64 protein-coding genes and 1 tRNA gene (2 of these 65 running past the window's edge) are annotated in these 54,912 nt (G+C 56.4%); 37 read left to right on the top strand and 28 right to left on the bottom strand.

Annotated features, from left to right (window positions below; genetic code table 11):
• The 7 genes from AC0V60_RS10255 to AC0V60_RS10285 form a co-directional block, all read right to left on the bottom strand.
• Positions 1-244, bottom strand: partial view of a spermidine synthase gene (locus AC0V60_RS10255; RefSeq protein ID WP_486178367.1) — the beginning only. It extends 443 nt beyond the left edge of the window; the window shows 244 of its 687 coding nt (coding positions 1-244); the start codon lies at positions 242-244; its stop codon lies beyond the left edge, outside the window.
• Positions 245-315: 71 nt separating this feature from the next.
• Positions 316-2,607, bottom strand: a complete 2,292-nt coding sequence (pnp, locus tag AC0V60_RS10260; protein ID WP_486178368.1) for a polyribonucleotide nucleotidyltransferase — start codon at positions 2,605-2,607, stop codon at positions 316-318.
• 278 nt (positions 2,608-2,885) lie between these two features.
• Positions 2,886-3,155: a 30S ribosomal protein S15 gene (gene rpsO, locus AC0V60_RS10265; protein WP_298308532.1), complete on the bottom strand. Its 270-nt coding sequence runs from the start codon at positions 3,153-3,155 to the stop codon at positions 2,886-2,888.
• A gap of 11 nt (positions 3,156-3,166) precedes the next feature.
• On the bottom strand, positions 3,167-4,198 hold the full coding sequence (gene truB / locus AC0V60_RS10270) for a tRNA pseudouridine(55) synthase TruB (RefSeq protein ID WP_486178369.1): 1,032 nt from the start codon (positions 4,196-4,198) through the stop codon (positions 3,167-3,169).
• Positions 4,191-4,724, bottom strand: coding sequence for a GNAT family N-acetyltransferase (locus AC0V60_RS10275; RefSeq protein WP_486178370.1), 534 nt, complete (start codon positions 4,722-4,724; stop codon positions 4,191-4,193). The genes truB and AC0V60_RS10275 overlap by 8 nt, the downstream gene beginning before the upstream one ends.
• 11 nt (positions 4,725-4,735) lie before the next feature.
• The gene (locus tag AC0V60_RS10280) at positions 4,736-5,452 is read right to left on the bottom strand and encodes a site-2 protease family protein (RefSeq protein WP_486178371.1); all 717 of its coding nucleotides are present in this window, start codon (positions 5,450-5,452) and stop codon (positions 4,736-4,738) included.
• A 33-nt stretch (positions 5,453-5,485) separates the two neighbouring features.
• The gene (locus AC0V60_RS10285) at positions 5,486-6,079 is read right to left on the bottom strand and encodes a thymidine kinase (protein ID WP_486178372.1); all 594 of its coding nucleotides are present in this window, start codon (positions 6,077-6,079) and stop codon (positions 5,486-5,488) included.
• 154 nt (positions 6,080-6,233) lie between these two features.
• Between AC0V60_RS10285 and AC0V60_RS10290 the strand changes: the two genes are divergently transcribed.
• Complete coding sequence (locus AC0V60_RS10290) at positions 6,234-7,862, top strand: AbgT family transporter (RefSeq protein ID WP_486178373.1); 1,629 nt, start codon at positions 6,234-6,236, stop codon at positions 7,860-7,862.
• Positions 7,863-7,923: 61 nt separating this feature from the next.
• The gene (locus AC0V60_RS10295) at positions 7,924-8,502 is read left to right on the top strand and encodes a YceI family protein (RefSeq protein WP_486178374.1); all 579 of its coding nucleotides are present in this window, start codon (positions 7,924-7,926) and stop codon (positions 8,500-8,502) included.
• A gap of 18 nt (positions 8,503-8,520) precedes the next feature.
• On the opposite strand, the gene rbfA is transcribed toward AC0V60_RS10295, so the two are convergent.
• The gene (gene rbfA / locus AC0V60_RS10300; RefSeq protein WP_486178375.1) at positions 8,521-8,943 is read right to left on the bottom strand and encodes a 30S ribosome-binding factor RbfA; all 423 of its coding nucleotides are present in this window, start codon (positions 8,941-8,943) and stop codon (positions 8,521-8,523) included.
• 179 nt (positions 8,944-9,122) lie between these two features.
• Between rbfA and AC0V60_RS10305 the strand changes: the two genes are divergently transcribed.
• Positions 9,123-9,377, top strand: a complete 255-nt coding sequence (locus tag AC0V60_RS10305) for a hypothetical protein (protein ID WP_486178376.1) — start codon at positions 9,123-9,125, stop codon at positions 9,375-9,377.
• Positions 9,378-9,441: 64 nt separating this feature from the next.
• Here the strand turns inward: AC0V60_RS10305 and AC0V60_RS10310 are convergent, their stop codons facing one another.
• From AC0V60_RS10310 to pspF, 11 genes are all read right to left on the bottom strand, one after another.
• Positions 9,442-9,990: a DUF1697 domain-containing protein gene (locus tag AC0V60_RS10310; RefSeq protein WP_486178377.1), complete on the bottom strand. Its 549-nt coding sequence runs from the start codon at positions 9,988-9,990 to the stop codon at positions 9,442-9,444.
• Positions 9,987-10,427 (bottom strand): PaaI family thioesterase, encoded by a 441-nt coding sequence (locus AC0V60_RS10315; RefSeq protein ID WP_486178378.1) that lies wholly within the window; start codon positions 10,425-10,427, stop codon positions 9,987-9,989. Before AC0V60_RS10315 ends, AC0V60_RS10310 begins: the two co-directional genes overlap by 4 nt.
• A 5-nt stretch (positions 10,428-10,432) precedes the next feature.
• A complete protein-coding gene (locus AC0V60_RS10320) occupies positions 10,433-10,603 on the bottom strand; it encodes a hypothetical protein (protein WP_486178379.1) in 171 nt (56 codons plus the stop codon).
• 140 nt (positions 10,604-10,743) lie between these two features.
• Entirely contained in the window at positions 10,744-13,293 is a 2,550-nt protein-coding gene (infB, locus tag AC0V60_RS10325; RefSeq protein WP_486178380.1) for a translation initiation factor IF-2, read from the bottom strand.
• A gap of 81 nt (positions 13,294-13,374) precedes the next feature.
• Positions 13,375-14,124, bottom strand: a complete 750-nt coding sequence (locus tag AC0V60_RS10330) for a DUF448 domain-containing protein (RefSeq protein WP_486178381.1) — start codon at positions 14,122-14,124, stop codon at positions 13,375-13,377.
• A complete protein-coding gene (gene nusA / locus AC0V60_RS10335) occupies positions 14,105-15,772 on the bottom strand; it encodes a transcription termination factor NusA (RefSeq protein ID WP_486178382.1) in 1,668 nt (555 codons plus the stop codon). The genes AC0V60_RS10330 and nusA overlap by 20 nt, the downstream gene beginning before the upstream one ends.
• Positions 15,772-16,350: a ribosome maturation protein RimP gene (gene rimP / locus AC0V60_RS10340; RefSeq protein WP_486178383.1), complete on the bottom strand. Its 579-nt coding sequence runs from the start codon at positions 16,348-16,350 to the stop codon at positions 15,772-15,774. Before rimP ends, nusA begins: the two co-directional genes overlap by 1 nt.
• Positions 16,351-16,538: 188 nt before the next feature.
• Positions 16,539-17,024, bottom strand: coding sequence for a PilZ domain-containing protein (locus tag AC0V60_RS10345; RefSeq protein ID WP_486178384.1), 486 nt, complete (start codon positions 17,022-17,024; stop codon positions 16,539-16,541).
• A 123-nt stretch (positions 17,025-17,147) separates the two neighbouring features.
• Positions 17,148-17,540, bottom strand: coding sequence for a hypothetical protein (locus tag AC0V60_RS10350; RefSeq protein ID WP_486178385.1), 393 nt, complete (start codon positions 17,538-17,540; stop codon positions 17,148-17,150).
• A 30-nt stretch (positions 17,541-17,570) separates the two neighbouring features.
• Complete coding sequence (locus AC0V60_RS10355; protein ID WP_486178386.1) at positions 17,571-17,909, bottom strand: hypothetical protein; 339 nt, start codon at positions 17,907-17,909, stop codon at positions 17,571-17,573.
• A 132-nt stretch (positions 17,910-18,041) separates the two neighbouring features.
• Positions 18,042-19,097, bottom strand: a complete 1,056-nt coding sequence (gene pspF, locus AC0V60_RS10360; protein WP_486178387.1) for a phage shock protein operon transcriptional activator — start codon at positions 19,095-19,097, stop codon at positions 18,042-18,044.
• A gap of 193 nt (positions 19,098-19,290) precedes the next feature.
• Between pspF and AC0V60_RS10365 the strand changes: the two genes are divergently transcribed.
• From AC0V60_RS10365 to AC0V60_RS10420, 12 genes are all read left to right on the top strand, one after another.
• Positions 19,291-19,458 carry a hypothetical protein gene (locus AC0V60_RS10365; protein ID WP_486178388.1) on the top strand — a complete coding sequence of 56 codons (168 nt, stop codon included), beginning with the start codon at positions 19,291-19,293 and terminating at the stop codon, positions 19,456-19,458.
• 11 nt (positions 19,459-19,469) lie between these two features.
• Positions 19,470-20,516 carry a phage shock protein PspA gene (gene pspA / locus AC0V60_RS10370; RefSeq protein ID WP_486178389.1) on the top strand — a complete coding sequence of 349 codons (1,047 nt, stop codon included), beginning with the start codon at positions 19,470-19,472 and terminating at the stop codon, positions 20,514-20,516.
• Positions 20,517-20,543: 27 nt separating this feature from the next.
• Positions 20,544-20,825 (top strand): envelope stress response membrane protein PspB, encoded by a 282-nt coding sequence (gene pspB / locus AC0V60_RS10375; RefSeq protein ID WP_486179483.1) that lies wholly within the window; start codon positions 20,544-20,546, stop codon positions 20,823-20,825.
• On the top strand, positions 20,822-21,199 hold the full coding sequence (gene pspC / locus AC0V60_RS10380; RefSeq protein WP_486178390.1) for an envelope stress response membrane protein PspC: 378 nt from the start codon (positions 20,822-20,824) through the stop codon (positions 21,197-21,199). The genes pspB and pspC overlap by 4 nt, the downstream gene beginning before the upstream one ends.
• Positions 21,200-21,229: 30 nt before the next feature.
• Positions 21,230-21,538 (top strand): hypothetical protein, encoded by a 309-nt coding sequence (locus AC0V60_RS10385; RefSeq protein ID WP_486178391.1) that lies wholly within the window; start codon positions 21,230-21,232, stop codon positions 21,536-21,538.
• The gene (locus AC0V60_RS10390) at positions 21,538-21,897 is read left to right on the top strand and encodes a hypothetical protein (RefSeq protein WP_486178392.1); all 360 of its coding nucleotides are present in this window, start codon (positions 21,538-21,540) and stop codon (positions 21,895-21,897) included. The genes AC0V60_RS10385 and AC0V60_RS10390 overlap by 1 nt, the downstream gene beginning before the upstream one ends.
• Positions 21,894-22,265 (top strand): hypothetical protein, encoded by a 372-nt coding sequence (locus AC0V60_RS10395; RefSeq protein WP_486178393.1) that lies wholly within the window; start codon positions 21,894-21,896, stop codon positions 22,263-22,265. The genes AC0V60_RS10390 and AC0V60_RS10395 overlap by 4 nt, the downstream gene beginning before the upstream one ends.
• 126 nt (positions 22,266-22,391) lie before the next feature.
• Complete coding sequence (locus tag AC0V60_RS10400; RefSeq protein WP_486178394.1) at positions 22,392-22,559, top strand: hypothetical protein; 168 nt, start codon at positions 22,392-22,394, stop codon at positions 22,557-22,559.
• A complete protein-coding gene (locus AC0V60_RS10405) occupies positions 22,559-22,828 on the top strand; it encodes a hypothetical protein (protein WP_486178395.1) in 270 nt (89 codons plus the stop codon). Before AC0V60_RS10400 ends, AC0V60_RS10405 begins: the two co-directional genes overlap by 1 nt.
• Positions 22,825-23,163, top strand: coding sequence for a hypothetical protein (locus AC0V60_RS10410; protein ID WP_486178396.1), 339 nt, complete (start codon positions 22,825-22,827; stop codon positions 23,161-23,163). The genes AC0V60_RS10405 and AC0V60_RS10410 overlap by 4 nt, the downstream gene beginning before the upstream one ends.
• Entirely contained in the window at positions 23,160-23,417 is a 258-nt protein-coding gene (locus tag AC0V60_RS10415; protein ID WP_486178397.1) for a hypothetical protein, read from the top strand. The genes AC0V60_RS10410 and AC0V60_RS10415 overlap by 4 nt, the downstream gene beginning before the upstream one ends.
• Positions 23,418-23,457: 40 nt before the next feature.
• Complete coding sequence (locus tag AC0V60_RS10420; RefSeq protein WP_486178398.1) at positions 23,458-23,868, top strand: SufE family protein; 411 nt, start codon at positions 23,458-23,460, stop codon at positions 23,866-23,868.
• Between the two features lie 16 nt (positions 23,869-23,884).
• Here the strand turns inward: AC0V60_RS10420 and AC0V60_RS10425 are convergent, their stop codons facing one another.
• The 4 genes from AC0V60_RS10425 to AC0V60_RS10440 all read right to left on the bottom strand — a co-directional run bounded on the left by AC0V60_RS10425 (position 23,885) and on the right by AC0V60_RS10440 (position 26,150).
• Positions 23,885-24,235: a hypothetical protein gene (locus tag AC0V60_RS10425; RefSeq protein WP_486178399.1), complete on the bottom strand. Its 351-nt coding sequence runs from the start codon at positions 24,233-24,235 to the stop codon at positions 23,885-23,887.
• 127 nt (positions 24,236-24,362) lie between these two features.
• A complete protein-coding gene (locus AC0V60_RS10430; RefSeq protein WP_486178400.1) occupies positions 24,363-24,863 on the bottom strand; it encodes a sterol desaturase family protein in 501 nt (166 codons plus the stop codon).
• On the bottom strand, positions 24,850-25,665 hold the full coding sequence (locus AC0V60_RS10435; protein ID WP_486178401.1) for a fatty acid desaturase: 816 nt from the start codon (positions 25,663-25,665) through the stop codon (positions 24,850-24,852). Before AC0V60_RS10435 ends, AC0V60_RS10430 begins: the two co-directional genes overlap by 14 nt.
• A 74-nt stretch (positions 25,666-25,739) precedes the next feature.
• On the bottom strand, positions 25,740-26,150 hold the full coding sequence (locus tag AC0V60_RS10440) for an acyl-CoA thioesterase (RefSeq protein WP_486178402.1): 411 nt from the start codon (positions 26,148-26,150) through the stop codon (positions 25,740-25,742).
• 123 nt (positions 26,151-26,273) lie between these two features.
• Between AC0V60_RS10440 and leuC the strand changes: the two genes are divergently transcribed.
• The 16 genes from leuC to AC0V60_RS10520 all read left to right on the top strand — a co-directional run bounded on the left by leuC (position 26,274) and on the right by AC0V60_RS10520 (position 39,406).
• A complete protein-coding gene (gene leuC, locus AC0V60_RS10445) occupies positions 26,274-27,713 on the top strand; it encodes a 3-isopropylmalate dehydratase large subunit (protein ID WP_486178403.1) in 1,440 nt (479 codons plus the stop codon).
• Between the two features lie 4 nt (positions 27,714-27,717).
• Entirely contained in the window at positions 27,718-28,596 is an 879-nt protein-coding gene (locus AC0V60_RS10450; RefSeq protein ID WP_486178404.1) for a hypothetical protein, read from the top strand.
• Positions 28,597-28,612: 16 nt separating this feature from the next.
• Positions 28,613-29,023: a GFA family protein gene (locus AC0V60_RS10455; protein ID WP_486178405.1), complete on the top strand. Its 411-nt coding sequence runs from the start codon at positions 28,613-28,615 to the stop codon at positions 29,021-29,023.
• Positions 29,024-29,069: 46 nt separating this feature from the next.
• Positions 29,070-29,288 carry an isopropylmalate isomerase gene (locus AC0V60_RS10460; RefSeq protein WP_486178406.1) on the top strand — a complete coding sequence of 73 codons (219 nt, stop codon included), beginning with the start codon at positions 29,070-29,072 and terminating at the stop codon, positions 29,286-29,288.
• 15 nt (positions 29,289-29,303) lie between these two features.
• Positions 29,304-29,921 carry a 3-isopropylmalate dehydratase small subunit gene (leuD, locus tag AC0V60_RS10465; protein WP_486178407.1) on the top strand — a complete coding sequence of 206 codons (618 nt, stop codon included), beginning with the start codon at positions 29,304-29,306 and terminating at the stop codon, positions 29,919-29,921.
• Between the two features lie 29 nt (positions 29,922-29,950).
• Positions 29,951-30,949 carry an NADPH:quinone oxidoreductase family protein gene (locus AC0V60_RS10470; protein ID WP_486178408.1) on the top strand — a complete coding sequence of 333 codons (999 nt, stop codon included), beginning with the start codon at positions 29,951-29,953 and terminating at the stop codon, positions 30,947-30,949.
• 77 nt (positions 30,950-31,026) lie between these two features.
• Entirely contained in the window at positions 31,027-31,350 is a 324-nt protein-coding gene (locus AC0V60_RS10475) for a DUF1476 domain-containing protein (protein WP_486178409.1), read from the top strand.
• 5 nt (positions 31,351-31,355) lie between these two features.
• Positions 31,356-31,589 (top strand): BolA/IbaG family iron-sulfur metabolism protein, encoded by a 234-nt coding sequence (locus AC0V60_RS10480; RefSeq protein ID WP_486178410.1) that lies wholly within the window; start codon positions 31,356-31,358, stop codon positions 31,587-31,589.
• Positions 31,590-31,628: 39 nt separating this feature from the next.
• Positions 31,629-31,961, top strand: coding sequence for a Grx4 family monothiol glutaredoxin (gene grxD / locus AC0V60_RS10485; protein WP_486178411.1), 333 nt, complete (start codon positions 31,629-31,631; stop codon positions 31,959-31,961).
• A 555-nt stretch (positions 31,962-32,516) separates the two neighbouring features.
• Positions 32,517-33,320 carry an NUDIX hydrolase gene (locus AC0V60_RS10490; RefSeq protein WP_486178412.1) on the top strand — a complete coding sequence of 268 codons (804 nt, stop codon included), beginning with the start codon at positions 32,517-32,519 and terminating at the stop codon, positions 33,318-33,320.
• Positions 33,321-33,328: 8 nt separating this feature from the next.
• Entirely contained in the window at positions 33,329-34,183 is an 855-nt protein-coding gene (locus AC0V60_RS10495) for a phytanoyl-CoA dioxygenase family protein (protein WP_486178413.1), read from the top strand.
• 230 nt (positions 34,184-34,413) lie between these two features.
• Positions 34,414-34,500, top strand: a tRNA-Leu gene (locus AC0V60_RS10500).
• 166 nt (positions 34,501-34,666) lie between these two features.
• On the top strand, positions 34,667-35,194 hold the full coding sequence (locus tag AC0V60_RS10505) for a tyrosine-type recombinase/integrase (RefSeq protein ID WP_486178414.1): 528 nt from the start codon (positions 34,667-34,669) through the stop codon (positions 35,192-35,194).
• 269 nt (positions 35,195-35,463) lie between these two features.
• Entirely contained in the window at positions 35,464-36,357 is an 894-nt protein-coding gene (locus AC0V60_RS10510) for an EAL domain-containing protein (RefSeq protein WP_486178415.1), read from the top strand.
• A gap of 26 nt (positions 36,358-36,383) precedes the next feature.
• A complete protein-coding gene (locus tag AC0V60_RS10515) occupies positions 36,384-38,849 on the top strand; it encodes a hypothetical protein (protein ID WP_486178416.1) in 2,466 nt (821 codons plus the stop codon).
• Positions 38,846-39,406 carry a YadA-like family protein gene (locus tag AC0V60_RS10520; protein ID WP_486178417.1) on the top strand — a complete coding sequence of 187 codons (561 nt, stop codon included), beginning with the start codon at positions 38,846-38,848 and terminating at the stop codon, positions 39,404-39,406. Before AC0V60_RS10515 ends, AC0V60_RS10520 begins: the two co-directional genes overlap by 4 nt.
• 542 nt (positions 39,407-39,948) lie before the next feature.
• Here AC0V60_RS10520 and AC0V60_RS10525 read toward each other — a convergent pair.
• Entirely contained in the window at positions 39,949-40,155 is a 207-nt protein-coding gene (locus AC0V60_RS10525; RefSeq protein WP_486178418.1) for a hypothetical protein, read from the bottom strand.
• A gap of 546 nt (positions 40,156-40,701) precedes the next feature.
• On the opposite strand from AC0V60_RS10525, the gene AC0V60_RS10530 reads away from it, so the two are divergent.
• The 3 genes from AC0V60_RS10530 to AC0V60_RS10540 all read left to right on the top strand — a co-directional run bounded on the left by AC0V60_RS10530 (position 40,702) and on the right by AC0V60_RS10540 (position 43,385).
• Complete coding sequence (locus AC0V60_RS10530; RefSeq protein ID WP_486178419.1) at positions 40,702-41,577, top strand: LytS family sensor histidine kinase; 876 nt, start codon at positions 40,702-40,704, stop codon at positions 41,575-41,577.
• A gap of 66 nt (positions 41,578-41,643) precedes the next feature.
• Positions 41,644-42,660 carry a sensor histidine kinase gene (locus AC0V60_RS10535; protein ID WP_486178420.1) on the top strand — a complete coding sequence of 339 codons (1,017 nt, stop codon included), beginning with the start codon at positions 41,644-41,646 and terminating at the stop codon, positions 42,658-42,660.
• The gene (locus tag AC0V60_RS10540; protein ID WP_486178421.1) at positions 42,657-43,385 is read left to right on the top strand and encodes a LytR/AlgR family response regulator transcription factor; all 729 of its coding nucleotides are present in this window, start codon (positions 42,657-42,659) and stop codon (positions 43,383-43,385) included. Before AC0V60_RS10535 ends, AC0V60_RS10540 begins: the two co-directional genes overlap by 4 nt.
• A gap of 12 nt (positions 43,386-43,397) precedes the next feature.
• Here the strand turns inward: AC0V60_RS10540 and AC0V60_RS10545 are convergent, their stop codons facing one another.
• The 4 genes from AC0V60_RS10545 to AC0V60_RS10560 all read right to left on the bottom strand — a co-directional run bounded on the left by AC0V60_RS10545 (position 43,398) and on the right by AC0V60_RS10560 (position 52,243).
• Complete coding sequence (locus tag AC0V60_RS10545; RefSeq protein WP_486178422.1) at positions 43,398-44,078, bottom strand: helix-turn-helix domain-containing protein; 681 nt, start codon at positions 44,076-44,078, stop codon at positions 43,398-43,400.
• Positions 44,079-44,864: 786 nt separating this feature from the next.
• Positions 44,865-46,184 carry an HlyD family type I secretion periplasmic adaptor subunit gene (locus tag AC0V60_RS10550; RefSeq protein ID WP_486178423.1) on the bottom strand — a complete coding sequence of 440 codons (1,320 nt, stop codon included), beginning with the start codon at positions 46,182-46,184 and terminating at the stop codon, positions 44,865-44,867.
• Positions 46,177-47,928: a type I secretion system permease/ATPase gene (locus AC0V60_RS10555; RefSeq protein WP_486178424.1), complete on the bottom strand. Its 1,752-nt coding sequence runs from the start codon at positions 47,926-47,928 to the stop codon at positions 46,177-46,179. The genes AC0V60_RS10550 and AC0V60_RS10555 overlap by 8 nt, the downstream gene beginning before the upstream one ends.
• 61 nt (positions 47,929-47,989) lie before the next feature.
• A complete protein-coding gene (locus tag AC0V60_RS10560) occupies positions 47,990-52,243 on the bottom strand; it encodes a glycosyl hydrolase family 28-related protein (RefSeq protein ID WP_486178425.1) in 4,254 nt (1,417 codons plus the stop codon).
• A 358-nt stretch (positions 52,244-52,601) separates the two neighbouring features.
• Between AC0V60_RS10560 and AC0V60_RS10565 the strand changes: the two genes are divergently transcribed.
• The 3 genes from AC0V60_RS10565 to AC0V60_RS10575 form a co-directional block, all read left to right on the top strand.
• Positions 52,602-52,913: a hypothetical protein gene (locus AC0V60_RS10565; protein WP_486178426.1), complete on the top strand. Its 312-nt coding sequence runs from the start codon at positions 52,602-52,604 to the stop codon at positions 52,911-52,913.
• Positions 52,914-52,934: 21 nt separating this feature from the next.
• Positions 52,935-54,755, top strand: a complete 1,821-nt coding sequence (locus AC0V60_RS10570; protein ID WP_486178427.1) for a putative bifunctional diguanylate cyclase/phosphodiesterase — start codon at positions 52,935-52,937, stop codon at positions 54,753-54,755.
• 111 nt (positions 54,756-54,866) lie between these two features.
• On the top strand, positions 54,867-54,912 hold the start of the coding sequence (locus AC0V60_RS10575; protein WP_486178428.1) for a hypothetical protein. 575 nt of this gene lie beyond the right edge of the window; the window shows 46 of its 621 coding nt (coding positions 1-46); its start codon is at positions 54,867-54,869; the stop codon falls past the right edge of the window.

A 54,912-nucleotide genomic window follows, 5' to 3' on the forward strand; every position in this document is an offset into this window, starting at 1 on the left:
GCAAGCGCGCCAAAGCCGCGCGCAAAGTAAAGCCCATGCCATAGCCGCCGATCAGGATGCGCGGGTTTGGCTTGTCCAACCGGTCGAGCGTCAATTCCGCCAATTGCTCTTCAGAGAACCGCATGCGCGTGCTCATCAGCTCATTGTAACCAAGCACAATCATGAAATCGCGCCCGTGCTGAAAGAGCTCGAGCACTTCACCGTCGGGTATCTCGACGGTGTCTATGAGTTCACGTTTGAGCATTGCGTTGGCCTTCAAAAAGAAAGGGCCACCCTTATGGGGCGGCCCTTCTATTGTCATCCATTCTTGAAGCATTAGTCCTTCAGGAAATCGGGCATCGACGCTGGGCCGTCATTGCCGCCCTTATCGCCGCCGCCGCCGCCATCACGGCGACCACCACGGTCTCCGCCACGGCTGCGATTGCCACGTGGACCGCGCCGATCACCGCGATCACCGCGTGGCTTGTCACCGCGCGGCTCACGAGGTGGGCGTGTGTCTTCCAATTCTTCGCCGGTTTCCTGGTCAACAACCCGCATCGACAAACGCACCTTCCCGCGCTGGTCGATCTCGAGGACTTTGACCTTCACCTCTTGGCCTTCGGAGACGACGTCGGTTGGCTTTTCAACGCGCTCGTTCTTCATCTCGGAGACGTGGACGAGACCGTCCTTGCCGCCCATGAAGTTAACGAATGCGCCAAAATCGACGATGTTGACGACCTTGCCGTTGTAGATCTTGCCAACTTCGGCTTCTTCCACAATGCCTTCGATCCACTTTTTCGCCGCTTCAATTTCATCAGCGTTAGAAGACGAGATTTTGATCGTGCCTTCATCGTCAATGTCGACCTTCGCGCCGGTTTCAGCAACGATCTCGCGGATCACTTTGCCGCCTGTACCGATAACGTCGCGGATCTTCGATTTGTCGATCTGCATGGTCTCGATACGCGGTGCGTGCTTGCTGACCTCGTTGCGTGAACCGGTGAGCGCCTTCGCCATTTCGCCAAGAATGTGCGCGCGGCCAGCTTTCGCCTGCTCGAGCGCTTTTTCCATGATTTCCTGGGTGATGCCCGCAACCTTAATGTCCATCTGAAGGCTGGTGATGCCCTCCTCCGAACCGGCCACTTTGAAGTCCATATCGCCAAGGTGATCTTCATCGCCAAGAATGTCGGAGAGAACTGCAAAGTCCTCGCCTTCAAGGATAAGGCCCATGGCGATGCCCGATACCGGACGCGCGAGGGGAACACCTGCATCCATCATCGACAACGCGCCGCCGCATACGGTGGCCATCGAAGATGAACCGTTTGACTCGGTAATGTCTGACAGAACGCGGATGGTGTACGGGAAGTCCTCAACCGTAGGCAGAACCGGGCGAAGCGCACGGAAGGCAAGCTTACCGTGACCGGTTTCGCGGCGGCTGGTAAAGCCGAAACGGCCCACTTCGCCGACCGAATAGGGCGGGAAGTTATAGTGCAACATGAAGTTGGTGTAGGAGAGGCCTTCGAGCCCGTCGATCATCTGCTCGGAATCTTTCGTGCCAAGCGTGGTGGTGCAGATCGCCTGCGTTTCACCGCGCGTGAACAGAGCCGAACCGTGGGTGCGCGGAAGCAGACCAACCATGGCTTCGATCGGACGAACCTGATCAAGCTTACGGCCGTCGATCCGGGTGCCGTCTTTGATGATAGCCCCGCGAACGATTTCGCTTTCGAGCTTCTTGACCGCTTTATTGGCGACCATTTGCGTTTGCGGCTCTTCTTCGGCGAAGGCCTCTTTCGCTTTAGCGCGCACCTCGTTGAGAGCGTCCGAGCGGGCCGATTTGTCGGTCAGCTTGTATGCGGCTGCAATGTCATCACCAACGATGCCGCGCAGCTTTTCTTTGATCTCGGAGGTGTCGTCAGAAACGTCGACTTCCCACGGACTTTTGGCAGCTTGTTCAGCCAGTTCGATGATCGCGCCGATAACCTTGCGGCTCTCTTCGTGGGCGAACATCACAGCGCCGAGCATTTCTTCCTCGGTCAGCTCTTTAGCCTCTGATTCCACCATCATCACAGCGTCCTGTGTCGCTGCAACAACAAGGTCGAGCCGGCCATCTTCGCCAAGCGCTTCGTCAACTTTCGGGTTGAGGATGTATTCGCCGTCATTGCTAAAGCCAACGCGCGCTGCACCGATGGGGCCCATGAAAGGAACACCAGAAATAGTGAGAGCAGCCGAGGCAGCAATCATCGCAAGGATATCTGGCTCGGTCTCGCCATCATAGGACATGACCTGACAGATGACGTTGATTTCGTTGTAGAAACCTTCTGGGAAGAGCGGGCGGCAAGGACGGTCGATAAGACGCGATGTGAGCGTTTCTTTTTCCGTCGCACGGCCTTCGCGCTTGAAGAAACCGCCCGGGATACGGCCAGCGGCTGAGAATTTTTCTTGATAGTGTACGGTCAGTGGGAAGAAGTCTTGTCCCTCGCGCACTGATTTGGCGGCGGTCACGGCGCAAAGCACCACTGTCTCGCCATAGGTAGCCAATACAGCGCCGTCTGCCTGACGGGCAATACGGCCTGTTTCCAGAGTGAGGGTTTTTCCGCCCCACTCCAGCGATACGGTTTTCGTGTCGAACATGGATTTTCCTTTTGAACCCGCGACGCCTCATTGCGCGCGGGGCCTACAATTCCGGGGAAACCGTCCCGGTCCGGTCCGGGGCGTAGTGTGCTAAGCCCCAAGGCTGGATCACCGAATTGTGACCCGTGCCCCTTACTTTCCCCCAATTGTGAACCCCAGCGAAGGCTGGGGCCTCGTGCCGCAAGCAGTGTGCCTGCTGGAGGGAGGTCCCAGCATTCGCTGGGACTCACGTTTGTGAAAAAAGGGCGGCTCCAACCGGACCCGCCCTTTCAAAACTCTTATTTCCGCAGACCCAGTTTCTGGATCAGCGCGTTATAACGCTCCACATCTTTCTTCTTAAGATAGGCAAGAAGATTGCGGCGCTTGTTCACCATCATCAGGAGGCCACGACGTGAGTGGTTGTCCTTGTGGTTGGCTTTAAAGTGCTCGGTGAGGTTGCGGATACGCTCGGTCAGGATCGCGACTTGCACTTCTGGCGAACCGGTGTCGCCTTTGGCTTGCGCGTTGTCCTTGATGATTTCAGTCTTACGCTCGGGTGCTACCGACATATTTTCTCTTTCTACTCAGCGACATCGGGAAGGTTAAAACCCCTGACCACCTTGGTTTGACCATCCGTAACTTGCACCAGCGCCACCGGAACATTTTCCAGCATCGCACAATACAGCCCGGCGGGTTGGGGCAATCCAGACACGACCCGGCCCTGTTGGACCGCCTGCGCGTCTGTCTGGGAGAGGTGAAGGGCCGGGATGTCGTCCAGCCCTGCCTCTAACGGCAAGAGTAGGTCAGATAAGTGCGCGCCATTAGCGATTTCGTTCAATTTGTCCAGCGAAATCGCTTGTCCCTCGAGGAATGGCCCCGCCTTCGTTCGCCGGAGGAAGGTGACGTGGCCACAGGTTCCAAGTGCGCGCGCGATGTCCCGTGCAAGAGAGCGGATATATGTGCCCTTTGAAACGTGGGCGGTGAGGGTCACACAGTCCTCCCCAACATGGGGAGGGGGACCGCGCGTAGCGTGGTGGAGGGGCAGGTCGCGCTTAGCCGAAGGTTCCCCTCCACCCCGAGCGGCGCTCGCGGTCCCCCTCCCCGTTTCGGGGAGGATTGTGAGGGAGTGAATGGTCACCGCGCGCGTTTTCAATTCCACCTGCTCCCCAGCCCGCGCAAGGTCGTAAGCGCGTTTCCCATCAACCTTGAGAGCTGAGTACGCTGGCGGCACCTGCTGAATGGGTCCGGTAAACCGCGGCAACACCGCCTCGACCTCGGCCAAAGTGGGCCGCACATCAGAGCGCTCCACCACCTCGCCTTCGGTATCGAGCGTTGCTGTTTGCTCGCCGAACTTGACCGTAAACTCATAAATCTTGCTCGCATCGAGCATCCGCCCGGCAAGCTTCGTCGCCTCGCCCAAGGCAATTGGCAACACCCCTTCGGCCAGCGGATCAAGCGTCCCGCCATGCCCAACCTTGGTTTTGGCGTACCCTGCTTGGCGAAGGTTCCGTTTTACCGCTGCCACACCTTGCGTCGAGCCAAGCCCGCGCGGTTTATCGAGGATAATCCAGCCATTTGGTGCGGGAAGTTTATCGGGGCCTGCTTCAGCCATCCCATTCATTCTTCAAGAGCCCAAACACGGCCGTATCGCGGCGATAGCCAGTCCAAGTCACCATATTGCCGCGCAGAGTTCCTTCATGCTTCGCGCCCAGCTTGGCTATCGCAGCGATCGAGCGTTTGTTGCGCGTGTCCGCGCGCAGCTCAACCTTGTGGAACCCGCAGGCAAAGGCATGGTCGATGAGCAGCTTTTTCATCACCGTGTTGAATGGCCCTCCGCGCACCTTCGGCGTGATATATGTCCCGCCAATTTCAACGACACCAGATGGGGCCGGACGGATATAACTTGTCGTACCAACCAGCTTTTCACTGCGCATATCGACCACCGCAAAATTGACCCAGCCCGATGAGCGCCACAGATCGAGCGCTGCATCAAACCCGTCGCCGCCAAGGTTCACCGGGTAAACCTCCCAGATCTCCTGATCTTCCCGGCAAGCACGCCGCAGCGGCTCGATATGCTCATCGGCAAGCGGCACCAAACGCACGGGGGCCTGTTCAAGAATGCAAGAAAGCGCTTCCATGACCCGGCCCCTTAGGCCAACGCGACCGCGTTTGCGAGACCCTCATAATAGCTCATCACCTCGGCCACCAATGGCAAAACCGTCGCCTCCATCCAGCCGGTCCCGAAAATCCAGCTGAACGCAATGACGCCCACGATTAGCACCATGCCCAGCCGCTGAAGCTTCTCCCACTGAGTGCGCAAAGGTCGCGGCAGCAGCCCGCCAACTATGTGCGAACCATCAAAAGGCGGGATCGGGAGCAGATTGAACAGCCCCAGAAACACGTTGATCAAGATAAATAGATAGAGCCCCGTTGCGACCGGCAAAGTGGTTCCATCAGGCGCAATCAGCATGGGAAGAGCCGTTTCACCCTCTGCCCAGCTTGCACCCACGGTCCCCATAAGGCCCAGTAAAACCGCCCCTACAAAGGCGAGCACAAAATTGCTTGCAGGACCCGCCGCGGCCACCGCCATCATGCCAAAGCGCGGGTTTCTGAGCCGCCATTTGTTGACAGGAACCGGTTTCGCCCAGCCAAAAGCAGGCGCTCCCAAAAGCAGCAATCCGCCCGGGACAAGCAAAGTGCCAACGGGATCGACATGGCGCAGCGGATTGAGGCTGAGGCGTCCTTTCTCGCTTGCGGTCGGATCACCCAAGGCTTTCGCGGCAAGACCATGTGCCACCTCGTGAAACACGATGGCGATGATCAAACAGGGGATGAATATGGCGGCAAAGCTCAGTGTATCGGACATTGGCATCTATGTAGGGATGCCAAACGCTCCCCGCTAGCCAAGTGCGCCGGTATCCCCCCTCAGGGCGGCGCTAAAATGCTTGCGGCATAGCGCCACATAGCGGTCATTGCCGCCGATCTCAGTCTGCTCGCCTTCACGCACCGGATTGCCAGAGCCGTCAACGCGCAAATTCATCGAGGCTTTGCGCCCGCACCAGCACACCGCTTTCATCTCAACCAGCGCGTCCGCAATTCCGAGCAAGACCGCAGAACCGGGAAAAAGCTCGCCTTGGAAGTCTGTGCGAAGCCCGTAACACAGCACCGGAATGCCATGCTCATCTGCCAGAGCGGCGAGTTGCCAAACCTGGCCCTGCGTCAAGAACTGCGCTTCATCTACCATCACACAGTCAAGCGGCGTTTTGGCGTGCTTTTCAAGGATGCGCGCCTTAAGGTCAGTGTCAGGCTCGTATAGATGCGCATCGGCCTCAAGCCCGATCCGGCTTTTCACAAGGCCCCGTGAGCGCGTGTCGAGCTTTGCCGTCCACACCATGGTCGCTTGGCCGCGCTCGCGGTAATTGAAGTCGGCTTGCAGGAGCGAGGAGCTTTTGCCCGCATTCATGCTGGCATAATAGAAATAGAGCTTGGCCATGGGTGCACACTAACCGGTTCGCGCTGAGCGTGTCGAAGGGCTTTGGTCCCATGTCTGTGCAAAGGCCTGTTGATGAGTGCTCATTCATTGATGTGACAGGCAGGATCGGCAATGCTAGCCAGAAGCCAAATTCAGATTGAAACGGGGATCACACATGGCATCGACTGCCGAGGGGAATACGCATCAGAGCATGACCGGCTTTTTGGGCTGGGTTGAGCGTTCAGGCAACAAATTGCCTGATCCGGTGTTTTTGTTCTTCTATTTGATCCTTGCGCTGGTCGCGATTTCGGTCCTCTTGGCAGCTATCGGTGTGTCGGCCCTCCACCCCACAAGCGTGGATGAGGCGGGCAATCCTGAGGTCATCAACGCGGTGAGCTTGCTCGCGCCTGACAACATCCAGAAACTCTGGGTCGAAATGCCCAAGACCTTCACCCACTTCCACCCGCTCGGATATGTCCTTGTTGTGATGCTGGGCGCAGGGGTCGCCGAGCGTTCGGGTTTCTTCGCCGCTGGCATGTCGAGCGCGGTGAAGAGCGCTCCTGTGAGCCTGCTCACGCCGGTTGTGGCGCTGGTCGCGATGATTGGAAACCACGCAGCGGACGCTGGCTATGTGGTACTGATACCGCTTGCAGGTATCCTGTTCGCAGCCGCTGGACGGCACCCCTTGGCCGGGATTGCCGCGGCGTTTGCAGGGGTTTCAGGGGGCTTCTCCGCCAATATTTCTCCGGGGCAACTCGATGCGCTGCTGTTTGGCATCACGGAGGAGGCTGTCGGCGCAAGCGCGCTTGATCCTGCTTGGAGCGCAAACCTAGCGGGCAATTGGTATTTTATTGCCGCGATGACGTTCCTTTATCTGCCGATCATCTGGTACGTCACCGACAAGGTGATCGAACCCAAGCTTGGCCCATGGACGGGCGGTGCTAAACCTGTTGCGGGCAGTGATGATGCGGTCGCTGAGGCGTCTCCTGAAAACGCAGGCAAGGGTCTGCGCAATGCAGGGCTCGCTGCGCTGGGCGTTGTGGTGCTTTGGACGGTTATGGTGTTCGCACCGGGCACGCCTCTCATCAACGAAGCGGCATGTTTGACAGAAGAGGGCGCGCGCATTCCCGATTGCTCGATCCACGGCGAACTGCGGCCCTTTTACCAGTCTCTGGTTGCAGCCTTCTTCGTGCTCTTCCTCGCTTGCGGTTGGGCTTATGGTAAGGCGGTTGGCACGATCAAAGACCACCGCGACCTCGTCAATATGATGGCCGAAGCGATGAAGGACATGGGCTATTACCTTGTCCTCGCTTTTGCCGCCGCGCACTTTGTCGCGATGTTCTCATGGTCCAACCTTGGCCTTATCTCAGCGGTTCATGGAGCCGCCGCGATCCAATCGACCGGCCTACCGCTGCCGATTGTGCTTGGCCTGATGGTGATTTTTGCAGGGATGCTGAACCTGTTTGTGGGCTCAGCCTCCGCCAAATGGGCCCTCCTCGCCCCGATCCTTGTCCCGATGCTTATGCTTCTGGGGATCAGCCCTGAGGGCGCAACCGCCGCTTACCGTGTGGGTGACAGCGCGACCAATATCATCACGCCGCTGATGGTTTACTTCCCGTTGATCTTGATCTTTGCGCAGCGCTGGGTGCCGAGCTTCGGCCTTGGCAGTCTGACGGCGACCATGCTGCCCTATTCGATCTGGCTGCTGATCTCTGGTACACTGCTGATCGTGATTTGGTTCTATCTCGGCATTCCGCTCGGACCTGATGCGCCAGTGGCCTATTCGCTTCCCGGCACCTCATGAATAGTGCGAGGGGCTGCAACCTATCTGGGCGGGCGATGATAAGAGACAAGGAGAGCTTACAATGATCCCCTTTCTGCGACGTCTAATGTTGCTTCCGCTGTTCGCTGCCTTTCTGGCAGCCAATTTGGATGCGCCCGTCAATTACCGCATAGATCAGAGCAATTCGCTCCTCAGCGCCAAGGTTCCCTTCCTCGGCCTCTCCAGCAAAACCGCAACCTTTCCCAAAGTGCGCGGCACAGCGACCATTGTGGGTAATGACCCGGCCAAGACTGAGATTGATGTCACTTGGGATGCGACAGCCATCACCGCGCCTGACACGGTGACTTTAAACCGGCTGAAGGGCGAGAAATTCTTCTGGGTCGACGAATATCCGACCATCCGTTTCAAAGGCCGCGCGCTCAAAATGACGAGCGCGAAAGAAGGTTCGATGACCGGCCGGCTCACCGCGCGCGGCGTGACCCGCGACCAGACGTTGAAAGTCAAATTTGACCGCAATCCTTTGACCGCAGGCGCCAACGACCCGATCAATTTCACCGCAACAGCTAAGATTGACAGGCGCAATTACGGTATGAAAAGTTTTCAACTTATCGTCGGCAATAAGGTCGATATCAGCTTGCGCGCGCGGATCGTACCGCAATAAGGCCTATTCTTTATCGGCCTAATCGTTGGTCAAATCGCCAGCTAAGTCGTCGTCTAAATCTCTGGCCACCTTGGGATCGCGCAGCAGTTCCTCAATCCGGTCCGCTTCGGCAAAGCTCTCATCCTTGCGAAACTTGAGCTTAGGGGCGAATTTGAGCCCTAATCGCTTGGCAACCTCGCGCTGGAGGAATGCGGTGTTTTGGCGCAGGGCCCTGACCACGTCATTCTCCGCACTGCCCAAAAGCGGCTTCACATAGGCCGTCGCGTTTCTGAGGTCAGGCGTCATGCGCACCTCGGTCACCGCGATGTTGGACGCGCTCACCACATCATCGTGCACCACTTGCCGGGCAAGCAGCTCGGACAGGATATGACGCACTCGCTCCCCCACTTTAAGGACGCGGACCGAGTGTTGCTCACTGGTGTGATCTTGTCGTTTGGCCATGCGCACCCTTTAGCGGCAAGCTCGCCATGTTTCGAGCAATTCTTGGCAGAGGTGTAACTAAACGATTCAAACCGCCGAACCACTGCATATCGAGAGGCTGAATAAGAAAGGCTCATACCAAATTGAACCTCAGCCTAATGAACAGAATTTATTAAATACAGTAAAGATAGGAAATCCCCATGAAAAACCTTACTATTATGCTTGTAACCGCCGCTCTTATCGCCCCAATTGCTACCTCCGCTTCAGCCGCGCAAAAAGTTGGCACTCCAGGCTCGCAGGCGCGTCATGAAATGAACCTTGCATCTAGCAACGAAACGGTTGGCGATACGATCATCGTGGAGCGCAGCAGGGAAGCGTCTCAACAGACCCGTGAGAAACGCAACCGCTCAGCGCTCGCTGGCAAGGTCAACGTGGCCGTACGCACAAGCCGCTAAACCGGCACGCAAATAAGAGCATTATTCCCCTAATGACTCTTGGATGGGCGGGTGGCGAATGTCGTCATCCGCCCATTTTTGCAAGGATGTTCTTGAGAGAGTTCATATTGCGTGCGGTTCCTTTGACCTTGATGCGTCGCTCCAGAAATTTGCTTGATAGGTCCGACACGCCAACGCCGTGGACATAGTCGAGGAATAGCACCCGGTCCCCAATCGCCAGCCGCTCGCTGCCTTTAGAGCGGTGTTCTTCGATCAGCGCATCGACGGCAGACTGCTCGGGCTGCTGGCTAAGGAAGATGGAATGCACCATCTTGTCGGTGCCATGCTCGGGCCCAGTTCCGTGAAAGGGGTTTTCCTCAATAGCCGCGCGCACTTCATCGCGGGTGCGGACCATGACGCAGGAATTGAAACCAAAGCGGGTTTTGATGAGGTCTTCCAGAGCAATTTCGAGCATGGCGGGGTCTTGGTCGTTATCCAGCACCACATTCCCGCTGGCCGCGATTGTTGTGACCTCCCCGTATCCTGCATCGGCAAAGGCCGCCTTCACATCGACCATCTTCACGCGGTTGCCGCCGATATTGATCGAACCGAGCAGGGCGAGGTAACGGCTCACACGTCGAGCCCGGTGTTGGTTGAACTAGGCCGCGAGGTCGGCAGCGCCGTCGAGGTTGCGCGCGCCATCAGCTTGCCATCTTCGGAGAACAGCTCGCCTTCGAGGATCACAACCTTGCGACCACCCTTCACCACCCGGCCTTTGCCTATCAGAGGCCCTTCCGGGATCAGCCGGATAAGGCTCATCGAAATTTCGAGGTTAAGCGGTGCCATTGCGCCATTGGTGGAGGCGACATAGGCATAGCCCATCACATCATCGAGATAGCCTGCGACAAGCCCGCCCTGCACCCCGCCGCGATGGGTGACCATCTCTGGCCGCACGGTGAAGTGCATGGTGGCGGTTTGGGTTTCCGCGTCGAAATCGACGAATTTAGAGCCAAGGAGGGCGGTGTGCGGAGAGGTATCCGCGTCCTTGGGGTGGATGTATTTTTGCGTCATTTCGCTCAGCCAAAAGTCCACCAGACAGGCGTGCCTACCAACACAAAAGCAACCGCTCCAATCGAGAAGCAACCATCAAGGATCCCGTCCCGTGTCTTCTTCCACCAAGGCTTGTTAGCTTCCTCGCGTGCCCGGATTTGCTCATCGCTCATATAGCGGCTGTCGTCGTCAGTCATTTCACTCCCCATAATCCCCTCCCGCTTGCGGGAGGGGCAGTGAGACTTGGCTCGCGTAAGCGGGCTTAGTCGCAGCGGGGTGGGCCTTCTCAGGCCCACGCCCACCCCCGACCCCTCCCGCTTGCGGGAGGGGAGTTAGATCACCCAACCTCCAACGTGCGCTCGCGAAGCTCGACTTCGAAGACTTCGAGCTGGTCGCCCGGCTTGATGTCGTTCGTGTCTTCCAGAACTACGCCGCATTCGAGACCAGAGCGGACTTCGTCCACGTCGTCCTTAAAGCGCCGCAGTGATGCGATGGTGGTCGCCGAGACGATAACATCTTCGCGGGTAAGTCGCGCAAACAGACCTTTGCGGATAACGCCCTCTTCGACGAGGAGACCTGCGGCCTTATCTTTCTTGCCTGAGCGGAAGACCTCTTTGACCTCGGCCCGGCCAACAACGGTTTCGATCCGCTCTGGACCAAGCTCGCCGGCCATTTCCTTCGCGACTTCTTCGGTGAGGTGATAGATCACATCGTAATACATCATGCGCACGCCGTCGCGTTTGATAAGCTCGCGCGCTTTTGCGTTTGGACGAACGCCAAAGCCGACAATTGGCGCGTTGGACGCCGCTGCCAGTGTCACATCGCTTTCCGTAATCGCACCGACACCTGCGTGCAGGACGCGCGCTTTGATATCATCGGTGGAGATCGAGTGGAGCGAATTGACGATCGCCTCAACCGAGCCTTGCACGTCGGCTTTGACCAGAACAGGCCATTCGATGACGTTGCTCGCCAGATTGTTGAACATCGTGTCGAACGAGGTTGGCGCAAGCGCCGTGCGCTTCTCGGTCGCTTTTTCCTGACGGTAGGAGGCGACTTCGCGGGCGCGCTGTTCATTCTCCACCACGGTCAGGCGGTCGCCTGCCGATGGCACGCCGCCAAGGCCAAGGACCTCGACCGGCATGGAAGGCCCAGCCTCTTTGATCTGCTTGCCCTGGTCATTGACCACAGCGCGCACACGGCCGCTTTCAGTCCCAACAACGAAGGTGTCACCGCGCTTCAAAGTGCCGCGCGTCACAAGCACAGTCGCCACAGGACCGCGGCCCTTATCAAGCTGCGCTTCGATCACGGTTGCGTCTGCATCGCGGTCTGGGCGTGCCTTAAGTTCAAGCAGTTCGGCCTGAACATTGATCGCCTCAAGCAGGTCATCCAGACCGGTTTTCTTGATCGCAGAGATTTCAACATCCTGCACATCACCCGACATTTTCTCGACGATCACTTCGTGTTCGAGCAGGCGGTTACGCACATTGTCCGGGTTCGCCTCTGGCTTATCCATTTTGTTGATCGCAACGATCATCGGGACGCCTGCGGCCTTGGTGTGCTTAATCGCCTCAATCGTTTGAGGCATGATGCCATCATCGGCAGCCACCACCAGCACGACAATATCGGTCACATTCGCACCGCGCTGGCGCATCTCAGTAAAAGCTGCGTGGCCCGGCGTATCAAGGAAAGTGATCTTTTGCTTGTCTTTGGTCGTGATCTGGTACGAACCGATATGCTGGGTAATGCCGCCCGCTTCGCCTTTGGTGACATTGGCACCGCGAAGAGCGTCAAGCAGCGAGGTTTTCCCGTGGTCGACGTGGCCCATAATGGTCACAACCGGCGGACGCGGTTTCTGCGTCTCTTCAGGATCAACATCCTCTTCAATCTGAATGTCAACATCGGCCTCTGAGACCTTCTCGATATTGTGGCCGAATTGTTCGACGAGCAGTTCCGCTGTGTCCTGATCAATTGTCTGGTTGACCGTCACCATCATATCGAGATTGAACAACTCTTTGACGAGGTCTGCGCCCTTTTCGCCCATGCGCTTGGCGAGTTCGCCAACGGTGATGGCTTCGGGCACGATAACATCGCGCACTTGTTTTTCGCGCGGCTTGGAGGAGCCTCCGCCGCCTTGCATCCGGCGCTCTTTCTCACGCGCGCGTTTGAGCGCGGCGAGGCTGCGCGCGCGGCGGCCTTCGTCCTCGTTCAGAGCCTTGGTAACGGTCAGCTTGCCAGAGCGGCGCTTGTCCTTGCCGCCGCCTGTCTCCTTAACCGCGCCCTTGTCGTCTTTCTTCTTCGCTGCCTTTTTCTCAGGCCGCTTGGGTTCGGGACGCGAAACGGGTGTGAATTTACGCGCCGCAGGTGTCGGCGTGCCGGACCTTGCTTCTGGTGCAGGGGCCTCTGCCGGCGCTTCGGCTGCTTGAGCCTCGGCCTGTGCCTCAGCTTCGGCTTCCTGCTTAGCGCGCTCTTCGGCCTCTGCCTTGGCTTTGCGATTGTCCTCTTCGCGCTTCTTAGCCTCCTCAGCGTTTTGCTTTGCACGTTCATCGTCGCGTTTGCGGTTTTCTTGCGTCATCCGCAGACGTTCTTCCTCAGCCTCACGCTGAAGACGGGCGACGCGTTCTTGCGGCGTTTCGTCCGAGGCGGCTGGCTTTTTAGGCGCAGGCGCCTTGGCCACGGGAGCAGGTGTGGGCGCAGGGACCGGTGCGGGCGCTGGCTCTGGCACAGGGGCAGGCGTTTCGCCGGGCTTCAGGAGCTTGCGGCGGCGCTTCACCTCTACCGCCACCTTATTGGTGCGGCCGTGGCTGAAGGTCTGCTTGACCTCGCCAGCGTCCACCGCCTTTTTCAGGCCGAGTGGTTTGCGGGCTGGTTTTTTCTCTTCGTCGCTCATCTAGCTCAATTGTCCTTCAAAAATCTCTTTTTTGCGGCCTTTGTGGGCGCGCGTATATCGTGTCGTTTCGGCCATAGACCTTCACGTCGGGGGATCATTCCCCAAAAACCGTGAGAGGCGGGTGACGTCGCGGGCCACTCTGGCGTCAGCCGATTTGGCGGCGGTCTTAGGACCACCATTTCGCCCCGAAACCCCCAAATGCACGACATTCTCGCGGCCCAATGCCACAGAGAGGGCGTCGCGGTCCAGTGGCAAGACTGTTCCGCGCTCCCCAGACCCCTCCTGGTCAGTGCCCACGCGCCACGCCTGATCAAGCTTCTTGCGCCCATCCTCGCTGCTGTCGCTTGCATGCAAAAGCAGCGCGATGCGGCCAGAACGGGCGTGTTCGGCAAGCTTGGCAGAGCCCATCACGATGTTGCCGCCGCGACGTTCAAGGCCAAGCCGATCAAGCAAAGTGCGAGTGAGCGCATCGGTGATCTGTTGCGCAAGTTGATCGCTGTAGGAAAGCCTGCTTCCTTCTGGCCCGCCCTTAAATGCGCGAAGAAGCGCCTTCTTGAAGTGGCCATCAGCCATAGCATTTTCAAGGCGCTCACGGTCGGGCGCAATCCACGCGCCGCGGCCAGGAGCCTTCCCTTGCGGATCAGGCAGCACCTCGCCGGCAGGCGAAATGGCGAGCCGGATCAGCTCGTCACGCGGGAAGCTTTCTCCGCAAAGAACACATTTGCGCTCAGGGCCAGATGACGCACAGGACCGATCACTCCCGGAATCGCTTCCGGGAGCTGGTTTTTCAGTGGTGTCGGAGCTTACGCACTCATTGTGGGGAGTCCGCATCGGCGGCCTCCTGACTTGCTGGTTCCGCGTCTGCAGACGCAGACTGACCGTCCTCGTCTTCGAACCAGTGTGCACGTGCGGCCATGATGATTTCGTTGCCCTGCTCTTCTGAAAGGCCAAACTCACCCAAAACGCCGCCCTTGTCCTGCTCGCGCTGTGGGGGCTTGCGCATGGGCGGACCATCGGGGTTATTGTTGCGGCGACGCGGCGCTTCGCGTTTCTTGGCGATCAATTCATCGGTCGCAAGGTCGGCCACATCGTCGAGCGTTTTGAGACCCGCTTTGCCAAGGACGACCAGCATCGCCTCAGACAGGTGCGGGAGTTCCGCAATCGCATCTTCAACGCCCATTTCGCGGCGAGTGGTACGGAAGGCTTCTTCGGCACGCTCAATCGCCTCTAGCGCGCGGCTTTGCAGCTCTTCGGCGAGTTCTTCATCGAACCCTTCGATAGAGGCAAGCTCGGCCAGCTCAACATAAGCAACCTCATCAAGTTCAGCGAAGCCTTCGGCCACGAGAAGCTGTGAGAGCGTCTCATCGACGTCGAGCTCTTCTTCGAACATTTTCGAACGCTCAGCAAATTCCTTGGAGCGCTTCTCGGAAGCCTCTTCCTCGGTCATGATGTCGATTTGCTGAGCGGTCAGCTGGCTGGCGAGACGCACGTTTTGACCGCGGCGGCCAATCGCCAAGGACAGCTGATCGTCAGGCACAACCACTTCAATGCGGCCATCGTCTTCGTCGAGAACCACGCGGGCAACCGTCGCCGGTTGCAGCGCGTTTACGATGAATGTCGCAGCATCGTCTGACCATGGAATAATGTCGATCTTCTCACCTTGGAGCTCTTGCACCACGGCTTGAACACGGCTTCCCTTCATACCCACACAGGCACCAACAGGATCAATGCTGCTGTCGTGGCTGATCACGCCGATCTTGGCGCGCGAACCCGGATCGCGGGCGGCGGCTTTGATCTCGATAATGCCATCGTAAATCTCAGGCACTTCCTGGGCGAACAGCTTGCGCATGAAATCAGGTGCAGCGCGGCTGAGGAAAATTTGCGGACCGCGATTGTTGCGCTCAACCTTAGTGATGAGCGCGCGGACACGCTCACCCACCCGGGCGGCCTCGCGCGGGATCTGCTGATCGCGGCGGATGACGCCTTCTGCGCGGCCAAGGTTCACGATCACATGGCCAAACTCAACCGACTTAATGACGCCGGTGATGACTTCGCCGGCGCGGTCTTTGAACTCTTCAAACTGACGCTCACGCTCTGCATCGCGGACCTTTTGGAAGATCACCTGCTTTGCAGACTGCGCATCAATGCGGCCAAGATCTACCGGAGGCAGCGGATCGACAATAAAGTCGCCAACGCTTGCGCCCTCTTGCAGTTTCTGACCCTGTTTCAGGTCCACCTGCTTGAAGTAGTCCTCGACCTCTTCGACCACCTCAACCACGCGCCACAGCGTCAGATCGCCTGTGACAGGGTCAAGCTTTGCGCGGATGTCGTTTTCTGCACCATAGCGGTTACGCGCGCTCTTCTGGATCGCTTCTTCCATCGCTTCGATCACGATGGATTTGTCGATCATCTTTTCCGATGCAACGGCGTTCGCAATTGCGAGCAATTCTGCTTTATTGGCGGAAATGGCACTGGCCATCAGTCGTCTGCCTTCTCTTTGGTTTCTTCTTCGATTTCGTCAGCGCCGCTTGTATCAAGCGGCTTTGTCGCAGCGATCAGCGCGTCTGTAAGGACAAGCTTTGCACTGTGAATTTGGTCACGGGGAAGCGAAACTTTGCCCGTTTTGGAGTCGGTAAGCGTCACTATATCAGCATCAATGCCGTTTAGCTCACCTTTAAATACGCGCTTGTCCGTTTCATCGCCTGACCAACCTTTGGTCATAACAATGCGCGCCTCGTGCCCTGCCCAATTGGCAAAGTCTTTGGTCCGCGTCAGAGGGCGGTCGATACCCGGCGATGACACCTCAAGGTGATACGCGCCTTCGACCAAAAGTTCGCCCGCTTCCTCGCGCGCATCCATCATATCGGACACGCGGCGCGAAAGGGCAGCGCATTGCTCGATCACCAGCTGACCCGTCGCAGGGTCTTCGGCCATGATCTGCAAAGCCTCACCGCCATCACCCGCCTCAGAAGGCATCATCGCCACGCGCACTAGCTCAAATCCCAAAGCTTGCGCTTCGGGTTCAATCAATGCGGAAAGACGGGCGGCATCAGTCATTTGGTCGGCGCAATACTCTTTAAGTGTGGCTTCAGCTGTATACGTGTCTGACAATGCCGTCTCGTGCCGGCCCCTCGCGGCGCCAGCCCTTGTTGTGTTCGACAATGTCGGGATGAGAAGCCAAGTAGGCGCAATGCTATAGATTGGCAAGCCCTATAACGACGCTTCCCCAACCATTAACGCCGGTTTCAGCTCACCCCTGCGACCCAGTCCCTCACCTCTGCTCGAAGCTCGCGCAGCTCATCGCTGCGATAGGTCTCAGCGAATTTGCGCATATCGAGCACATCCTTGTCTGCAAGAGGAGGGTCGAACGCAAGACCACTGATCCCCCCATGAGGCCCCTGAGCGCAGCGCACCACATCGCAAAACAGCTCAAGCCCGCCAATTTGCAGGAATGCGGTTTCATGGGTGTACAAAGGCTTCTCCAACCCCAATTGAGCGCCTGTGCATGATAGGTCGAGCAAAATGCAGCGGTGTGTTATATAAAGCGAGACCAGCTTTGCTGGGATCGACAGGCGCAGACGGGCGGCGCTTCGGCGCCCGGTGGTCGTGTTGGTTTCTGACGGTGTTTGCTGGGGAACCTGCTGGAGCCGCACTTTCAATGTGCGCTTTTTGAGAGCCTTTGCGCGGTCATTGCCGACTGCATTTTGTAAAGAAGCTCTCGAGACGCCCATGATCAATGAGCAATAAAATAATAGGGTCAACCCAGAAGAAAAGCTGACCTAAGGACAATCGCGTATGCGTGTACCGCCTCACCTTTATCAGACCGGCACTGCTGCGGGGTTTTTCGCTTGGTGCTACCTGACCATTCCGGTCCAAGTCTGCGCGGTGGTGCGCAATTCACGCAGTTCTTTGAGAGCGAAATCCTTTTGAAATAACCGAACCTGAGCCACGAAAGTATCAGTCACCGGAATTTCAAATATGGCGGCATTCTCCCCGATGTTTTGGCGCTTGATGATGACAAAATGATCGACAGGGCCGCAGCGCAAATAACCGGCGCTTTCCACCCGAAGCGGCTCGCGGATCGCAAACAGCACGCCTGTTTTTGACAGATTAGTCACAATCACTCGCACATTGCCGAGTGTCGAAATCAAAGTGCCCGGTAAACTTAGAGGCAGACGCGGCGCGGCACGCTTTGCTGTAAGTGCTTGCGCGGCCGGGTTATCATTCTTTTTTGTGCGGCAAGCCATGCCACCAGCTCCATAACCTGCTTATCGCTATCAGCGCGGATCATCACCCCAGCCGCCATCGGCCGAGGCGTATGGGTCGCGAGAGCGCGCGCCTAAACCGCGGCCGTTGTCGGTGCCGCCATCTGCAGAACCATAGCCCCAACCATCTTGCGCAAGTTCATGCTCGCGCGCTGCCTGCCGCGCTTCTTCTATAGCCCTTTCGCCGAGCACCGTCGCGCGTTCGCTGACACCCTCGGCGACTTTAGGCGCCACATAAGACGCACCGGCTGTGAGGATTAAAGTGATGCCAAGGCCCACAATCACTACCGCCAGAATTATGAATCGCACCATTCCGGTAAAGCTGTCGACCAGATCGACAAGAACACGCATATCGGCCTCCCTCCAACACGCCAAGGTCGCGCAATCGCAACCGGGCGCACGGGAAGTTTTAACCGCTAGTAGTAAACGACCTGTGAAAGAAACGCGCATGCGTGGCTGGAATTAGGCTTTCAAACCAACAGGCTACTCCTGCCCCTCCATAAGGCCATGCTTCTTAATCGCGTGGCGGAGCTGATCATAGCTTAGCCCGAGCGCTTTGGCAGTCTGGCGCTGGTTCCAGCGATGCTTGCCAAGCGCGTGCTCAACAATTGCCCGCTCGTGCGCGTCAACGGCTGCACGAAGGTCATCGACCTTTTCCAATTGATCACCTGGCGCGCCTTTGGTGGCTGCTACCGTGCCGGCATCGGTCGCAATGGCAGCAGCAGCGCTGCTATCAGACCTGCGGTGCGAGGGCGCCGCCGGTTTCCAGGGACTTTCAAACGGGTCGAACTGCACATAGGCAATTGGCGCCTCGTAATCGTCCCAGCGATAAACCGCGCGCTCCACCACATTCCTAAGCTCGCGCACATTGCCCGGCCAATCGTGGTTCTCAAACTGTTCCATCACATGAGGCGCGAAGCCGGGCCAGCCAAACCATTCAAGTTCGGTTGCCATGCGGCGCGCGAAATATTCGGCCAAAACCGCAATATCCCCCTCGCGCACTCGTAAAGGCGGCAATGTTATCACTTCAAAGCTAAGACGGTCGAGAAGATCAGCGCGAAATTCGCCAGACGCTGCAAGGGCGGGAAGGTCATCATTGGTTGCTGCCACAATGCGCACATCGACCCGCACCGGTCGCGAGGACCCGATGCGGGTGACTTCGCCGTATTCGACCGCTCTCAAGAGCCGTTCCTGCGCGCCCATCGACAGCGTACCGAGTTCATCGAGGAATAGCGTGCCCTTATCAGCTTCCTCGAACCGCCCAGCACGCGCCTTGGTTGCCCCGGTAAAGGCGCCTGCCTCATGCCCGAATAACTCTGCTTCAATTAGTGTTTCAGGCAGCGCTGCGCAGTTCATCGTTACCAGCGGCTCATCCCAGCGGTTGGACAGGCGGTGAAGACGTTCAGCGATCAGCTCTTTGCCGGTGCCGCGCTCGCCGATGACCAGAACCGGACGGCTCATGGGAGCAGCTCTCGACGCGCGTTCAACCGCGTCGAGGAATGCGCCAGACTGGCCAATAAATTGGTTTTCGCGCTCCACCCGCTTCCCTCATAAACTCGTCACTCGGTGTTTATGGCCAACATATAGGAATTTTTCCCAATGCTTGGCAATGGTCGCTAGGGGTAAAACTGAGGATTCAGAGAAATAGCACCATTATTCAATGTCTTATTCTCTTTGGCACACCTTCTGCAAAGTATCGAGCAACACTGAAACATCAAACGGGGATACCAAAATGTACACCAAAGCTTTCTTCCAAACCAAACTGGGCCAAGCTTCTTTGGCGAGCGTTGTTGCGATGACTGCGATGGTCGCTTTGACCACTCAAATGAACCTTGTCGCACAAGATGCGCACTTCGCGCAGCCTGCTGGAACCACAGCTGTTCTGGCCGAGATGGCGTAAGGCCGATTTTTGTGACCAAACGAGATGACCTTCCCAATGGGCCCCAAGGTCCCACCGGGCCGGAGCGTACAGCCGATAAGGCAGGCACGCCCCTAAAGCCTGCTAAAAGTCCCGTCGATGACGATATCCTTGATGCGGTATTCGACGACGTGCTGTCCCCGTTGCACTCAGAGACTTCAAGCAGCGCTTCGGCCCACCCCTCTGCGGAGAAAAAGAAGGTTTCTCGCCTGGATGCGGAAATCGAGGCCTTGCGCCGAAGCCCCACCCCGACGCAAAGTCTCCCCGCAACGCATTACGAGAACGACTCGCCGAATGGACCGGGCTCGAACGCGAAGAACAAAACAAACCCATTTCTTGATGGAGCAGCCTTTATGGGCATTTTCAGCCGCACGCGTGATATTATCGCTGCAAACTTTACCGATATGCTGGACAAAGCGGACGACCCGCAGAAAATGATCCGCATGATTATCCTCGAGATGGAGGAGACACTTGTCGAGGTGCGCGCGTCTGCTGCACGCACGATTGCTGACCAAAAAGAGATGCACCGCCATGTGGTAAAACTCGACCGGCTTCAGGCCGATTGGGCGGACAAAGCGCAGCTTGCATTGTCAAAGGACCGCGAGGACCTTGCGCGCGCTGCGTTGGTGGAAAAGAAGAAAGCGGTTAGCATGGCGGATCAGCTTAAAGAAGAGATCGCTGTGCTCGACGATGCTTTGCGGGCTTACGAAGTGGATATCCAAAAGCTGCAATCGCGTCTTCGCGAAGCGCGCAGCCGCCAGACACAGATCGCAGCGCGCCTTGAGAGCGCTGAGAACCGCGTGAAACTACGCTCGCTGATGAGCACAGAGCGCACCGATGATGCGCTGAGCAAGTTCGATCAGATGGAACGCCGTGTCGATTACGCCGAAGGCCGCGCTGATGCGATTGCGATTGGCAATGAGGGACCACCTTCGCTGTCAGACGAAATCGCCGCGCTCGAGGGCCAAGACGCGATTGATGATGAACTTGAAGAAATGAAGAAACTGCTCGGGAAACCTGACGCAGACAAAGGAGCCTAAGCCGTGCCAACCGAAGTTGTTTTTCTAATGATCGTGCTATTCATCGGCCTTCCGTGGCTGATCCTGCACTACACCACGAGATGGAAGACTGCTGCGACCATCACGTCGGATGACGAAGTGCTCTTGGAGGAGCTCTACAACCTCGCCAAACGCCTGGATGAGCGCATGGACACCGTCGAACGCCTTGTTGCTACCGACGATCCCAGCTTCAATCCGGTCAAGCGCCTTCAGGCCGACCAGGAAACAGACAATCAGCAACTGCGCGAGCTTGAACAGCTTATCGCAGAGAAAAAAGGAGCCCAGTCATGAACAGCCGCACCTCGCTTTACCGCGACAAGCACAACGCCAAGATCACAGGCGTGTGCGCCGGGATTGCAGATTACACGGGCGTCAATGTGTTCTGGATACGCCTTGCTGCTTTTCTCTCGATATTCATGACGCAAGGGCTGACCCTTTTTGGATACTTCATCGCCTCATTCGTGCTCCAGAAAAAGCCGCCGCATCTCTACAGCGACGACAAGCAGGAAGAGCGGTACTGGCAGCGCGTCCGCCAAAGCCCGACGCGCACTGCCCGCGAAATCCGCGCTCGATTCCGCGATATCGACCGGCGGCTGGCGGATGTCGAAAGCTATTACGTCAGCAACAACCCGCGCCTGACACAGGAAATCGAGCAACTGCGCTAAGCCATCTTTTCACACGAAGGGGGAATACTCATGTGGGACTGGGCCTATCTCGTTCCGATTGCCGGAATTTCGATCCCGATCTTCGCGATCTGGTTCAAACACCAACAAAAAATGGCTGAGCTGCAAATGGATGCAACGGCCGATGCGACCGCCGAAAAGGCGGCGCAATACGCAGCCCAAGTCTCCAAGCTCGAAGACCGCGTCCAAGTGCTCGAACGCATCGTGACTGATCGCGGTTATGATGTGGCAACCCAGATCGAGGCCCTTCGCGACACCCGCGAGGTTGAAGACAATGGCGCCGGTGTTCCGCTCGATATTTCCTCGAAGGAGAAAGCGTGATGGATTGGGGCAGCCCTGAATTTGTGCTCGGCATCATTGCGCTTTCCACCGCCGGCTGGATCATCAACAATTGGATCCGCGCCAAGCACGGCTATTCCCTCGAAAATGAGTGGGGCGGCATGACCGAGCCCAGCGACACGGCGGAAACCAAGCGCCTGAAGGCTGAAAACGCCGAGCTCAATGGCAAGCTTGATTCTATGCAGGATCGCATGATCGTGCTCGAAAAGATCGTGACCGATAAAGGCTACGGCCTTGCTGATGAGATCGAAGCCCTCAGAGACAAACCCATGCAAGGCGTACCTGCCAAGAATGATGCCGGTGTCCCACTCAACATTAAGTCAAAGGAACCCCGCTCATGAGCGTCGATGCTGCTGCAATCATTGTCCCCAATTTGCCTTGGATCATTGGCGGCGCGCTTGCGCTGGGTGCAATGAGCGTCGCTGGCTGGATCCATACCACCCGCCTTCGCATTAAACATGGCTATCCGCTCGAAGGGGCTTGGGGTCAGGCCATCAAGCCGACCACCGACCACGAAGCCAAGCAGCGCGTGACCTTGCTTACCCAAGAGAATGCGGAACTTCGCGCAGAGCTTGGCTCGGTCAAAGACCGGCTCGCCAATGTGGAACGGATCGTGACAGACGGGAGCTATCAACTCTCATCCGAGATCGACAATCTGCGCTCGCTTGAGCACCAGAAAGACGCCAAAAAGACGGTGGGCAACGCATAATGGACAGCGACCTCCTCATCATATTTCCAGCCATCGTCTTGATGCTGATGATTATCGGCATTTCGGTGAGCGCTATTGTGGACACCGTACTCAAGCATAAGCGAGAAATGCTCGAAATGGAGCGCAATGCTCAGACGCACTGGGGATGCGGATCTGAACGACCGCACAGAGATGATTGAGGAACGCCTCGCAGTGCTTGAGCGTCTCGCCACAGATCGCAGCACTCTATTGTCCGATGAGATTGAGGCCTTGCGGCTGGATGTAAGCGAGCGCCGCGAGAAGGAGAACAGCTGATGTTTGGTCCTGATACCGCTCTTATGTTTGATGCCATACAGATCTCGGCTGTGGTGGCTGCAGTTACTGGCGGCGCTGTGTATTTCGCAGCGCGCTGGACCCGCACATCCAAAAATCGCCGCGCGGTGGACATGGCTGCAAACTCGAACCTCGAAGAGCGCTTGCGCGTGCTCGAACGCATTGCCACGGACCGCTCGGTTGATTTGGCCGAAGAGATCGAGGCGCTTCGCACGGCCCAGACCCCCACGCTTAAGGAGGGTTCGCAATGAGCGGATGGGCTATCTTTGCTATTGTCGGGATCGTTGTCTGGGGCATTGTCCAGATGGCGAAGGCGAAGGCCGGGATTATCTCGGATGAGGACGGCAATGAAACCTTTGTTGGCGCCAATGACCCGCAATCGAAGGCCGAGAACGAACAGATACGCACCGAGATGAAGCAGCTCAAAGAGCGTCTTCATGTGCTCGAACGCATTGCAACCGATAACAACACTTTGGATGCCCGCGAGCGCGCCCGGATTTCTGCAGAAATCGAGGCTCTTCGCGCACCTGAAGATGATGGAATTCCCCTCCCCTCCTCTTTAGATGAAAAGGAGCAGAGCCGATGATGTTGGAACCAAGTCTTGTAATTGCCGCTGCTTGCCTTGTGGGTATCTGTGTGGTCGCTTTCGCTCTCCTTCGCGCCTGGCAAGGCTGGCTTGACCTCAAACGTCAGGAACTGGATCGTTCGGCAGCGCGCCGGACCTTGGATGCGCCCGAAATCGAGGGCGGCGCGGGCGCAGGAGCCGCGCGCATTGAGCTGGCCGATATGAAAGAGCGGATCAAGAAGCTTGAAGCGATTGCCAGCGGTGTCGAACTTTAAGCGGGTTGAGCTTTAGCGCGACTGGCTTACATGCGGATCCATGCGATCACTTGAAGACATCTTAGAAGAATATGAATTTCTCGAAGGCGATGAGCGGTACTCATTGCTGATTGAGCTGGGCCGTGAGCTTGAAGCCATGCCCGATGCGCTTAAAACCGATGCGACCCTGGTGCGTGGGTGTTCGGCGGCAGTGTGGGTCTATCCTACCGACACATCAGGAAATGGCGCCCTTCATTTCCTCGCGGACAGCAATGCGGCCATCACCAAAGGCATCGTTGCACTGGTGATTGCCGCTGTTCAGGACAAACCCGCACAGGAGGTTGCAAAAATGGACGTCACCGGCGTGCTTGCGCCCTTTGACCTCAAAAACCAGCTTTCGAGCAATCGCACACAGGGCGTCCCCAATATGATCGCCTTAGTGCAAGAACACGCCGCCCGGCTGGCTGGGTAGTGCGCGCGAAAAGGTATCAGCTAGCCCGCGTCATTTCGAAACTTCCGCTGCCATCTTCATGCCGCCACGTCCCGGTGATATTTGTGCCATCAGCTGAAACTCTGCCGTCATAGTGGATCACCCGGCTGAACTCGTCCCCGCTCGCAAGATACCGCTTCTCAAACTGGATCACGTCTTCATCAAGTGTGCCGATAATCTCAGCCTTGATGTCGCCCTTAACCGTAAAATGCGGCTCGATAATCATACCGGATAACACCCCGTTCTTGCATGCTAAGCGGGCATGAAACGGCATTTCACCCAGATCATCAGAAGCAAAATACCGGTAACCACCTTTCCAGCGGCCCTTTACCTCAATTGTGGTCGGCATTTGGCTCTCCCGCCCGTACGAACCTTAGCATTCACGCACGCACACCTTCGCGCACTGTTTGGCGTTATCTTTGCCATATTGGGTTAAATACAGGGGACCATTTGTGCAAGAGCAACTCCTTCGCCAGCTAGGCCCCGGCGCTGTCTCGTACTACCGCGATACCCGCTATGGCCTGACGTTTAAGTTCTGCCTTGAGCTTGGCAGGATTGCGCGCAATGACGAAGCCAAAGCTTACTCCGCCTTCTTTTCCAATCGTGGCATGGTGCAGCTTATGGGCCTGGACCAGCCGCTTGGCATAGCCTTTTTTGGGCACCCATTTGAAGAAACGCTGATGGACGAGACCATCATGCACAATCGCATATACGATGCCGTAGAGATTGACGCCGAGCGCAGCCCACCACAGCCACTCCCAATAAAGTGAGCCGAAAATGTACATGGCCGCGTTAATTGTGCCGAATACGGTTGCGTAAAGATCGTTCTTCTCAAAGGTGTTGCCGTGCGGCTCATGATGGTCGCGGTGCCATCCCCAGCCCCATCCATGCATGATGTATTTGTGCGCCCACCAGGCAAACACCTCCATAAAGATGAGAGCGCCCAGTGTCATCGCGATTGCCTCAAGCCAGGTCATGCGCAGCCCCGTCCCCTATAGTTTTGGCCCCTACTTGCTCCTTCGGGCCTAGCATGTTTCCGATCCCAGCTCGCCGCGCACTCGGCAATGCCCACCAAGGCACATCCGGTCTGCGGTGATGTTCGAGGTGATAGCCGAAGTGAAAGCAGGTGGCGAGGCTCAGCAGCATGCCAAAACGGTCGCTTCGCGCGTTGTGATCATCGGCAAAGGGTTCTCCCTCAAGGTGGGCATGCGTGCGAAAGGTTCCGAAATAGAAAAGCTGTAGCGAGGACAGCAGCGCCGGCGCTCCGTAAAGAAGTACAATCTGCACCATTGGGATGCCGATCGCGAGCCAGTAAATCGCGACCACTGTGTGGACGAAAACAAGCGACTGCCAGCCGAAATAGCGCTTGAAAAATGTCCAATACCATTTGCCGAAATGGCTTGGGTTGTCCTCATCAAAGTCCGGATCGCCCGTATGGCCAGCCAGCCGGTGATGCGTGTGATGCGCGTCCCTCAAGGTTTTCCACCCGAAGCCTGCGTAGAAGAACAAAAGCACGGTCGCGATCCCTGCGCCAAGCTTAGGATTGGCAGGAACCAGTGTCCCATGCATCGCATCATGGCACACGATAAACACGCCCACAGAGAGCCAGCACTGAACCATCGCCATCGCCAAAGCGAGCGGGAGCGTTTGCCAAGTGAGTTCAAACACGAACATCGCATAGGCGTGAATGCCAAGCCAGCTTCCCGCGATAAGAGCGCCCAGCGCGAGACCCACTGCCCCTTGTGAGGCTTTCGAAGGCAGAGTGAAAGAGGCGGTCATTGTGCCGGAAGATGCGCTATGGGCGGTCATTTGGCTGGGTATAGGCGCTTGGGAGCAAGCACGCCAAGGAGAGATTATTCGCCCTCAGAGATTTCGGCAAAAAAGAACTCGCGCAAGTGCTCGCCAATTCGCGCAGGACGCAGGGTTTTTGCGTCAATGCAGCACCAGCTCGATTGCACTTCGGCAAGCACATCTTCGCCCCGGCTGATCACCGTCCGGTAGAATGCGCGCGCGCCGTTATACCGCTCAAGCACCGTCTGCGCGATGACGGCGTCATCGAGGAAAGCAGGCTTTCGGTAGGTGATCTCATGCTTCAAAGCGACCCAAGCTTTGGCCGCAACTTCATCAGCGGGCGCGACCTTTTGCCAATGCGCCAGCACAGCATCCTGCACCCAATTGAGGTAGCGCGCATTGTTGACGTGCCCCATGAAATCAATGTCCTCGGGGAGCACTTTGATCGGAAAATGAAAAGACGTTGCTGACATTCTTGTCAGTTAGCACGTCCCGGAGAATTTTCCAGCCCTATTCGCTGAGTAGAGACACCTAATCTTGCACGGGCACGCCAGTCGCGTCTATCGCCGGTCACAAGACACTTGAAAGACCAGCAAATGCCAACAAGCCCCCCAAGCAAGCCGCGCACGCTTTATCAAAAAATCTGGGACGACCATGTGGTCGAGACCCGCGATGACGGCACCGCTATTATTTATATCGACCGCCATCTGGTCCACGAGGTGACCAGCCCGCAAGCCTTTGAAGCGCTGCGTTTGGCAGGGCGGACCGTGCGCCGGCCTGAGCTGACACTGGCGGTGCCAGACCACAATCTGCCCACCACTGCGCGCCGCGATGCGGCTGGGGAAAAGATCGCCATTGAGGACCCGCAAAGCGCCTCGCAATTGGAGGCGCTTGAAAAGAATGCGCCCGAATTTGGCATCCGCTACATTGGTGATGCAGATGCAGAGCAAGGGATCGTGCACGTTGTGGGCCCGGAACAAGGCTTCTCTCTGCCCGGCGCGACCATTGTTTGCGGCGACTCGCACACGGCAAGCCACGGCGGGCTTGGCGCGCTCGCTTTTGGTATCGGCACGAGCGAGGTGGAGCATGTGCTCGCGACGCAAACGCTGCTGCTCCAACAGTCCAAGTCGATGGAGGTGCGCGTCGAAGGCGAGCTTGGCGCGGGCGTCACTGCCAAGGATGTGGTGATGCATATCATCGGCCGCATTGGCGCAGCTGGCGGCACCGGTCACGTGATCGAATATCGCGGAAACGTGTTTGAGGCGATGAGCGTCGAAGAGCGCCTCACGGTCTGTAATATGAGCATCGAGGGCGGCGCACGCGCTGGCCTGATTGCGCCTGATGAAACCACATTCCGCTACCTTAAAGGCCGCCCCATGGCCCCCAAGGGTGATGATTGGGACAATGCGCTCGCCTATTGGAAAACGCTGCATACCGACGAAGGCGCGGTGTTTGACAGCTCGTTTGTGATTGATGCCGCTGAGATCGCGCCCAGCGTGACTTGGGGCACCAGCCCAGAGGACGTTCTTCCGATCACGGGCCTCGTCCCTGCCCCCGAAAGTTTCGCGGATGAGAACAAGCGGGCAGCGGCGGCCAAGAGCCTTGAATATATGGGGCTAACCCCTGGCACCCCGCTGACCGATATCTCGGTTGAAAACATCTTTATCGGCTCTTGCACCAACAGCCGGATCGAAGACCTTAGGGCCGCTGCTAATGTGCTCAAAGGCAAGCACAAAGCGGGCAACGTGCGCTGGGCCATTGTGGTTCCAGGCTCCGGCCTCGTGAAGGCGATGGCTGAAGACGAAGGGCTAGACCGTATTTTCACAGACGCAGGCTTTGAATGGCGCGAGCCGGGATGCTCGGCGTGTCTCGGTATGAACCCCGACAAAGTGCCGCCGGGCGAACGCTGCGCCTCAACCAGCAACCGCAACTTCGTGGGCCGTCAGGGACCGGGAGCGCGAACGCACCTCGTCTCGCCGGCCATGGCCGCAGCGGCGGCGGTGAAAGGCAGGCTGGCGGACGTGAGGGAGCTTTGATTCCATGAGTTTTTTAAGGAAGTTGTTCGGGCACGGGCGCGGCAAGGCCTCTCAAGGCGACACCAAAACGCCAGACCTCAAAGTCAATGAGTCCGACCTTGATGCTAATAAGCCCGACCTCGATGTTAATGAGCCCGGGCTCGATGTTAATGAGCCCGGCCTCGATGCTAATAAGCCCGGCCTCGATGTTAATGAGCCCGATGACCCACGTTATGCTGAATTCGCCGCAGCACGGCGCGCCATGTGGGAGAGCATTGGCCCGGTCGATGATGATGTAATCGCTCATCTGATCAGCCCCGAATTTCAAGGCGGTCCTGCATGGCCGACGACAAGGCAAGCATATCTGCGCGTCAGGCCGAACGGGCGGACAATCATCGCCTCAGACGGGCTAAGCGACCTCTTTTCTGGCACAACAATGCCCGACGCAGGCTTCGAATGCGAAGTCTACATCGAAAGCGATGAACTGACGCAAGCCGATTTCGGCGAGCTCACGAAAAGCTGGCAATACTCACTCATCGAAAACTTCGCTCAAAATGTGGCGAATTTCGGAGGAATAAACGATAATTTGGACCGGCTTGGGGTCGTCTCGATGGAGCTGCCCGCCCCTGCGAACATGCCCGAAGGCTGGATCACACAAAACGGTAATGTAGGAGCGCTCATCAATCTGTCTGTGCCAGAACGTCCAGACTTCTGCGAGCTTGCTGAGGGCGTTCGCATTCGCATCATTGCGCTTACGATCCTTCTCCCAGACGAGATTGAATATCTAATTGAGGGACGCGCAGAGGCGCGCGCCGATCTGGCCGCACGCCTGCTCGCTTCACCGACCGGTCTGGTATCCTCAACTCAGCGGCCATCTGTGCTGCAGCAGTCAAACGAACGATGAATGAGATGAGAAAGACGTGGCCATAACTGGAAATTGCCATTGCGGTGCCGTCAGCGTCACCGTGCTTCACGCTCCGCCCTTCGTAAATTTCTGCGATTGCTCGCTTTGCGCGAAGACAGGCGGTGTCTGGGGCTATTATGAACGCGGCCAAGTCACCTTTGATGGCAAGACCCAAACCTACCGGCGCACCGACTATGCTAAGCCAGCTGTAGAAATGCATTTCTGCCCCCAATGCGGTACGACCACTCATTGGGTGACGACAGAACATTTTGACGGAGACCGTGCAGGCGTGAATGTCCGCATTTTTGAGCCATCCCAACTCAACGGCATCGAAGCGCGCTTCCTCGATGGACGAAATTGGTTCGGAAAAGCGCCTGCTGAACATCGGCGCGCGCCCGGTAAATTGGGAGTAGACGCCTTCCTGTGAACGATGCTCTCTTGCAAAGCGCGCGATCGCCGCTCATGTGGACTCTATGACCGACAAAACCCCTCCCCCCGACGCCTCTTCAGAAGAGAAATCCTCAAACGGCCGCAAAGCTGCCATTAGCGCTGCTGCGACTATCGGTTCAGCTGCTGTCGCTGCTGCGCTGCTTTATGCGGGCAAGCGCTTTATGGCCAAGCCCACAGACAGTGCCATCGGCGAGACACAGGCGGACACAGCGCCCTCAGGCGAGCCGCCCCAAACCGACTAACCCGCAGGAAAAGTCATGCAGCCCCTTTCCAAGGTCGAAGGCCGCGCCATTCCCTTTGGCGCGAAGAATGTCGACACTGACATTATCATCCCAGCAAAATGGCTGAAGACCATCACCCGCGAAGGGCTTGGCGAAGGCGCGTTCGAAACCTTGCGCGAGGACCCCGACAACATTTTTGATACGCCTGAGAACAAGGGCGCACCGATCCTTATCGCTGGCGATAACTTCGGTTGCGGGTCGAGCCGTGAACACGCCGCTTGGGCGCTTGGCGACCTTGGAATTCGCGCGGTGATTGCGCCTAGCTATTCCGACATTTTTTCAGGGAACGCGGTTAAGAACGGCATTCTGCCCGTGGTCCTGCCGCAAGAGGCGGTTGACCGGTTGATGGAAGTCGCGCGCGGGGGAGACCCGATCCACATCGACTTGGAAGCGCAGACCGTTACCACTGAGTTCCAAGACCGCTTCACTTTTGAAATTGACCCTTTCCGCAAGCATTGCTTGCTTGGCGGGCTTGATGAGGTCTCACTAACACTGGAAAGCAGCGCTGCAATCGGCACTTACGAAGACAGACGAACAAACGCACAAAATTGGGTCATGGCCGGTACTGCTATTTCTGGCACAAACGCCGCCTGACGCCAGATAATTCAGGGAGAGAAGATCACATGAAAGCCATTCAGACGCATGAAGTGGGCGGCCCAGAGACGTTGAAGCTCGACGAGATTGACGCGCCGACACCGGGTAAAGGCGAAGTCCTGGTCGATGTGAAGGCCTGCGCGATCAACTATCCCGACACGTTGATGATCCGCGACCTTTATCAGTTTAAGCCTGAGCGTCCCTATTCCCCCGGCGGCGAAATCGCCGGTGTGGTGGAAAGCGTTGGCGAAGGCGTTACCAGCTGCAAGCCGGGCGACCGCGTGATCGGCATGATCGGAAACGGCGGCCTTCGCGAAAAAGCAATTGTTCCAGGTGACCGCCTATTCCCAATTCCAGAAGGCGTACCGTTTGAGAAAGCGGCGTCACTGCTTATGACCTACGGCACGACAATCCACGGGTTCAAAGACCGCGGATTTATCAAAGAAGGCGATGTTGTCTTGATCCTGGGCGCTGCTGGCGGTGTGGGCCTCTCTGCGGTTGAGCTTGCCAAAGCTTACGGCGCAAAAGTGGTCGCCGCTGTCTCCTCTGAGGAAAAGGCCGAAGTGGCTCGCAATGCGGGCGCTGATGACGTGGTTATCTATCCGCGCGATGAAATGGACAAAGCGGCCTCTAAGGAACTCGCAAACGCTTTCAAAGCGGCATGCGGCCCCGCCGGGGCCAATATCGTTTACGACATCGTAGGCGGCCAATATTCAGAGCCAGCGCTGCGCTCCATCGCGTGGGAGGGCAAATTCCTCGTCGTCGGCTTCCCGGCTGGCATTCCCAAGCTGCCATTGAACCTCACCCTGCTCAAATCCTGCGATGTGTGCGGCGTTTTCTGGGGCGCGTTCACCGCGCGTGAGCCTGCGAAATTTGTCGCACAGGTCAAAGAGCTCTTTGCGCTCATGAAAGAAGGCAAGATCGACCCACTGGTCTCCGAAACCTTCCCGCTCGAACGCGCAGGCGAGGCAATTGCAAAACTCGAAGCGCGCGAGGCGGTGGGTAAAGTTGTCGTGACAATGGATTGATACGATAGGGAGGCGCTTGCGGCTTGCGGCCCTCCCCTCTATCTGGCTCAGGACACCATTTTCCAAAGGGAACCCCCATGACCGATTTTAGCGACCGCCAACGCGGCGAAGAAGCCAAGTTTGCGATGGACGAAGAAACCGCCTTCAAAATCGCTGCACGCCGCAACCGCCTGCTTGGCGAATGGGCCGCTGGCAAGATGAAGCTTACCGCAGAAGAGACCGAGGCTTACAAAAAGGCCGTCGTGCAAGCAGACTTTGAAGAGGCAGGCGATGAAGACGTTATCCGCAAGCTTCTGGGCGATCTCACCGCCGCCGACACCGACATAAGCGAGGCGGATATCCGCGCCAAGCTTGAAGAGATGGCGGTCGAAGCCAAGCGTCAATATATGAGCCAGAGCTAAGCGAAATGCCCATGCCTGGTCACGAAATCGAGGCAGCGATCAAAGCTGCCCTTCCCGGCGCGATCGTCGAGCTCACTGACTTGGCGGGCGATGATGACCATTGGGCCGCCAAAGTGACGGCTGAGCAGTTCGCTGGCAAAAGCCGCGTCCAGCAGCACAAGATGGTCTATGCGGCTTTTGGCGACAAAATGGGCGGGGAACTGCACGCCTTGCAAGTGACCACCGTGGTCCCCAAATAACGCTCATGCAATTTGACACGAATTTGAAGGTGCTTCTTAATGTCTGACACTGATGCCCGTATCGCTAGCGTGGTTGGCGACAACGATGTGGTTCTCTTCATGAAGGGCACGCCCCTGTTCCCGCAATGCGGCTTTTCCAGCCGCGCAGTCGCGATTCTCGACCATTGCGCCGTGCAATACGAAAGCGTCGACGTGCTCCAGGACATGGAAATTCGTCAGGGCATCAAGACCTATTCCGAATGGCCCACCATCCCCCAGCTTTACGTCAAAGGCGAATTCGTCGGCGGAAGCGACATCATGATGGAAATGTTCGAAGCCGGTGAGCTCCAACAAATGATGGACGAAAAGAAGGTCGCGAAGGCCGAAGGGTAGGAGGAAGCTCCTGTTTTGCGCACGCCCATCCGGGCGCGCGTCCTCGCTAGACGTCCTCCGCTCCGCTGCGGACCTGCTGCGGGCGGGCGGGCGCCCTTGCGGTCCCGGTGGGCCCGTGCTCCGCGACATCATTGCAAAGTAGTGCCAGAAGGACGCCACAGGCGTCGCAAGGCCGACTGGCCACCCGCAGGTGTCCCGAAGCGCAGCGGAGGGAACAGCACCGAGGACGCACTCGCGGATGCGAGTGCATGAGACCAAAGACTCAAAAACCGCCTCGCACCGGGTAAATGCGAGACGGCTTTTGTAAAACGGGGAGGCTAGACCCGAAGGACCAGGAGGGGTCTGCCTCTTGTTGAAGACCACTTACTTCACATGTAACAATGCATCTCCCGTGCCAAAAATGCTACTGCGAGCTTTTCTGCGCAAGACGATGGTTAGCGGCGGGTTAACCCACGCCCAAATGTAAAAATTCCCGACAAGCATGGGGCACTACTCACCATCTGGATAGGAGCCTGCACTTGGCAAGGACGACTTGAGCCTGCATCATCGCCCTCGATGATAGACGAATCCAACGCTAGCCCGCCCCCTCAAGAGGGCATCCCCGCCGCAACCATCATTATTTACCGCGACTGTCCCGAATCCGGAGCGCCGCAAGTGCTGATGACGGTGCGCTCTCGCAATATGACCTTTGCCAGCGGCATGGCGGTCTTCCCCGGAGGCCGGGTGGATGACGCCGACTTTGCTCTGGGTGAAGAGGTCGCCAAGGCCGCCGGGGGCAGCGTGACAACTGACGAGGCCGCCCACCAAATTGCCGCAGTGCGCGAGACGCTGGAGGAAACGGGCCTTGCCCTCGGCCTTACGGGGGACATTACCGCTCAAAGCGCGAAAGCCGCGCGCGCGGTGCTTGAGGAAAAGAAAGCGTTGGCGCCCGTCCTGGAGGCGTTTGGATGGACACTCGACCTTGACCAGATCGTGCCATTTGCCCGCTGGTTTCCGCAGAATGAGAAAATCCCGCGCGTTTATGACACGCGCTTCTACCTCGCCAATCTGGGCACCGGCGATGTCGAGGTCTCGGCCGATCAAGCCGAAAACACGCGCCTGTTCTGGGTAAGCGCGAAAGGCGCTCTGGAGATGGCGGACCGCGGTGAAATTAAGCTCATCTTTCCCACAAGGCGCAACCTTGAACGGCTCGCCCTTTTCGCCAACTTCGAAGAAGCGCGCGCTCAAGCTGAGGCGATCCCGGTGAAGACCATCATTCCGCAAATCGACAAATCGGGCCCAGCGCCCATGCTCACCATCATGGCAGATGCAGGCTATCCCGTAACCGCTGAGCTTTTGGAGACGGTCGCGAGAGGGTAAGGCGCACAGTGCTGACGCAAGAGCAAATCACGCAGTTTCACGCGCGCGGCTACATTGTGCTCGAAGACTTCAAGGTGCCCGAAGAGCTTGAGACATTGCGCGAGCGAGCGGCTCAAATCATCGAAGACTTCGATGCCGAGGGTCAACGCTCCATCTTCACCACCAAGGAACAGACACGCCCACGCGATGACTATTTCCTGACCTCAGGTGACAAAATCCGGTGCTTCTTTGAAGAAGAAGCGTTCGACGAGCAGGGCCAGCTTGCGCAGGAAAAGGCCCTTTCGATCAACAAAATCGGCCAAGCCATGCACGACCTTGATCCAGTGTTCGAAGATTTCTCACGCGATCCCAGATGCGGCGCACTGGCAAAGGCGCTTGGTCACAGGGACCCGCAAATTCGGCAGTCGATGTACATTTTCAAACAGCCGCGCATCGGCGGCGAGGTGGATTGGCATCAGGACGCGAGTTTTTTCTACACCACGCCCCTGTCAGTCCTGACCTTCTGGTTCGCAGTTGATGATGCGACAGTGGAGAACGGCTGTCTTTGGGTGAGCACGGAAGGGATAGGCACCCCCTTGCGGCGAAGGTTTTGCTTAAGAAATGGCGCGGCCCAAATGGACACTTTGTCGGATATTCCCTGGCCAGATGACCGCAGAGCAGAGGCGCTCGAAGTCAAAGCCGGTTCTCTCGTGCTCTTTCACGGGCTCCTGCCGCATTACAGCCCGCCTAATCGCTCAGACAAACCCAGGCACGCCTACACGCTGCATGTGACCGATGGGGCCTGTGAATACTCGGACCTCAATTGGATACAGCCCCGCGATGATTTACCCGCTCGCGGCTTTGATCCGGTCCAAAGGGCATAAAGCGCCAATTGCTCAGGCCGAAGGGGCGCAAAACCCCGCTCTAAGCCAGCTTAGCGGGGCTGCTCATTTGAGGTTTCGCATGCAAAGGCCCGCCGGCAAGCAAAGCCGAGAGTATGCGAGCCTCAGTCCTTTCAGTTAGGGCAAGATATAAAGATTGACTTCATAGCCATCCGGTCGCTATCCGCGCGCACCTACCTGCTTGGCGAAACGTGGATTTCACAAGGCACCGTGCCCAGATGGCGGAATTGGTAGACGCGCGTGCTTCAGGTGCACGTATCCGCAAGGATGTGGAGGTTCGAGTCCTCTTCTGGGCACCATTTGTTCTTCTCACGTTCTCCCAAATAATCTATAAAAACCTCAGAAATCCAAGGGATTTGGCCCTTGGGTCGTTCCGGATCGTCCCACCTGTTCTCGGCCGTTCCAGACATTTTTGCGGGCCTTTTGTGGGCCTTTTGCAAAAGGCCCAAATGAAAAGGCCCACACATGCCTCTGACGGATACCAGACTCCGAGCCCTCAAACCGAAAACTAAGCCGTACAAAGTCGCCGACGAGCGCGGCCTGTATATCGAGGTCACGCCCGCTGGCGGCAAACATTGGCGTTTCCGATATCGAATTGGGAAAGCGCAAAAGAAGATTTCACTCGGCAGCTACCCGGTGGTTGGCCTCAAGGATGCGCGAGAAGCAGCCATTGAAGCGAGGCAGACCATGGCTTCTGGCGGCGACCCAGCGGTGGAGAAGCGCAAACAGAAGATTAGGGATGAGTTTCTTTCGGCGAGTACTTTCGAGGCGGTCGCCCGCGAGTACATCGAGCAGAACATGGTTCAGAATGGCCGCGCTGAAGCGACTATCGTCAAGGCAAACTACTTTCTTGATAAGCTGGCACAAGCGATCGGAAATCGGCCACTCCACGAGATCGAACCTTTCGAAGTGCTTGCCCCTCTCAAACGTCTTGAAACCACAGGCAAACACGAGATGGCAAAAAATATAACTACCTATGTTTCAGAGTGTTAGAATTCCGATTGAAGGCCCTATTCTAGACCATTTGTTTTCATGAGGCGCAAATTCCGTATCAGTTCTTGTACTTGCTTTGCCTCATCTTGAAACCAACCCGTTTTCCCCTTGTTAATCAAATTCACATAACTGCAGGTTGATCTTCATGTTCTTACAAGACTGCATCGCGGCCAGAAGGATACTTGAAAGTCATACTAAGAATTTGAAAGTTTCGATTACCTGACAGTAAAAGGCCAGGCGCTAACTCCGAGTTCATAGGAGTTAGAAACATGAATTCGAATTCGCCGCAGCATGAAAATCAAAATCAGCGCGCTCATGATGCTTCAAACGTCTACCGTTTGCACGCACCCCTCCCTCATTTCGCTCCGAAATCCCGAGCTCCACTCGCCATTGCGAGGACGGATGAGGAGATTGTTCTGTCGATCATCAAGTCAGGACGCACTTCGCTGGCGTTTCAACCCATATTCAAATTTGCTCAAGGCGGCCTCGACATCGACAAGTTCGAATCGTTCACCGTCTGGGGTGGTGAAGACGGCCGCATTGTTCGGCCCGAAGCGGCGTTCGAGATAGCCAATCACCATGGCTTGACCGGCCAGCTTATAGAGGCGCTGCTGATCAAGACGTTTCGCCGCTGTGCCGATCTCCCCTTGGACATAAAAGTGTCGATCAATCTGACGCAAGATCAATTGCTGCACGATGGATTGGTGTTTCAGATTCTCAGAGCGTCGAACATGACCGGCTTTGATGTAGGTCGCGTCATATTCGAAGTGTCTGAAAAGATAACCGTATGCGCCATCCCCACAATACGTGCGCGGCTCAGAGAACTGAAGATGTTGGGCGTCTCAATCGCTCTTGACGATTTCGGCACATGCGCTGCCGGGATTTCGGTTTTGAGTGACCTGCCCTTGGACATAATCAAGATAGACAAGTCACTGCTTCACAGCGCCCGGGACAATAAAGATCAACGTCAATTGCTGACTGGTATAGTCAATTTATTTAGTCAACGATTTGATAACGTAATATTTGAAGGTGTCGAAACAAAACAAGATTTCGATGCCGCCAATTCGTCTAGCTCCGGCCAATTGCAGGGATTTTATTTCGGTAAGATTCTGCGACTAAACAATCTAGGCGACTACGTTCGGCGCCGCGAATGGTCGGTATAATCAAAGAAAAATCCAGGGAATTAGATATGATCAAGTTAACATTACATGCCGATGGCATCAGGAAACGATCGCGTTTTATCTCAAAGAACGCTCTCGCCAGGGGCGGTGCGGTGGTTGCGCTTGCTACTGCCGCGGCCTCTTATCCAGCATCGGCTCAGGTGGTTGATGGTACGAACAACAACGCGGCCGGAACGGGTTCGGTCGCAATTGGCGACGACAACGACGCTAACGGTCAAGGTGCAGTGGCGGTGGGCGACGAGAACGATTCCGACGGCCCGGGTGCCGTCGCACAAGGGTCGGGGAATATCGCGAGGGGAACCGATAACAGCGGAACTCAGCGCGGATTTGTCGCAATTGGTTTCGAGAACAGCGCTGTGGGCGAAGGCTCGGTCGCCTCTGGTTTTCGCAGCTCTTCCTTAGGCCGCGGCGCTGTCAGCGTTGGGTCTGGCAATGAGGCGACCGGTAATGGCGCTGTAGCGCAAGGTGACGGAAATCTTGCCGATGGCGCTGGCGTTGTCGCCTTGGGCAATGCCAACAGTGCAAGTGGCGGCGGTATCGCGGCCGTTGGCCTGGGGCTTGTCGCAACTGGTGATGGAACTGTCGCATTGGGTCTGGATAGCAACGCGATTGGCGATGGAGCCGTGGTGCAAGGGTTCTCCAACGTGGCAGAGGGCGAAGGGGCTGTTGCAACCGGTAATTTCAACGATGCGTTAGGTGATGCCGCCGTCTCGATCGGGCGGGGTAATTTCACTATTGGAAACAGTTCGATCGCTATTGGTGATCAGAACACTGCTGACGGCGTGAACTCAATTGTTCTTGGTAGTGGTAGTGAGGCGAGCGCTGATGAGGTGATTGTTATCGGCTCGGCAGCAGCGGCATCGCAAACCGATGCGATTGCAATCGGCGCTCAAGCGTCAGCGACTGGTATCGGCAGCAGCGCTTTTGGAGCTAGAGCGTCAGCCTCAAACCCCAACAGCATCGCATTTGGCACGGATGCAACTTCTTCAGGCGAGGCAAGCGTTGTCGTAGGGCACTTTGGTTCAGCAACCGAGCTGGGCGCAATCGCACTTGGCGATCGAGCAAATTCGTCTGCAAGAGATGCTATCACACTTGGCCGCCTCTCATCCGCCAGTGGGGAGTCCAGCGTCGCGGTCGGTGCTGCCAGCAGTTCGACCGGCGATGACGCGATAGCATTGGGCGTGTCGTCAGCTGCGACCGGCAATTCGAGCATGGCTTTTGGCCGATCCAGTACAGCAAGCGGGCTGAACAGCACGGCTTTCGGCATAAGCACCTTAGCAACCGAATTCGGTGCCCTCGCGTTTGGCACCTCGGCCATCAGCAGTGCGGCCAACGCGCTGGCTGTGGGAACGGAGAGCCAGGCAAACGGCACGCAGAGCGTCGCGTTAGGCGTGCGCGCGCAAGCCACGCAGGCCGATACGGTCGCATTGGGTGCCAGAGCATTTGCCACCAATCAGAATGATGTGGCGCTTGGCGGCTTTTCTGTGAGCGATGCTGCCAGTGCCGGGCCGCGAAGCATCAATGGCGGGACAATTGCCGGTGCCACTGCCGATGCCGTAGTTTCAGTCGGATCCGACACGCTCAAACGTCAGATTTCCAATGTTGCAGCCGGTGAAGTGACGGAGCAATCGACCGACGCGGTAAACGGCAGTCAGCTTTTCGCTATTGGTTCAGCACTTAATGACGTCGAAGGCGATATCAACGGGTTTCGCAGCGATATAACGACGCTTCAAGGCGATGTTACGAAGGCTGAGGCAGATATCGCATCATTTATGAATGGCCCTGCCGGACTGGTTCAGCAAATTGGGGGTGCGCCCGGTTCGGGCGGTATCACCGTTGGGTTGAACACTGGTGGCACATTCGTCAGTTTCGCCGGCACCAGCGGGAACCGCGTACTGCGCGGCGTCGCCAATGGAGAGGTGAGCGCGGCATCAACCGAAGCAGTGAACGGTAGCCAGCTATTTGCCTTGAGTGAGACGGTGAACAGTATCGAAGGCGATCTCACGGCTGTGCAGGGAGACCTCGGTGCGGTGCAAGGCGATGTCACAAATCTTCGAAGCACCGTGACGACATTGCAAGGAGATTTGGGCGCAGTTCAAGGGGACATCACCACCGTCCAGAGTGATGTCACGGCATTACAAGGAGATCTGGGGGTGGTTCAAACTGATGTCACAACGCTTCAAGGCGACGTGACCGATTTGCGTGCCGCCGACGCCGCCTTGGCCACTCGAACGTCCACACTTGAGGGCGACGTCGCCGCAATTCAGGGCGATGTGAGCAATATCCAAAACGATCTGACATCGCTGGAAGGTGATGTCACTCAAGCCGCCACTAACATCGCAGCACTGGCTAACGGCACAGCCGGTCTTGTCCAGCAGGATGGAGGAGCCCAGGGACTGGTGATATCACGGTTGGCCGGGATACTGGTGGAACTGTTGTTAGCCTCGCTGGGACTGACGGAGACCGGGTATTGAGCGGTGTTGCTGACGGTGCGATTAGCGCTGATTCAACTGAAGCAATTAACGGAAGTCAGCTGTTTGCCGTCGCTCAGAAATCGGTGAACGCTATCACCTATGATGAACCTGCCGGCCCGGCCGAACCGCCAAGCTCGGTCACATTCGGCGGTGTGGGCAGTCGAACGCCCATCCGGCTTCGAAACGTAGCGGCAGGGACAAGCGCAAGCGATGCTGTCAATGTATCGCAGCTCCAGCAATCGGCGCAAAACACTTTGCTCTCTGCCAATCAGTATACCGATCAACGCCTTCAAGAACTGGCCTTCGATCTTGGTGCTATCGAAAATCGCGCCAACGCAGGCATCGCATCGGCGCTGGCGCTGCAGTCACCCGCGCTGGTTCAACCTGGAACGCTGACAGGGAGGCTCGGAGTGGGCACATATCGCGGGCAGGTCGCATTCGGCCTAAGCCTTCGCCGAACGGACGATGAGGGAGAGTGGAGCCTTAGCGGCGGGATATCCGGCGGACCCAATAGCGGTGTCGCAGCATCGGTCGGGCTGGATTTCTTGTTAGATTGAGGTCTTCGAAAACCGAGATTGGTTGCCGTTTCCTGGTGCAACCTGGCACCCAGGGCGTATCTTTGGATACACCCTGGGTGCTTCTAATTGCAATTTAGGCTGACTGAATTTCTTCATTTGCAATCACCCTGAAAAAGCACTCAGGCTGAGCCAGACATCGGCAAACCTCGAAAATACTGAGGCCAGTCAATGCTGTTTTGCTAGCAATCAATCATTTGCAGCTTCGGATAAACCCATGCGCATAGTTCGGCGCATCAAGAATGGACACATTCTCGGTTGATCGGTTATCCATACAATGCAATTGTAATTAAATAACAGAAATAGAATAGCACAATAATACTACTTTTTATAATTATTTCATTTCATCATAGAAGGAATTGAAGTAGAAGTGATCCAATTGCGCCCATGAATTTTTCGGCACCACTTAGGAATTGTTCAAACATAATTATCTCCTTGTCTAGATTGCGAACATTGCCATTCCAAAATGCGAATTTATTCGTTTAGATCAATGCATTTTACTATCAAAATCCAATACTTGAATTTCAAGAAATATGCGCTGGGTTTGGCCTAATCGTCCAAATGTTGGCTTCGGCGGCGCCTCTTATCATCGCCATCGCTTGCGCGGCGGGGGCTGGGTTTCGCTCAAGCTTGATCAGCTCGGTAATGACGCCGAGTGCGGCGAAGGTGCGCCAAGGAGAGGTGGTTGAGACAGCAGCAGAGAAGTGGATGGCCGCTCGTAGATCAGCCACCGGTTTCTTTAGCTGTCATTCAGATGGAGCGGCGTGCAACCACACCGCAAAATTCCTTACAAAATCCAATCCATTGCTTTCAAGATCGGAGCGGAGAATTGTCCGACTATTGATCTAAATACCTGAATTACATGAGAAAAAGCCTCATAATCGGTTAAGCCTGTATACTTGTGTCAAACACGAATATGTATGAAACTTATAGCACTTGTGGGTGTAAGAATATGGGGCTTCAATCAATTGAAGTCAGTAATCGCAAAGGGTGATTTGAAATTTCGTTATGTAGATAGGGTCTTAGTGCGGCGTGGTCGCACAATGCTCTACACTCCCCGATCAGATTTTATCTTGTACGCGCCGATATATCACTTGGCTGCGACTGATATTATCCTTGCCCCGCTTTTTTAAGCAGTTAGAAAAAAAGGATGTGCCAGTGAATATGATAGTGGGGGGACAACATTTGAGTGCTGGTGCTGGATCCTCTGACGATTCACCTCGCTGGCTCGGTCCGTTTTTTTCTTCGTGCCCCTCTCGTTACTTTTTGCAGCCTTGGTGTGGGATGCGATTAACAAGGGTAATCCTTTAGTCTCGGCGATAGCGGCGATATCTGTTGTCGCTTTCACGTCATTGCTTGTCATAAAAGCGATCGACTGGTTCGAGCACAGCTGGCAGCGGGCTGGATCGGTCATCGCAATATTTCTGTGCAGTTTCCCCTTTTCATATACAGTGATTACCTTAGCGGGCGATACTACGACTATTTATAGAGAAATGTTCGGTGCCGCAGCGGTGGTGTTCATCACTTCCGCATTGCGACTTGGCTATCTGACAATTGCCGCTAGATCTTCGGTCAACCATTCCCGCAAAGAGCAAAGGGCGGTTGCAGAGCGGATAGCGGTCAACAGACTGGCGCCCGAAACCATACTGGAGATGCTCAACTCAATTCATACGAGAGCTGTCGAAGACCCGGATGCGTCGGCAGAGCTTGTGCTTTCGCTTTCGATTATGTTGAAGCATTTGGCAGATAGCGCTGACCGTGATTTCAGCGACGCCCAGTCAGAGCTTGATGCGATAGCGCGGTACAGCAATCTGCTTTCAGGAAAGGAAGCTGGCGGCTTCACGATCGACTTACAATTTCCGGATTTTCCCGATGTACGCGTCCCGCATATGGTCTGTGTAAACCTCTTCTATTTTTGCATCGCTGTATGCAGGCAAGACGAACGCTGCCGAAAATTGACCGTGCGTTTCGAAGAAATATCAGACGGTTTCCGATTTTCGGTCGCAGGCGCAGATGGTTTGGATGTCAGAGCATGCGAGCAAAAGATGGCACCAATTACGGAACGGCTGCATTCGCTCTATCCGGAAAGATTCGAGTTGAATTTTAGCGCGCCATCGGAGCAATTGAACAAAATTGAACTCACAGTTTGGTAGCAGGATTGGGCTGAAAATGACTTCGGTATCTGATAGCTTTTTTGCCCGTTTGGATTCGTATTGACGATGAGCGATCCTGGCGCATGGCGAATTCCAAACAGCTTTAAATGCAATTGGCTGGGGGTAGCTTTCTTCGTTGGACCGCTTCTGGCGTTCATAGGTGTTTATCTGATTTTGTTTCAGGCTTATGTTCCGGATTTGGACCTGCCCGAGCAGTCCAATTCGGTCTGGAACGCGGGCCGAAATCTCATCGTAGGACTGGTGACCGGGCTTGCAGTTGTGAAGCTGGGCGAGCGATCATTGTCATGGCGGCCTGCCGCTGCGAGGGTTTTTGGCGTCTACATCCTCGCCTGCATGCTTCTCTACTTGCCGACGATCATGGCCGGGCATGCAGGAAACTTTGCCAAGGATATGGGAACTGCGGTCATCGTCATCATGGTGGTCTATGCATCGCGCGCGGCCTACACTTTCGTTAGAGCAAAAGAACTCGCTCGAAATGCGCGCCTGGACAAGCAGCTGGTAGAGCAAGAGGCGCTAGATCGAAGGTTGAGCCCCCATGTTCTCTATAACACGCTCAATGCAATCTATGCAGAAAGCTTGGAAGACCCGCATTCCACCCCGAAACTCGTGCTTATGCTATCAGAGATGCTCAGGCACGTAACCGACAAGGCAGGAGGCGACTTTACTGATTCTGAGAGTGAACTTCGTTTTATCAAGAATTTGTGCACCATCACCTCCAAGCGAGGTAGCGACCTCGTTCGAATAAAGCTCGACCTGCCTGAAGAGACCGACGTGCAAGTCCCGAACCTACTGTGCTCGACCTTGGTTGAAAATGCCATTTCGCACGGCCGGAAGGCAAACGGCGGCCTGGACTTGGATATCCATTTTTCTGAAACCCATGACGGGTTTATCTTTGCAGTAGAGAACGAGGTGGGAGTGGCTCAGGGTCCGCAAGCCAAAGGTCTCGGCTCGGGGATCAATTCGATCTCCAAGCGGTTGGCGCATCTGTATCCAGGCAGGCACCGGTTCTTTTACGGTGTACTGAAGAACGGGCGCTTCCTTGCGGAGATCGAGACTTGGTGAGTCCGTTCACATATATCATGGTTGATGACGAACCGCCGGCGCTAGCGGTGATCACAGCGCTTATGCGCAAGCATCCGCAGTTCAAGATGCTCGCTTCCTTCGTTGATCCAAAAGAGGCGATGGACTTCATTCGTCATGAGCAGCCTGAGCTGCTTCTGCTTGATGTAGAGATGCCGAGGATGAATGGCCTCGCCTTGCTGGAGTGTATTCGCGAGGAGGGTATTCTCCCGCCTGTTACGGCATTCGTCACCGGAAAGCCGCAATATGCGATTGAGGCATTTCGTCTCGGTGTCAGAGATTATCTGTTGAAGCCAGTATCACCCGAAAGGCTGGCTTTAACCTTAGAGAACCTAACTCCCCTACTGAATGCCGCTCGCAATCAAGCAGAGCTACCGGCGATGCTCAGTTTCAAGGAGGGATCCGGGCACCGGTTGGTCAGCCCCCGTGACATATTGTGGATCGAAGCGGTCGGAAACTTCTCGGAATTGGTCAAGGCTGAAGATGCGAGAGTTATGGTATCGGAAAGTCTGCGCGAACTGGTTCCAAGATTGACCGGGTTCGGATTTGTGAGGATTCACAAGTCGACCATCATCAACACCCTTCATATCCGTGCAACTTCGCCGTCAAAAGTTGTTCTTTCCAACGGCGAAGTCTGCACGGTGGGGCGCACATTTCGTGAAAGCCTTACTTCAATCGCGGCCCGAAGCGGCTCTGTCGCCCCATAGACGAAATGCGGATTAACGGTTCCTAATCTCCTTTGGGGTCGCGCCAAACTGCCTTTTGATGACGGTCGACAGATGGGCGGCATTTGAGAAGCCACATTCAAACGCGACAATCGTGAACGGACGGCTGGTCTCTGAAATCAAAAGATGCGCCCGCTTGGTTCTCTGCCTTAGCACGTAGGCGTATGGCGTCTCGCCGGTCCGCTCTTTGAACAGCTCGGTAAAGCGCTGGCTTGAGAGCCCCACGACAGAGGAGATCGTTTCGACGCAAAGGTTTCTGTCGCCGAGGTTCTGATCGACGAAAGCTTTTGCTTTGGCCATTCGTCTCAGATCGATTTGGGCTTCGCTCGGGGCGGCTTGTGAGCCGTGCAGCAGTTGTGACATCAGGCGGGCACCAATGCCCAGCATTACGGCTTGCAGCGACAACTGATCGACCACCGAAGAACGCTCCGGCGCTCTGGCAATTTGGTGCGCCAACATCCGGCCATAATAGCCGAGAAAGGAATCGCTGAATATTTGGTCGCGCAGGCTGCTCTCATTCACGCTTTGCCCAGCAGCATCCCGCCATTCCTTTAGGGTCCTTTCTCCGACCTCAAGCATCACGATTGGTGCGTGGCTGTCGAACTCAAATAGCGGTTTCACCCCAGGGGTCAGGATAATGATTTCGTCTGAGGAAAGATCGCGCGCCTCTTTCAAAGCGCCTTCCGAACAAATTGAAACTGAGGTCGGCCCTAGCGCAATGACGATCGAAAACTTCGCAACGCACGCTGCCGTGCCGAAGCGGCCTGGGGGCACACACAGCAAATTGCAATCGCGCCAGCGCATGGAATTCTGAGGCGTAAGGACCGTGCGCTTGTTCGGCAGAAACTCAAGGCTGTCGAAAAGCCCGCTCAGACCATTTTCAGCTATCTCTCTTGTTAAAACCTGCATCTTATCCGCCTTTCTCATCTTATCGAAGGCATTCGACTTGATGAGCAGTCAGTTAGCTCTGAGCAATTAGCGGTTGAAACCGGCAAATGAAGAACGGCGGTTTAATATGATAAACTACGCATATTCGTAAGAATCCGTACCGTGTCGTGGCCAAATCGTTAGCGTGAGATGACCACCTAACTCTTTTTGTCTTCAGTAGGGAGGACGATATCCATCAACTGACTGATACAGAATTGGCAGCGTTTAAGTGGCAATTGATAGACGCCTGTACTTGAGGTTTCAGAAAAGAGGTTTGACCGGGAACACGCAGTTTTCAATCTGTGTGGATGCGCGCGGTGAAGGAGCGCGTAATAACCTTGGCAGTGATGAAATATATTCGTGGCCAAAGGGCTGCCCCGCCACTGCGATGCCTCTTTTGAATTCCCCTATTGAGGGAAGCGCCCATCAGGGCCGAACCGGCGCATTACGCCGCCGTTCTTGATCCAGAGACACTAAGGCGGGTTGCCTATCGCTATGGGCGATGTTTGACCTGCCTTTCAAAGAAATGAACCGCTATTCCTCCCGCAGCGAGCGGGCGAAGGAATCCGTCAGCGGTTTGAGAAGATAGGTTATCGCAGATTTTGATCCGGTGTTGATAAATGCCTCAACGGGCATGCCGGGCAACAGCTGCTCACCAGCCAGTATGTTTATCAAGCTGTCGCTATCGGGAAGGTCAACGATGACGAGGTAATACGGCGCACCGGTGATTTCGTCGGTTCTTGCGTCTGCTGATACCGTATGCACTTTTCCAAGCGCTTCAGGTGTCTGGTGCGCGCCAAATGCCGAGAAACGGACCAGCGTTTCCTGACCAGTGCGGATCTTGTCTACGTCTTGCGGCGCGATACGCGCTGCCACCTGAAGCCGATCATCCGCAGGCACGATCTCCATTAATGATGCACCGGGGGCAACCACGCCGCCAACTGTATGGGTCGATAAGGAGAGGACGCGGCCTGATTGCGGAGCCCGCACTTCTGTACGGCGAAGAGCATCGACCGTCGTGGTGCGCTGCTCTTCGAGTTCTGCGATAGTGACTTCAAGCTCGCGCAGATCAGAGATGGTTTCTTCCCGGTCGGCCTCTTTCAGGCGTTCGATCTCAAGCCTCGTTTCCGCAATGACGCTTGTCGCCTCAGCAACGCTCGCCTCAAGTGCCCCTTGTTCGCCGCTTAATCGTTTCGCCTCGCGCCGCAATTCGTTCAGGCGCGTTTTTGAAGCGAAGCCTCTTTCGTAAAGCTCCTCGGTGCCGGACAACTGCTCGTTCACGAGAACGTTCTGATCGCTCAAAGCATTGATCTGCGACGTCAGGCCAGTGATCCGGTCTCTTTGCTGTGTAAGGCGTTCCCTCAGCAGCGAAACCTGCGTGCTACGTGTCCTGCGCCGTGCATCAAACAATCGCCGCTGCCCGGCTAAGTTCTCTGAAAATGCGGCGCTGCCAATAACATCGCTGATACCGCGTCCCGACGGGGGCATGTTGACGGTGTCTCGCTCCGCCTCGAGCCGTGCACGGCGCGCATAACCTTCCGCCAGCTGGCTATCAATAAGTGCTGCGTTCGTCTGCTGCACCGTGGCAACTATGCGTATGACAACATCATCCTTCTCGACGAGATCGCCCTCGCGCACGAGGATTTCATCTATGACACCGCCTTCGAGATGCTGGACTGATTTTCTGTTGGATTCGACCACCACTTGGCCAGATGCGATAATCGCGCCATCAATTGGCGCGGCTATCGACCACAGCAACAAACCGCCAAAGACAGCGCCTACCGTGCCAAATCCGAGTTTGTAGAAGAACCCGCGGTCGGCAGGCGCGAACGAATGATTATCGGCCTCAACCACGCGCGCCACCCGAGGCGTACACCGGCTTCGATCTCGGGTCCAAAGAAGCGACCTGCCCTGGTGCGATTTTCTGAAGAATATCGTCGCGCGGACCCATGGCCCGGATTTCACCGTCTGCGAGCAAGAGCAGCTTGTCGACATACGCGACCGTGCTCGGCCGGTGCGCAACAATTATACTTGTCGCCCCCCTGCTCGCAAGGCCCTGGATAGCTTTTGCAAGGGCCGCATCGCCTTCTGCATCCAAGTTCGCATTCGGTTCGTCCAGCACGACCAGAACAGGGTCACCAAACAGCGCACGAGCCAGCGCCAGACGCTGCCTTTGTCCAGCCGAAAGGCGCCGTCCGCCATCGCCGATTTCAGTTTCGTAAGCTTCGGGAAAGGACAAGATCATGTCATGTGCTCCTGCCGCCATCGCCGCTGCAACGATAGCCTCCGGGTTCACATCCCGGCGGAACCGGGCGATGTTTTGCGCTGCGCTGCCAGCAAACAGCTCCACTTCCTGCGGAAGAAAACCGACATGCTGGCCCAGTGCGGTTTGATCCCAATGTTCAAGATTGGCCCCGTCGAGCCTGACACCCCCGGCAGAAGCCCCTTCAACACCGACGAGCGCCCGGGCCAGGGTCGACTTTCCAGCGGCACTAGGGCCGATAATCCCCAATGATTCTCCAGCATTCAGCTCAAACGAAATATTCTTTAAGATGGGGGCGGCAGCCCCGCTTGGCTGACAATAAAGCCGTTCGACCGACAGGCTGCCGCTTGGAGCAGGCAAAGGCGTGCGCTCAGGTGTGGGCTTTCTGGCTGCGATCACGCTCGAGAATCTGTCATAAGCGCCAGCGGCCTGTGCAAAATTCTTCCATTGACCGGTGACGATTTCCACCGGCGCCAACGCACGCCCCGCGATAATCGAAGCTGCGATCATTACACCGGGAGTGATCGTGCCTTGCACTGCAAGATATGCTCCCGCACCAAGAATTGCCGATTGCAAAAACAATCGCGTTGCTTTCGAGATCGCGGTGAGCCCGCCGATGCGGTCGGTGGCGGTTAGCGCGGACAGGCTGGAACGGTCGGCGAGTTCGCGCCAACGCGCTCTCAATCCGGCTCGCATGCCCATGGAATCGGCGGCGGCTGAGTTTCGCAATGCGGACAGGGCTATTTTGTCAGAGGCTGCCGCAGTGACCGAAGCGACATCATTCGCTGTGCGCGATGAACGGTCATTGACATAGGCGAGAGCCATCAAAATGATCAGCCCGCAAACCGCAACCAGGCCTAGCATCCAATGCATGAGGAAGATGATTGCTAGAAACAGCGGTGTCCAAGGAGCATCGAAAACTGCGGTCAATGCGGGGCTCGCAACGAATTGCCGAATTTGCCTCAGATCGCGCAATGGCTGATCCGCCTGCGGCGACCCACTCCGTGCCAGATCAACGGATGTATCAAATGTGATGTCATTCAGGCTCGCCTCGAACGATTCACCTGCACGAGCGAGTAATGCGCTGCGGGCAAGATCAACCACGGCAAGCGCAGCGAACAGTCCGAATGTGAGCAAGGTGATCACAAACAACGTTTCGTATGACCGGCTGGCCAGAACCCGGTCATAGATCTGCAACATGTAAATCGGACCGGTGAGCATCAGGATGTTGATGAAAAAACTCAGTATTCCTGCGCGTATCAAAACGCGCCGGGCAGCCCCCTTTGCCAGTGTGATCTCGTCAGACTGTACCGCCATTGCATCAACTGTGTTCATCGTCGAGGCAACCTATGGGGCCAGTATCGGCGGGAGCATTGTCGCGGCCATACCGAAATCGCTAAACGATGAACAATTGCGAATGGGGCTCGATATGAACACTGTAGGAATCATCAACGCCGTGCGTAACAGTGCCCAATATCGGGCTTTGACCGGCGACAGCCTCGTCAAATACAGCTGCGGTTGTGAGAGGCACAGCTGGGCTGGCACCGGTATGTGAGGCAGGTGCTGAAAGTGCATCGGAGAAATGGAACACATCGCCTTCAACATCGGCTTGAACGAGCCCCTCAAGCTCGGCCGTTTGAACTTGCGCAGTTGTTTGTTCGCTATCGGGTGCCCCGTCAGCTGTAGACGCATCCGTCTCCACCAGTTCGAAACGCACAGCGTCGACGACAATCGTTCCATCCACGCCAGTGGCGTCAACCGACACGAAGAATTCTTCCCCTTCTTCAACTGTTACCGTCCCCAAGACCGCCCATGAGCCGGGTACGTCGAAAAGATCGAGGCCTTCGAAGGTAAACAAATCATCCTCTGTGCCGAAATCGATGTCGACCGAGCGCGTATGGAAGGTGTGTGCCTGGCCGCTCGCATCGCGGATGGTGCGGAAGGATACTTCGTATGTCCCAGCTGTAACAGCCTGCGCTGTATAAGTGATTGACGCACCGCTATCCCCCGGCGTGTAGAGGAAATTGTTGCCCAAAAAGTTGCCGGGAAACGCAGCGCCGGCATCCAACCAATCCCCGCTTAGCTCTGCATCGTCATTGTCGACGATCAGCACCTTGTCGGCGGTTACCGAGGCATCGTAGGCGGAATAGGCATCAGGCCGGAAGCCCTCTTTGATATTGCCTTCGCGGGTAACGCCATCGCGCGTCTCGCGCACGAGGTCGAACCCTTGCGAGGCGGTCGATCCTTCGACAATGGTGGTAAAGAAGCTGGCATCCTCGGTGATGAAACGCGGGATGTCGAAATCGACCTCGCCATTGTGATAGGAGCCGAGGAGTTCGGTTTTGCCGTCATTGATAGTCTTGACGACCGTCCCGGCCCCTTCTGTCTTCAGACCCAGAATCCATACCGACGCACCGTCGTTCAGAACCTTGGCTTCATGCCCCTGGGCTTCATTGTTGCCTTCGATATTGAGCTGACGCGCCCAAACGTTCTGATCGTGAAGACTGACCGAGCGGGCCACGATATTGGCGAAATAAGCATCACCTTGCTCCCCATCGGCGGTTGCTTTGTACTCCACCCCGGTCAGGTCGCGCAGGGTCACAGTTCGGTCGGAATCGTGCAGGAATTGTGTGACCTGATTTTGCGAGAACACTGTGCGCAGCGCTTCTATGATTACAGCGTCAGACGTGCCGTCGGCTATGGTGAATGTTGCCCCCGGCTCCAGCCATGATCGGCCAAGGCCCACGATTTGCTCGACATCGCCGCGCACCACGACCTCTCCGATGGTCCAAGTGCCGTTAGGCACGTAGACGGTCGTCGCACCTGAATCTATCGCGGCCTGGAAAGCGGCAGTCGCATCTTCCCCTTCCACAGCACCAAAGTCGGCAATGCTAACCCAAGTGCCTTCGTTGGTATTCCAATTGGTTTCTGGTGTTTCCCTGACTTCGAGGTCCAGGCCGACGTCAGGGCTTTCGAATAGCTGGTACGTGCCGCCCCGCGATCGATCGAATGCACCGAAGGCGAAGTATTCGTCCACTTCTGCCCCTTCGATGTGGCCATTTCCCTGAAAGGTCGGGATCTCGCTTCGAATGGTGAAGTCAAAACCGTCTGACGTCACATTTTTGGCGTGAAGCTGAAACTTGTTGAGCACGGCGTACTGATCTTCGATCGACGGATCGGTCGAGGTAAAGCTGCTGTCCAGCAGCACCATCCGCGAAACGCTGGTGTTGTGAATGCCGATACCAGGCCCCTCGTAATCAATGCCGCGAAGGAATGCGACATGGGAGAACTGGCTCGTGATACCGAAGTCCTGGCCGCGAAGGGTAATGTCTTCAAGCGTTACGCTGTTGACCTGAAACGCCGTGGCGATGCCGGTTTCAAAACCGATAATCGTTACACCCTCGATGAGCGCAGGACCAAATTCCGATTGCTTAATCAGGTCAAGCCCCCTGAACCCGCCTTCGCCCGATTTGATTGTCACGTTGCGAATGGCAGATTGGTTGTTGCCAGCAAACGCGATGCCTGTCGCATTCGTGTTACCCGTGCCGATATCGAACGTGAGGTCGAGGATGCGATTGTCAAACGCTTGTGCCACAGAGCCGGGATAGGACAGGATAGGCCCATCATGACCCAGCCCATCGGCGAGTTTGAAAATTGTTCCTTCCTCGCTTTGCCCGCGGATCGTCACAAAGCTTGGCACAGAAGTTCCAGTGCCTGCTGGCAGCACTAGTGTGTCCGAAATATCATAGGTGCCATCGCCGAAATAGATCGTCGAACGCGATCCCATGGTATCGAACAGCGCCTGAATCGCTGCGGTATCGTCGATCCCATCATCAGCGATGATACCGAAGTCTGCGGCATTGATGACGCCAGAGTCCGACGGCAGAACGAAACCAGTTTCGCTCGTCAGGAAGCTGAAATCGGCCTCTGACAGCTCTGCCGCATCGGTCGCACTCAAACGGATGGTCGTGTCTTCAAGAGTGATGCGGGTTTCGGAACGGACAGTGGTGATCGTCAAATCGCTGAACGAAGCGCCTGTATTCTCGAATACAATCGTATCGACCCCGATTTCGAAATCGCGGATGGCATCGTCTCCAGAGGCATTTGTGAAAACGAACTGATCAGCACCCGATCCGCCGGTCAGCACGTCATCTCCGGCTCCGCCGTTCAGAAGATCGTCGCCGTCAAGACCCCGCAAAATGTCGTTACCCGCATCGCCTTGCAGGATGTCGTCGCCAGCATCGCCAAGAAGACTGTCGTTGCCATCACCGCCGCTAAGTTCGTCATTGCCATTGCCGCCGCGCTGGAAGTCATTTCCGCGGCCGCCGGTCAATGTGTCAGCACCATCGCGGCCATATTGCGCATCGGCACCAGAACCGCCAGCGATCACATCATCGCCGTCGCCGCCGTCCTGCACGCCGCCGCCCGAGCCGCCGATCAGAACATCGTTGCCAGCGTCGCCTTGCAGGATCGTTCTCTCAGTGACGAGCGCAGCGTTGAAAAGATCATCGCCGGCATCACCCCGCACCCGCTCAATACCGCTCGCTGCCAGATCAAGGGTCACGCCGCGCTGATCGCGCACGACAACCCAGTCGTATCCTGAGCCGCCATCAATCCGTGTATCGTCGGCATCGATATAGAATATGTCGTCGCCCGCACCGCCAATCAGCTGGTCGGCACCGGCACCGCCTGTGATCCGGTCATTGCCGTCACCACCGTCGAGCACATCGTTGCCTTGACCGCCATCAATGCGATCATCGCCAGCTTCACCGAAGATTTGATCTTCGCCTGCTTCGCCAGACTGCCGGTCATTGCCCGCGCCGCCGCGCAGAGTATCATTGCCCGCATTGCCGCTTTGACGGTCGTCTCCAGCGCTGCCGATCAATACGTCATCACCGCCTTGGCCGTTCTGCGTAGCGCTGCCAATCAGGCTTGAAGCGTCAAAAACATCGTCTCCGTCATTACCGGTCACGCGCTCGATACTGCTTTGCCCCTGGTCCAGCGTAACCCCATCGGAGGTGGCGACGCGAACTTCATCAAAGCCGTCACCGCCGTCGATCAAAGTGTCATCCGCGTCGATATCAATAATATCGTCGCCCGCACCGCCGATCAGCTGGTCAGCGCCGATCCCGCCAAACAGCCTATCATTGCCATCACCGCCATCAAGCAGATCGTCGCCTTCACCGCCATTGAGCCGGTCATTGCCTGCCAGACCAAAAATCTGGTCGTTACCTGCCCCGCCGAACTGCCGGTCATCACCAGCGCTGCCCGTAAGAATATCGTCGCCGCCTCCGCCGTGCTGCGTCGTATTGCCTAACAGGCTTGAAGCGTCAAAAACGTCGTTCCCGTCATTGCCGAAAACTCGCTCGATACTGCCCTGCCCCTGGTCGAGCACGACACCATCGGACGTGGCGACACGGACGTCATCGAAACCCTCTCCGCCGTCGACCAAAGTGTCGTCCGCATCGACATACAACGTGTCATTGCCCGCACCGCCGTTCAGCTGGTCAGCGCCGCTATCGCCTCTGAGAATATCGTTACCATCGCCGCCACCGAGAATGTCGTCACCAGCGAGCCCCCGCAAAGTGTCTTCTTCAGCTGATCCGGTGAGGATATCGTTTTGGTCGGTGCCGGTTACAAGATTGCTCATTTTGCATAGCCCTCTGCTCTATTTGGCAAAATGGGAGCGTCAAAGTTTCGCTATTTTCGTCAGCGCCAATGACTGCTTCTGGAGCGAGCAGAGCATGCACCCAAATCGCTACCGGTCATTCGAGCGACTGACGCCCCGCGGATACCTGATTTTACATATTCAGTCATGATCGAATTTGGTTGAAAAGCACCTTGCGATCAATGGAATGTTTTGTCGGACAGTCCGAGTAGAGGTGTTGAGAAACCACGCTTGACCGCGCATGGTTAGGGGTTTCCCCGTACCGGCTCACCTCCCGGATATTAGCCGTGCCTTGGCATGACGAACTCGCAATACGCGCAGAGTGATCCGAGGTCTTCCAATGTACGGCACAATAAATGAGGGCGTTTCACCCTTCGCCGAAGCGAATTTGAGCAAAAAAGCATGGCGCTTGCTATGCTTTTTTGCGGGTGCAAGGCTCATCCATTCTAGCCGGATGGACGCTTATGACGATGCGGATACAAACTGTCCTGCTGGCCCGCCGGGCGAGGCGATTGAGGTTGGGCTGAGGATTGAGGCTGGGCTGAGGATTGAGGCTGGGCTGAGGATTGAGGTTGGGCTGAGGATTGAGGTTGGGCTGAGAAAGCCGCTGCATGAGCAATCCGCGCCTGCGACACTGACAATCCAAAGCTAACCTAAGGCGGGCCCCTCACACATGCCGCAACGGTTACCAGACTGCTTTTGCCTTTCACCAGGCGCACTCGATACTTTATTTCCGATGCACATTGTGCTGGACGCGGGGGGCACCGTGCTGCGCCTTGGCCCTACTCTGCAAAAAATCATGAGGGACGATCCATCTGGCTCCAAATTCTTGGATATTTTCCGGGTGCATAAGCCAAAGTCGGTCACCTCAATCGAGGGCATCAGAGCCGCTATTGGTGAGAGAATGCTGATCCATCCTCGCAAGACCCTCGATTACGATATTGAGTTCCGATCTGTCTCGACAAATCTGGGAGACAGCGGCGAACATTTGCTCATCGACTTTGCCTTCAGCGCTGATTTTGTGCAATTTCTTCCCCGGCTTAACCTGAGTACATCTGACTTCAAACCGAACGATTTGTCACTCGACCTTATTGACACAATCAAGACCCAGCGCACCCTTGTCGAGGACAGCTATCGCCTGACCAGGGCGCTTGAGCATTCGCGCAAGAAGGCAGAGCACGCCGCCAATATTGACTTGTTGACAGGGATTCCGAACCGCCGATCACTTTACCGCTTTCTTGAGGAACAGATCGCCGAGAACTTTGTCGATGATCTTCGAGTTCTTCTTCATATCGACCTCGATCATTTCAAGTCTGTCAATGACACATGGGGGCATGCCGCAGGAGATGCGGTGCTGCGGCACACAGCCGATGTGTTGGCCAAATCCGCTGGCGCCGAAGGCTTTGCTGCGCGTTTGGGAGGTGATGAATTTGTGCTTGTCGTATCTGCCGGTTCAGAGGCGCTCACACCCGAAAAGCTATCGGCCCAAATTTACGAGGAGATCGCAAGGCCGATCTCGTTCCAGCAGCACGCACTGCAAGTCACTGCAAGCATCGGGATAGTGAGCTTTGCAGAAGAGGACACCAGCACCCCGGATGAGCTTTTAAGCCGGTCCGACATTGCGCTGTACGAAGCAAAGCGGACGGATCGCAAAGCGGTGTTATTGACCAGAGATATGCTTGAGCGGCATATCAATCGCAGCGCTTTGATCCAAGAAATTGAAGCCGGATTGGCAGCTGGCCAATTCGTGCCATTCTTTCACCCCAAGGTGGATACCAAGCGCAACGCCGTCGTGGGGGTTGAAGTGCTCGCAAGATGGCACCACCCTGAAAAAGGCCTCGTGCTGCCAGCGGATTTCCTGGAAGAAGCCCAATCGGCCAATTTGATGGGCGGGATTGAAAGATCAATCATAACGCAGGCTCTCTCCATCTATCGCGGCTGGAGGGAAACTGACGATATAGCCGGGAGGCTCTCGATCAATTTGACAGCCGCCAACCTTTATTCCCCCGCCTTTACCGGATATCTTCAAAAAGAGCTCGCCCGGGCGGATCTCACTTCGCATGACATCGAATTGGAGCTGCTTGAGTCCATTTTGTTCGATGACGGCGAGGCATCGCTCTTCAGCAGATGCAGAGAGCTGCGCAGTGCTGGATTTCATTTGACGCTGGATGATTTTGGAACCGGCTATGCGTCAATCTCCAGCCTGATCGACAACACGATTGAGACGATCAAAATTGACCGGTCCTTCATCACGGGTATCGACAAAGACCAGCGCTTACAGCGAATTACACGCTCGATTATGGCTCTTTCTGAGCAGCTTGGGCTGAACGTAATCGCTGAAGGGGTCGAAACGCAGCGCGAAATGGAAATTCTCAATGCCTATGGCTGCGACATTATCCAAGGGCATATTTTTGGCCTTCCGCGCGGGGCACGCGAGATGTCGAGATGGTTTGAGGAGCGCCGGGAAGAACCCTCTAAGGCGCAGCCCCAATAGGCCGCAGCAACAGCTTCCAACTGGACATCGGCAACCTGCTCAACCAATGTCGTACGCATGGCGTTACCCAAGACCGCTCAGCGTGTAATCTGGCCCCGTTTAGCGTGGTTATTGCTTATCATTGCAGGCTTTTTGGGGCCGGCGGCCGCCCTTGTAT

Source organism: Erythrobacter sp. S259 (assembly GCF_057364965.1).

What these genes read in the sequence shown, in the direction of transcription:
- AC0V60_RS10565 (WP_486178426.1), top strand. Translation starts at nt 52,602, where the DNA reads ATGTACGGCACAATAAATGAGGGCGTTTCACCCTTCGCCGAAGCGAAT.
- AC0V60_RS10315 (WP_486178378.1), bottom strand. Translation starts at nt 10,427, where the DNA reads ATGACGCAAAAATACATCCACCCCAAGGACGCGGATACCTCTCCGCAC.
- pspB (WP_486179483.1), top strand. Translation starts at nt 20,544, where the DNA reads ATGATCGTGCTATTCATCGGCCTTCCGTGGCTGATCCTGCACTACACC.
- AC0V60_RS10470 (WP_486178408.1), top strand. Translation starts at nt 29,951, where the DNA reads ATGAAAGCCATTCAGACGCATGAAGTGGGCGGCCCAGAGACGTTGAAG.
- AC0V60_RS10350 (WP_486178385.1), bottom strand. Translation starts at nt 17,540, where the DNA reads ATGGCTTGCCGCACAAAAAAGAATGATAACCCGGCCGCGCAAGCACTT.
- AC0V60_RS10275 (WP_486178370.1), bottom strand. Translation starts at nt 4,724, where the DNA reads ATGGAAGCGCTTTCTTGCATTCTTGAACAGGCCCCCGTGCGTTTGGTG.
- AC0V60_RS10450 (WP_486178404.1), top strand. Translation starts at nt 27,718, where the DNA reads ATGAGTTTTTTAAGGAAGTTGTTCGGGCACGGGCGCGGCAAGGCCTCT.
- AC0V60_RS10285 (WP_486178372.1), bottom strand. Translation starts at nt 6,079, where the DNA reads ATGGCCAAGCTCTATTTCTATTATGCCAGCATGAATGCGGGCAAAAGC.
- rpsO (WP_298308532.1), bottom strand. Translation starts at nt 3,155, where the DNA reads ATGTCGGTAGCACCCGAGCGTAAGACTGAAATCATCAAGGACAACGCG.
- AC0V60_RS10400 (WP_486178394.1), top strand. Translation starts at nt 22,392, where the DNA reads ATGCTCAGACGCACTGGGGATGCGGATCTGAACGACCGCACAGAGATG.
- AC0V60_RS10435 (WP_486178401.1), bottom strand. Translation starts at nt 25,665, where the DNA reads ATGACCGCCTCTTTCACTCTGCCTTCGAAAGCCTCACAAGGGGCAGTG.
- pnp (WP_486178368.1), bottom strand. Translation starts at nt 2,607, where the DNA reads ATGTTCGACACGAAAACCGTATCGCTGGAGTGGGGCGGAAAAACCCTC.
- AC0V60_RS10390 (WP_486178392.1), top strand. Translation starts at nt 21,538, where the DNA reads ATGGATTGGGGCAGCCCTGAATTTGTGCTCGGCATCATTGCGCTTTCC.
- AC0V60_RS10305 (WP_486178376.1), top strand. Translation starts at nt 9,123, where the DNA reads ATGAAAAACCTTACTATTATGCTTGTAACCGCCGCTCTTATCGCCCCA.
- AC0V60_RS10330 (WP_486178381.1), bottom strand. Translation starts at nt 14,124, where the DNA reads ATGCGGACTCCCCACAATGAGTGCGTAAGCTCCGACACCACTGAAAAA.
- AC0V60_RS10345 (WP_486178384.1), bottom strand. Translation starts at nt 17,024, where the DNA reads ATGGGCGTCTCGAGAGCTTCTTTACAAAATGCAGTCGGCAATGACCGC.
- rbfA (WP_486178375.1), bottom strand. Translation starts at nt 8,943, where the DNA reads ATGGCCAAACGACAAGATCACACCAGTGAGCAACACTCGGTCCGCGTC.
- AC0V60_RS10320 (WP_486178379.1), bottom strand. Translation starts at nt 10,603, where the DNA reads ATGACTGACGACGACAGCCGCTATATGAGCGATGAGCAAATCCGGGCA.
- AC0V60_RS10290 (WP_486178373.1), top strand. Translation starts at nt 6,234, where the DNA reads ATGGCATCGACTGCCGAGGGGAATACGCATCAGAGCATGACCGGCTTT.
- rimP (WP_486178383.1), bottom strand. Translation starts at nt 16,350, where the DNA reads ATGACTGATGCCGCCCGTCTTTCCGCATTGATTGAACCCGAAGCGCAA.
- AC0V60_RS10475 (WP_486178409.1), top strand. Translation starts at nt 31,027, where the DNA reads ATGACCGATTTTAGCGACCGCCAACGCGGCGAAGAAGCCAAGTTTGCG.
- infB (WP_486178380.1), bottom strand. Translation starts at nt 13,293, where the DNA reads ATGAGCGACGAAGAGAAAAAACCAGCCCGCAAACCACTCGGCCTGAAA.
- AC0V60_RS10365 (WP_486178388.1), top strand. Translation starts at nt 19,291, where the DNA reads ATGTACACCAAAGCTTTCTTCCAAACCAAACTGGGCCAAGCTTCTTTG.
- nusA (WP_486178382.1), bottom strand. Translation starts at nt 15,772, where the DNA reads ATGGCCAGTGCCATTTCCGCCAATAAAGCAGAATTGCTCGCAATTGCG.
- AC0V60_RS10505 (WP_486178414.1), top strand. Translation starts at nt 34,667, where the DNA reads ATGCCTCTGACGGATACCAGACTCCGAGCCCTCAAACCGAAAACTAAG.
- AC0V60_RS10415 (WP_486178397.1), top strand. Translation starts at nt 23,160, where the DNA reads ATGATGTTGGAACCAAGTCTTGTAATTGCCGCTGCTTGCCTTGTGGGT.
- AC0V60_RS10395 (WP_486178393.1), top strand. Translation starts at nt 21,894, where the DNA reads ATGAGCGTCGATGCTGCTGCAATCATTGTCCCCAATTTGCCTTGGATC.
- AC0V60_RS10420 (WP_486178398.1), top strand. Translation starts at nt 23,458, where the DNA reads ATGCGATCACTTGAAGACATCTTAGAAGAATATGAATTTCTCGAAGGC.
- AC0V60_RS10460 (WP_486178406.1), top strand. Translation starts at nt 29,070, where the DNA reads ATGACCGACAAAACCCCTCCCCCCGACGCCTCTTCAGAAGAGAAATCC.
- AC0V60_RS10355 (WP_486178386.1), bottom strand. Translation starts at nt 17,909, where the DNA reads ATGCGTGTTCTTGTCGATCTGGTCGACAGCTTTACCGGAATGGTGCGA.
- AC0V60_RS10515 (WP_486178416.1), top strand. Translation starts at nt 36,384, where the DNA reads ATGATCAAGTTAACATTACATGCCGATGGCATCAGGAAACGATCGCGT.
- AC0V60_RS10555 (WP_486178424.1), bottom strand. Translation starts at nt 47,928, where the DNA reads ATGAACACAGTTGATGCAATGGCGGTACAGTCTGACGAGATCACACTG.
- AC0V60_RS10405 (WP_486178395.1), top strand. Translation starts at nt 22,559, where the DNA reads ATGTTTGGTCCTGATACCGCTCTTATGTTTGATGCCATACAGATCTCG.
- grxD (WP_486178411.1), top strand. Translation starts at nt 31,629, where the DNA reads ATGTCTGACACTGATGCCCGTATCGCTAGCGTGGTTGGCGACAACGAT.
- AC0V60_RS10440 (WP_486178402.1), bottom strand. Translation starts at nt 26,150, where the DNA reads ATGTCAGCAACGTCTTTTCATTTTCCGATCAAAGTGCTCCCCGAGGAC.
- AC0V60_RS10510 (WP_486178415.1), top strand. Translation starts at nt 35,464, where the DNA reads ATGAATTCGAATTCGCCGCAGCATGAAAATCAAAATCAGCGCGCTCAT.
- pspC (WP_486178390.1), top strand. Translation starts at nt 20,822, where the DNA reads ATGAACAGCCGCACCTCGCTTTACCGCGACAAGCACAACGCCAAGATC.
- AC0V60_RS10560 (WP_486178425.1), bottom strand. Translation starts at nt 52,243, where the DNA reads ATGAGCAATCTTGTAACCGGCACCGACCAAAACGATATCCTCACCGGA.
- AC0V60_RS10425 (WP_486178399.1), bottom strand. Translation starts at nt 24,235, where the DNA reads ATGCCGACCACAATTGAGGTAAAGGGCCGCTGGAAAGGTGGTTACCGG.
- AC0V60_RS10295 (WP_486178374.1), top strand. Translation starts at nt 7,924, where the DNA reads ATGATCCCCTTTCTGCGACGTCTAATGTTGCTTCCGCTGTTCGCTGCC.
- AC0V60_RS10430 (WP_486178400.1), bottom strand. Translation starts at nt 24,863, where the DNA reads ATGACCTGGCTTGAGGCAATCGCGATGACACTGGGCGCTCTCATCTTT.
- leuD (WP_486178407.1), top strand. Translation starts at nt 29,304, where the DNA reads ATGCAGCCCCTTTCCAAGGTCGAAGGCCGCGCCATTCCCTTTGGCGCG.
- AC0V60_RS10535 (WP_486178420.1), top strand. Translation starts at nt 41,644, where the DNA reads ATGAGCGATCCTGGCGCATGGCGAATTCCAAACAGCTTTAAATGCAAT.
- truB (WP_486178369.1), bottom strand. Translation starts at nt 4,198, where the DNA reads ATGGCTGAAGCAGGCCCCGATAAACTTCCCGCACCAAATGGCTGGATT.
- AC0V60_RS10570 (WP_486178427.1), top strand. Translation starts at nt 52,935, where the DNA reads ATGCCGCAACGGTTACCAGACTGCTTTTGCCTTTCACCAGGCGCACTC.
- AC0V60_RS10490 (WP_486178412.1), top strand. Translation starts at nt 32,517, where the DNA reads ATGATAGACGAATCCAACGCTAGCCCGCCCCCTCAAGAGGGCATCCCC.
- AC0V60_RS10410 (WP_486178396.1), top strand. Translation starts at nt 22,825, where the DNA reads ATGAGCGGATGGGCTATCTTTGCTATTGTCGGGATCGTTGTCTGGGGC.
- AC0V60_RS10280 (WP_486178371.1), bottom strand. Translation starts at nt 5,452, where the DNA reads ATGTCCGATACACTGAGCTTTGCCGCCATATTCATCCCCTGTTTGATC.
- AC0V60_RS10480 (WP_486178410.1), top strand. Translation starts at nt 31,356, where the DNA reads ATGCCCATGCCTGGTCACGAAATCGAGGCAGCGATCAAAGCTGCCCTT.
- leuC (WP_486178403.1), top strand. Translation starts at nt 26,274, where the DNA reads ATGCCAACAAGCCCCCCAAGCAAGCCGCGCACGCTTTATCAAAAAATC.
- AC0V60_RS10385 (WP_486178391.1), top strand. Translation starts at nt 21,230, where the DNA reads ATGTGGGACTGGGCCTATCTCGTTCCGATTGCCGGAATTTCGATCCCG.